This window comes from Nostoc sp. ChiQUE01b (assembly GCF_034531255.1).
In the GTDB taxonomy this organism is placed as follows: domain Bacteria; phylum Cyanobacteriota; class Cyanobacteriia; order Cyanobacteriales; family Nostocaceae; genus Nostoc.
Genome location: NZ_JAVRBM010000058.1, coordinates 1 through 57671 on the forward strand (window position 1 = coordinate 1; position 57671 = coordinate 57671).

General features: G+C 41.6%; 46 protein-coding genes (1 of these 46 running past the window's edge). 25 read left to right on the plus strand and 21 right to left on the minus strand.

The features are described from left to right. Positions 1-273: 273 nt before the first annotated feature. Positions 274-900: a chloramphenicol phosphotransferase CPT family protein gene (locus RMY63_RS28910; protein WP_322732001.1), complete on the plus strand. Its 627-nt coding sequence runs from the start codon at positions 274-276 to the stop codon at positions 898-900. Between the two features lie 108 nt (positions 901-1008). Here the strand turns inward: RMY63_RS28910 and RMY63_RS28915 are convergent, their stop codons facing one another. From RMY63_RS28915 to cofH, 4 genes are all read right to left on the minus strand, one after another. After that, the gene (locus RMY63_RS28915; RefSeq protein WP_322732002.1) at positions 1009-2508 is read right to left on the minus strand and encodes a family 10 glycosylhydrolase; all 1500 of its coding nucleotides are present in this window, start codon (positions 2506-2508) and stop codon (positions 1009-1011) included. 666 nt (positions 2509-3174) lie between these two features. Then, complete coding sequence (locus tag RMY63_RS28920) at positions 3175-3327, minus strand: hypothetical protein (protein WP_322732003.1); 153 nt, start codon at positions 3325-3327, stop codon at positions 3175-3177. A 161-nt stretch (positions 3328-3488) separates the two neighbouring features. Beyond that, a complete protein-coding gene (psb27, locus tag RMY63_RS28925) occupies positions 3489-3893 on the minus strand; it encodes a photosystem II protein Psb27 (protein WP_190240755.1) in 405 nt (134 codons plus the stop codon). Between the two features lie 185 nt (positions 3894-4078). Beyond that, entirely contained in the window at positions 4079-5224 is a 1146-nt protein-coding gene (cofH, locus tag RMY63_RS28930) for a 7,8-didemethyl-8-hydroxy-5-deazariboflavin synthase subunit CofH (protein WP_322732004.1), read from the minus strand. A gap of 637 nt (positions 5225-5861) precedes the next feature. Here cofH and RMY63_RS28935 point away from each other — a divergent pair. From RMY63_RS28935 to RMY63_RS28955, 5 genes are all read left to right on the plus strand, one after another. After that, entirely contained in the window at positions 5862-6887 is a 1026-nt protein-coding gene (locus tag RMY63_RS28935) for a multicopper oxidase domain-containing protein (protein WP_322732005.1), read from the plus strand. A gap of 167 nt (positions 6888-7054) precedes the next feature. Then, on the plus strand, positions 7055-8092 hold the full coding sequence (locus RMY63_RS28940; protein ID WP_322732006.1) for a ComEA family DNA-binding protein: 1038 nt from the start codon (positions 7055-7057) through the stop codon (positions 8090-8092). Between the two features lie 131 nt (positions 8093-8223). Then, positions 8224-8658 (plus strand): ferritin-like domain-containing protein, encoded by a 435-nt coding sequence (locus tag RMY63_RS28945; RefSeq protein ID WP_322732007.1) that lies wholly within the window; start codon positions 8224-8226, stop codon positions 8656-8658. A gap of 127 nt (positions 8659-8785) precedes the next feature. Beyond that, entirely contained in the window at positions 8786-9754 is a 969-nt protein-coding gene (locus RMY63_RS28950) for an FTR1 family protein (protein WP_322732008.1), read from the plus strand. Between the two features lie 51 nt (positions 9755-9805). Next, positions 9806-9946, plus strand: coding sequence for a calcium-binding protein (locus tag RMY63_RS28955; RefSeq protein ID WP_322732009.1), 141 nt, complete (start codon positions 9806-9808; stop codon positions 9944-9946). Between the two features lie 252 nt (positions 9947-10198). Here RMY63_RS28955 and RMY63_RS28960 read toward each other — a convergent pair whose 3' ends face one another. Both RMY63_RS28960 and polA read right to left on the minus strand, forming a co-directional pair. Next, entirely contained in the window at positions 10199-11134 is a 936-nt protein-coding gene (locus RMY63_RS28960) for an ABC transporter substrate-binding protein (RefSeq protein WP_322732010.1), read from the minus strand. A gap of 289 nt (positions 11135-11423) precedes the next feature. Beyond that, on the minus strand, positions 11424-14366 hold the full coding sequence (gene polA, locus RMY63_RS28965; protein WP_322732011.1) for a DNA polymerase I: 2943 nt from the start codon (positions 14364-14366) through the stop codon (positions 11424-11426). 555 nt (positions 14367-14921) lie between these two features. Here polA and RMY63_RS28970 point away from each other — a divergent pair. Both RMY63_RS28970 and RMY63_RS28975 read left to right on the plus strand, forming a co-directional pair. Continuing rightward, on the plus strand, positions 14922-15626 hold the full coding sequence (locus RMY63_RS28970; protein WP_322732012.1) for a choice-of-anchor E domain-containing protein: 705 nt from the start codon (positions 14922-14924) through the stop codon (positions 15624-15626). A gap of 216 nt (positions 15627-15842) precedes the next feature. Beyond that, the gene (locus RMY63_RS28975; RefSeq protein ID WP_322732013.1) at positions 15843-16694 is read left to right on the plus strand and encodes a Cof-type HAD-IIB family hydrolase; all 852 of its coding nucleotides are present in this window, start codon (positions 15843-15845) and stop codon (positions 16692-16694) included. Between the two features lie 180 nt (positions 16695-16874). Here the strand turns inward: RMY63_RS28975 and RMY63_RS28980 are convergent, their stop codons facing one another. Continuing rightward, positions 16875-17567: a DALR anticodon-binding domain-containing protein gene (locus tag RMY63_RS28980; RefSeq protein ID WP_322732014.1), complete on the minus strand. Its 693-nt coding sequence runs from the start codon at positions 17565-17567 to the stop codon at positions 16875-16877. A gap of 525 nt (positions 17568-18092) precedes the next feature. On the opposite strand from RMY63_RS28980, the gene RMY63_RS28985 reads away from it, so the two are divergent. Next, entirely contained in the window at positions 18093-18812 is a 720-nt protein-coding gene (locus RMY63_RS28985) for a Crp/Fnr family transcriptional regulator (RefSeq protein WP_012412419.1), read from the plus strand. A 78-nt stretch (positions 18813-18890) separates the two neighbouring features. Here RMY63_RS28985 and RMY63_RS28990 read toward each other — a convergent pair whose 3' ends face one another. The 4 genes from RMY63_RS28990 to RMY63_RS29005 all read right to left on the minus strand — a co-directional run bounded on the left by RMY63_RS28990 (position 18891) and on the right by RMY63_RS29005 (position 24431). After that, complete coding sequence (locus RMY63_RS28990; protein WP_322732015.1) at positions 18891-19937, minus strand: PstS family phosphate ABC transporter substrate-binding protein; 1047 nt, start codon at positions 19935-19937, stop codon at positions 18891-18893. A gap of 303 nt (positions 19938-20240) precedes the next feature. Further along, a complete protein-coding gene (locus RMY63_RS28995; RefSeq protein WP_322732016.1) occupies positions 20241-21638 on the minus strand; it encodes an ABC transporter substrate-binding protein in 1398 nt (465 codons plus the stop codon). Positions 21639-21708: 70 nt separating this feature from the next. Beyond that, a complete protein-coding gene (locus RMY63_RS29000) occupies positions 21709-23112 on the minus strand; it encodes a serine/threonine-protein kinase (protein WP_322732017.1) in 1404 nt (467 codons plus the stop codon). 305 nt (positions 23113-23417) lie between these two features. Continuing rightward, entirely contained in the window at positions 23418-24431 is a 1014-nt protein-coding gene (locus RMY63_RS29005; RefSeq protein ID WP_292868735.1) for a LysR family transcriptional regulator, read from the minus strand. Positions 24432-24643: 212 nt separating this feature from the next. Here RMY63_RS29005 and RMY63_RS29010 point away from each other — a divergent pair, with 212 nt between their 5' ends. The 3 genes from RMY63_RS29010 (at position 24644) to RMY63_RS29020 (ending at position 28600) form a co-directional block, all read left to right on the plus strand. Beyond that, on the plus strand, positions 24644-25360 hold the full coding sequence (locus RMY63_RS29010) for an NnrU family protein (protein WP_322732018.1): 717 nt from the start codon (positions 24644-24646) through the stop codon (positions 25358-25360). A gap of 491 nt (positions 25361-25851) precedes the next feature. After that, complete coding sequence (locus tag RMY63_RS29015) at positions 25852-26238, plus strand: thioredoxin family protein (RefSeq protein WP_322732019.1); 387 nt, start codon at positions 25852-25854, stop codon at positions 26236-26238. A 259-nt stretch (positions 26239-26497) separates the two neighbouring features. Next, a complete protein-coding gene (locus RMY63_RS29020; RefSeq protein ID WP_322732020.1) occupies positions 26498-28600 on the plus strand; it encodes an NAD(P)H-quinone oxidoreductase subunit 5 in 2103 nt (700 codons plus the stop codon). Between the two features lie 40 nt (positions 28601-28640). On the opposite strand, the gene RMY63_RS29025 is transcribed toward RMY63_RS29020, so the two are convergent. From RMY63_RS29025 to RMY63_RS29040, 4 genes are all read right to left on the minus strand, one after another. Continuing rightward, complete coding sequence (locus RMY63_RS29025; RefSeq protein WP_322732021.1) at positions 28641-31262, minus strand: DEAD/DEAH box helicase; 2622 nt, start codon at positions 31260-31262, stop codon at positions 28641-28643. 72 nt (positions 31263-31334) lie between these two features. After that, positions 31335-31661: a type II toxin-antitoxin system RelE/ParE family toxin gene (locus RMY63_RS29030; protein ID WP_322732022.1), complete on the minus strand. Its 327-nt coding sequence runs from the start codon at positions 31659-31661 to the stop codon at positions 31335-31337. A 4-nt stretch (positions 31662-31665) separates the two neighbouring features. Next, positions 31666-31923, minus strand: coding sequence for a hypothetical protein (locus tag RMY63_RS29035; protein ID WP_322732023.1), 258 nt, complete (start codon positions 31921-31923; stop codon positions 31666-31668). 608 nt (positions 31924-32531) lie between these two features. Further along, a complete protein-coding gene (locus RMY63_RS29040) occupies positions 32532-32762 on the minus strand; it encodes a hypothetical protein (RefSeq protein ID WP_322732024.1) in 231 nt (76 codons plus the stop codon). A 540-nt stretch (positions 32763-33302) separates the two neighbouring features. On the opposite strand from RMY63_RS29040, the gene RMY63_RS29045 reads away from it, so the two are divergent. Then, complete coding sequence (locus RMY63_RS29045; RefSeq protein WP_322732025.1) at positions 33303-34880, plus strand: NAD(P)H-quinone oxidoreductase subunit 4; 1578 nt, start codon at positions 33303-33305, stop codon at positions 34878-34880. Positions 34881-35318: 438 nt separating this feature from the next. Further along, positions 35319-36080, plus strand: coding sequence for a Uma2 family endonuclease (locus RMY63_RS29050; protein ID WP_322732026.1), 762 nt, complete (start codon positions 35319-35321; stop codon positions 36078-36080). A gap of 145 nt (positions 36081-36225) precedes the next feature. Here RMY63_RS29050 and RMY63_RS29055 read toward each other — a convergent pair whose 3' ends face one another. Beyond that, complete coding sequence (locus RMY63_RS29055; protein WP_322732027.1) at positions 36226-36729, minus strand: MAPEG family protein; 504 nt, start codon at positions 36727-36729, stop codon at positions 36226-36228. A gap of 255 nt (positions 36730-36984) precedes the next feature. Between RMY63_RS29055 and RMY63_RS29060 the strand changes: the two genes are divergently transcribed. The 7 genes from RMY63_RS29060 (at position 36985) to RMY63_RS29090 (ending at position 46142) form a co-directional block, all read left to right on the plus strand. Then, positions 36985-37899 carry an AraC family transcriptional regulator gene (locus RMY63_RS29060; protein WP_322732028.1) on the plus strand — a complete coding sequence of 305 codons (915 nt, stop codon included), beginning with the start codon at positions 36985-36987 and terminating at the stop codon, positions 37897-37899. Between the two features lie 477 nt (positions 37900-38376). Beyond that, on the plus strand, positions 38377-38544 hold the full coding sequence (locus RMY63_RS29065; protein ID WP_322732029.1) for a hypothetical protein: 168 nt from the start codon (positions 38377-38379) through the stop codon (positions 38542-38544). A 215-nt stretch (positions 38545-38759) separates the two neighbouring features. Continuing rightward, positions 38760-39554, plus strand: coding sequence for a 30S ribosomal protein S2 (rpsB, locus tag RMY63_RS29070; RefSeq protein WP_190913288.1), 795 nt, complete (start codon positions 38760-38762; stop codon positions 39552-39554). A 186-nt stretch (positions 39555-39740) separates the two neighbouring features. Beyond that, the gene (gene tsf, locus RMY63_RS29075; protein ID WP_322732030.1) at positions 39741-40685 is read left to right on the plus strand and encodes a translation elongation factor Ts; all 945 of its coding nucleotides are present in this window, start codon (positions 39741-39743) and stop codon (positions 40683-40685) included. Between the two features lie 422 nt (positions 40686-41107). Beyond that, the gene (locus RMY63_RS29080; protein ID WP_322732031.1) at positions 41108-41965 is read left to right on the plus strand and encodes a hypothetical protein; all 858 of its coding nucleotides are present in this window, start codon (positions 41108-41110) and stop codon (positions 41963-41965) included. Positions 41966-42056: 91 nt separating this feature from the next. Next, positions 42057-44558 carry an ATP-dependent DNA helicase RecG gene (recG, locus tag RMY63_RS29085; RefSeq protein WP_322732032.1) on the plus strand — a complete coding sequence of 834 codons (2502 nt, stop codon included), beginning with the start codon at positions 42057-42059 and terminating at the stop codon, positions 44556-44558. Positions 44559-45503: 945 nt separating this feature from the next. Next, complete coding sequence (locus RMY63_RS29090; protein ID WP_322732033.1) at positions 45504-46142, plus strand: histidine phosphatase family protein; 639 nt, start codon at positions 45504-45506, stop codon at positions 46140-46142. Positions 46143-46287: 145 nt separating this feature from the next. Here the strand turns inward: RMY63_RS29090 and RMY63_RS29095 are convergent, their stop codons facing one another. Continuing rightward, positions 46288-47241 (minus strand): glycosyltransferase family 2 protein, encoded by a 954-nt coding sequence (locus RMY63_RS29095; RefSeq protein ID WP_322732034.1) that lies wholly within the window; start codon positions 47239-47241, stop codon positions 46288-46290. A 267-nt stretch (positions 47242-47508) separates the two neighbouring features. On the opposite strand from RMY63_RS29095, the gene RMY63_RS29100 reads away from it, so the two are divergent. Next, positions 47509-49848 carry a PhoX family phosphatase gene (locus RMY63_RS29100; protein ID WP_322732035.1) on the plus strand — a complete coding sequence of 780 codons (2340 nt, stop codon included), beginning with the start codon at positions 47509-47511 and terminating at the stop codon, positions 49846-49848. 358 nt (positions 49849-50206) lie between these two features. Continuing rightward, positions 50207-52567, plus strand: a complete 2361-nt coding sequence (locus tag RMY63_RS29105; RefSeq protein WP_322732036.1) for a PhoX family phosphatase — start codon at positions 50207-50209, stop codon at positions 52565-52567. Between the two features lie 163 nt (positions 52568-52730). Here the strand turns inward: RMY63_RS29105 and RMY63_RS29110 are convergent, their stop codons facing one another. Continuing rightward, the gene (locus RMY63_RS29110; RefSeq protein WP_322732037.1) at positions 52731-53294 is read right to left on the minus strand and encodes a PEP-CTERM sorting domain-containing protein; all 564 of its coding nucleotides are present in this window, start codon (positions 53292-53294) and stop codon (positions 52731-52733) included. Positions 53295-53450: 156 nt separating this feature from the next. Then, positions 53451-53798, minus strand: coding sequence for a hypothetical protein (locus RMY63_RS29115; RefSeq protein ID WP_322732038.1), 348 nt, complete (start codon positions 53796-53798; stop codon positions 53451-53453). Positions 53799-54020: 222 nt separating this feature from the next. Between RMY63_RS29115 and RMY63_RS29120 the strand changes: the two genes are divergently transcribed. Further along, complete coding sequence (locus tag RMY63_RS29120) at positions 54021-54323, plus strand: hypothetical protein (protein ID WP_322732039.1); 303 nt, start codon at positions 54021-54023, stop codon at positions 54321-54323. Between the two features lie 180 nt (positions 54324-54503). Here the strand turns inward: RMY63_RS29120 and RMY63_RS29125 are convergent, their stop codons facing one another. Continuing rightward, entirely contained in the window at positions 54504-54764 is a 261-nt protein-coding gene (locus RMY63_RS29125) for a hypothetical protein (protein WP_322732040.1), read from the minus strand. A gap of 483 nt (positions 54765-55247) precedes the next feature. Between RMY63_RS29125 and RMY63_RS29130 the strand changes: the two genes are divergently transcribed. Continuing rightward, positions 55248-57317, plus strand: a complete 2070-nt coding sequence (locus tag RMY63_RS29130; protein WP_322732041.1) for a tetratricopeptide repeat protein — start codon at positions 55248-55250, stop codon at positions 57315-57317. A 134-nt stretch (positions 57318-57451) separates the two neighbouring features. Here RMY63_RS29130 and RMY63_RS29135 read toward each other — a convergent pair whose 3' ends face one another. Next, positions 57452-57671: the 3' end of a hypothetical protein gene (locus tag RMY63_RS29135; RefSeq protein ID WP_322732042.1), read on the minus strand. Its footprint extends 530 nt past the window's final position; only the last 220 of its 750 coding nucleotides appear in the window; the start codon falls outside the window, past its right edge; it ends in the stop codon at positions 57452-57454.

Sequence of the window (57671 nt, forward strand, 5' to 3'; positions counted from 1 at the left end):
TGCTCCTGTCGCTCTTACTGCTCCTGCTATCAACGGTTAATTCTGAAGTTTAGCTAAATCAAAAAGCGCTCTCCGTAAAAGGAGAGCGCTTTTTGTTTAAATGTGTATAACTCGCTATTATATTGTTAAAAAGCATACTTCCACTTCACATAAATCAGCGCAGAAATCTGCTTGATTTCTCATTTTTTGCATTGGTTCTTCTCAACTCAGCTTTCTTGAGTCATTTTGTGCTTTTTAGTCTAAAGTACAAATATAAAAATGCCAGGAGGAATCATGGGGCAGACACAGGAGCTAGGACAGATTATCATCCTGAATGGTGTTCCGCGATCGGGGAAGTCAAGCATTGTCGCAGTGATTCAGGAGACATTTGATGGTCTGTGGATGAACTTGGGTGTTGATAGGTTTATGCAAATGACTCCCGCACGATACCTACCTGGGATCGGTCTGCGGCCAGGGGGAGAACGCCAAGACATCGAACCCCTTGTTCCCATTCTTTACAGCGCCATGTATGAGTCTATCGCTGCTCACAGCCGCTTGGGTCTAAATGTCGTGGTTGATGTCGGACACCATGACGCCTACGCAATGAAGCGGGGCATTCTGGCTGATAGTGCCCGACGTTTGAAAGGATTGCCGGTCTTGTTCGTAGGCGTTCACTGCCCTATCGAGATCGTTATGGAACGACGACAAAAGACGGGGTGGAAGCTGGGAAGTACAGCTGACACCGCGATGCCACATCCAGTTCAGTTATGGCAACGTGAAGTTCACATCCCTGGCATCTATGACCTGGAAGTGGATACCTCGTTGTTAAGCCCAGGTGCGTGTGCCGAGGTGATACGCCAGCACCTCACAGATAGTCCAGCACCGTCGGCATTCCAACGACTCGCTGCCCACTATACTTAAGCTCTAGTTATGACTGCGATCGCTATATATTTGGTATGAATTTGTAAAGTGTCTGATTCTATAAGTTGAAAGGGAAATTCATCCCTTTTCACTAATTCTACAAAAACTCTACTTAACTCGACAGAATTTGCGATCGCTATCACTCTGAGGATATTGCCAAGAATAGGCAAAGTGGCTAACTCCCTTCAGTTGGGGGGCAAATTGGCGGAGTGCCTGCATTTGCACTTCTAGGGATGGACGATTACTAACAGATTTTCCCCACTGACCAGCTAAAGCCGGGATTATACGCGTACCCGGTTTTGCCATACTCAAAACCCGTTGCACTTGTGCCACAATACAACTGGCATTACCGCAATTTCCATAAGCCATAGGATGCCACTCTAATGTATTGGGAAACCGATCCCAAGGTTGCAAACGGGAATCATACCCTTGTCCGACAGTTTGGTTGCCATCAGGAAAAAACACCACTCCTGTGGAAATACCTTGCTGCTTTGCTGGGTAACTAGCGATGGTGACAAAATCTAGAATTCCTTGCATGGCATGGGCAACGGCAAGCTGCCACAACTCCCATTGTAAAACTGGTTGTCTATCGGTTGCACGCAGGATTGACTTTTGCGCTAGTGGGAGAGTGCGTCCTTGCCAAAGGGGTTCTCCTTCCTGGGGATAAAGTTTATCGACTTCCGCTACATCTCCACCAGTGACGAATCCCTTGCTCAAAAAGCGGCGAATCAAGTCCAGCCCTTTGTAATTCTGTGCTCGTTTAAATAAAGCTTCTTGGGTTGCGGGACTAAATAGCCATAAATCTGAAACTTTGGTGGCGATAGAATCACTTCCAGCTTGGCGAGGATAACGCACATAATCCAATAGCAAGCCATCTGGACGACGGCGCAAAACTTGTTGTACTAATTGATAGTAGTCGCGTTTTGCTTGCAGGTTGTAGGGATCGATAAATAGTTGAGAGCCATTATCTACCACATATAAACTCGTTTGACCTTTGCCATTACGAGCGATCGCACTTTCTCTATCTGGGCGCTGGGCGTAAGTATAGCCGAAATTTGTGGTAAACATCCAGGCATAGACCTTCAAACCACGTTGCCGACCTTTTTTAATTGCCGTAGCAAGTATATCGATGTTTTCTGCCCCTGGAGTGCGAATCACAGCAGGCCAAATCGTTGGGTTAGCTCTGGCTGGTAATAGTACCTGCCCATCGTAAAATACTTCTAAATAAACTTGGTTATAGCCACCATTAACAATCCGATCCATAATCTGATCGATTATTCCTGGCTGAATGTCGCAGGGATACAAGCGTAACCAAATGGCTTGGGTTTGCGGCCAAGTCCGAGAGCGACATTGCTTTAATTTCTGTGCTTGTTCTTGTATTATGCTTTGGTAGCGCGTTTGAGCATCTTGTTTGCCTTTGAGGGCTGACAAACGCAAGTTTTCTTTTTGTTGCGCCGCCGCTGATGATAACTGACAATACTCAGTTACTTGCGCCCTTGCTGGTTCGCTTCCCAAATTTGGAAGCAATAAACTACTAGTAAAAACAACAGCGCATAAGCGCCGCCAAAATAATGTTGATCTTGCAACGTTCAAGGGACAGTTAGACATACCTACCAGTAGATGAACAAATTCAAAATTCAAAAAAGTTTCAGACAGGGATTTAAACTCGGACTGTAACTTGCTTACCACAGGGTAACTGAGCAAAGGCGAAGTGGCTCTAACTCTGAGCTACGTGTTAACGTTCGGTCTTAAAGCCTTTAATTTGCGATAATCATCGATCCCAACTCAAATAATTGTGGGCAACGTGTATCGAATTATATAGTTAAATACCAAGGGTTTTAAAACCTATTTTTTCAAGACTCTCAAAAGTCTATTTCTGTTGCCGTATTCTTGTATATTGGTTCCCAGTGCATGAAGTAGATATTAAAACTTCACCCTCAATGTGAATGCATCGGCTCGTATTGTTACAGCAATTTTCATGTATTTGAACCACATCTGTCGTAAGGGCACAGCAATGCTCATTGGTGTCAACTTAAGCTGAAATCTGCTGGCTGTATGAGTTTTGCCCTCACCCCCAGCCCCTCTCCCAATATGGGAGAGGGGAGCATAATTCTCTAGTTCCCCGAATCCCATATTGGGAGAAGGGGTTAGGGGATGAGGGCAATTCTAGAACGCTTTCTCTTACCTAACTTTTACCTTAAGTTGACACCAATGAGCAATGCTGTGCCCCTACTGTGTGGTCTATTTACCTGAAAATAGCTGTAATGCATCGGCTTACATTGTTAATACATCGGCTTGCATTGTTAATGCATCGGCTTGCATTGTTAATACATCGGCTCGTGTTGTTAATACATCGGCTCGTGTTGTTAATGCGTCGGCTTGCATTGTTAATGCGCCAACTTGCATTGTTAATGCGTCGGCTTGCATTGTTACAGCAGTTTTCAAGTAAATGAACTACAAAATGCAGGACTTACGCATTAGATATAAAGAGTTTCTGCCTTCTGCCTCCTGCCTTGATAAACAAAATAGTCAGGAATCAAAACTTTTGACACCTGACTATTGATGATGGAGTAAGCAATAGTTAATAGCTAACCGCCACGTTTCAACGCCGTCTCTACCTGCTGCAACTCTTTCTCTAGACGATTTTTGAGTTTTTCGGGTACGGGACGATTTGGGTAAGAACTGTAGTGTCCAGCTAGGGAATTGAGGGCTGTTCGTATGGTTGTAAACGAGCCAAGACCAGAAACAGAGTTAACTCGCTGGTAGCGAGCTGAAAAGTCATTAATTTTTTGACGCGCTTCTGCTTGAATTGCTGCTTTGTCTGGTGAATCTTGTGAAAGATCCAGAGCTTGTCTCATAATATTGACCACAGCTAAGGTGTCTTGACGATAATCCCCAGTCAAACTATCTGGACTGCCAGAACAACCCATTAAGCCGATAGCTACAACCAAAACCAGCGCAAGCAAACGCGACCAATAGCGCTTCATATGCATTAAGTAAAAGAATACGTAAATCAACGTCCATCCTATCTTGGATTGGTAACTTGGGGATCAATTGAATGGGGAGTGGGGAGTGGGAATTGGGAACTGGGACTGGGGACTGGGGACTGTGAAATAATTTTTCTACTATCCAATACCCAATGCCCAATCCCCAATGCCCAATCTCCAATGCCTAATGCTTAACGATTAATAACTTTTTGATAAAGAGTGTCGCGTTGTTGGTAAGGTCTTCCTAAAGAAGCGATCGCAGTTTGCAAGGTTTCCACTTCCATACACGTACCGCCCAAAGCACCTGCCATTGTGGTAATATGTTCTTCCATCAAAGTGCCGCCGATATCGTTGCAACCCCAAGCTAAGGCTTCTGTTGCACCTGCAAGTCCCAGTTTTACCCAACTCTGCTGATGGTTAGGAATCCAATTACCTAAGTAAATCCGCGCTACAGCCCCTAATAGCAGTGCATCGATTAAAACTGGTTGATCGCGTCCGACACGACGCCGTAAGGATTTGGGCGCTTCTTGCCCAACGAAGGGTAATAAAATAAATTCTGTGATCTTTGCTGAATATCCCTGATTGATGGCGGTTTTTTGGAGCGATCGCAATTTTTCTAAATGCCCGATTTGTTGTTCGTGGGTTTCAATATGCCCAGATAACATGGTGCTAGTGGTATGCAAGCCTAATTTGTGAGCTGTGCTGACAATTTCTAGCCAAGTGGCTGTGTCAATCTTCTCTGGACACAATATCCGCCTTACTTCATCGTTTAATACTTCAGCTGCTGTTCCTGGCATTGAGCCAACACCAGCATCGCGCAAAGCAGTAATCACCTCAGCATATTCCAGGCCATCAAGTCTGGCGATAAATTGCACTTCCTGGGGAGAGAAAGCGTGTAAATGTATCTGGGGAAATTCCTGTTTAATGGTTTCTACAACCTTGAGGTAATAGGGCAAAGATTTACCATTTATCTGCGCTTGTGGATTTAACCCCCCCTGCATACAGATTTCTGTCGCACCCCGTTGTACTGCATCTGTCGCCTTTTCCAAAATTTGCGCCGAATCTAACCAATATGCACCGACATCACCATCATCTCGACGGAATGCACAAAAACTACAGTGTTGCTCACAAATGTTAGTAAAGTTAATATTACGGTTAATTATGTAGGTGACAGTATCGCCTGCTTGTGTGTGGCGGAGCGTATCGGATGTAGTACGTATTGCTGCGATCGCCTCTGGCTCAGTTTGTTGTAACAATACCACTCCCTCTTCGAGAGATAAGTCGTATCCCATTAAGGCACGTTCAAGAATTGTTTTAAAGGCAATTTTTGTCAGCATTACTTTCTTAATTTCTCGGTAAATCTTAATTTTATGAGCTTGTAAATAACAAAATTGTACTTAATAAATATACCAACTTCTTGAAAATACCAAGCTTGAATATAAATTTTACCTTTAAAGCTATTGCAATCACTTCCCTTGTCCGATCACACTACCTTTTTATAGTTCAATATGGTTTAGTGAACGGCAAAAAGTTTGTTGGGTAGCCATTGCGTTCATTGGTGTCAACTTAACGTAAAAACTTCAAAATTCCTTGAAAAAACGTGATTTATGTTATGCCTAAGCCAATTAAATACACTAGAGATTAGTAACAGTTTCTTGCTTGTGTCTATATTCAAGGTGCTATTATAGCCATTGTTTATACTCTAAGTACTGCTGAAGCAATCAGCATATCAGCAATATGCATGAAATAGTTAGTTTTATCTGAATACTATTTATACATAAATAAGCGTATAAATACAGTTAAAAGCCAGAAAATATTACGAGAGTTTTTAGAGCTTGATCTAGATTTAACAACTTAACTGGCAAATTAGAAGCACTAAAAAATTATTGACAATAATTATTAATTCCTCTAATATTTAAAAGAAATTGCAAAAGATTTGCAATTCTTTTTTGGCGCTAACCGTAACTAAATGTCATGCCCAACAACTTCGCTCTAGGTAACGGAAAACCTTGGAGCCGCCGTCAATTATTGCAGCTGGGACTAGCAGGTGCTGGATTAACTGGTGCAGCTGGACTTTGGCAGATGCTAAATCTGCAAAGTAAGTCAGTGGTGAAAGTACCACCATTCAATATGGAAGCACCAGACGACGTTACTAACCCGATGAAGATGTTAAGGGATTTTGATTATGGGACAGTAAAGCAAGAAAATGGGCGGACTATCCGGGAATTTCAGTTAACTGCTGGTACTTCCATAATAAAACTCAATAGTGTTGTTTCTTACAACATCTGGGATTTAAACGGTCGCATACCAGGGCCAACGCTACGGGCAAAACAGGGCGATCGCATCCGGGTATTATTTTTCAACAACGCGGGACATTCTCACTCTTTACATTTTCATGGCATTCATCCGGCAGAAATGGATGGTGTTCGTCCAATCAGCAATCGTAGTGCCACAATTTATGAATTTGATGCTGAACCTTATGGTGTACACCTGTACCACTGCCATATTGAACCAGTCACCCGCCACATAGCTAAGGGGCTGTACGGAATGTTTATCATCGATCCACCTACTCCCCGTCCCCCAGCTGATGAAATGGTACTAGTGATGGGTGGGTATGACGTAAATGATGATAGCCATAATGATTATTACGCCTTCAACGGTCTGCCGCACTATTACATGCATAACCCGATTCGCATTTACAAAGATCAGTTGATTCGGCTGTATGTTCTCAACATTATTGAATATGATCCGGCAGTGACGTTTCATCTCCACGCCAACTTCTTTGATGTCTATCGCTATGGCATGAGTATGAAGAAGAGCGAGAAAACTGATGTGATTACGATGGGTATAGCAGAAAGGCACATCTTGGAATTTGCTTTTCGCTACCCAGGTAAGTATATGTTCCATCCCCATCAAGATGCGATCGCAGAAAACGGTTGCATGGGTCAATTTGAAGTACTTGCTGAGAGCAACTCTCAAAATCCTGTGAAAAATTCCTGATAAATAATATTATTAGTAATTCGTAATAAAGTTTTAGATAACTAGTTGATAAAAAATATCATTATATGCGACAGTAAAATCTATGACAATCTGTCAAACAAACTACCTTCTAGTAATAGTTTGAAATGTTTCAATTAATACCTTTTTTAGTTGTGCGAGGAGCAAAGATGATAAAACTTCGTTATATCTGTTTAACAGCAGCAGCCGCCTTAATAGTTACCTTGAGTTCCTGTAATAATACCCCAACCGCAGAAAATCCATCAGCACCAGTTGCTAGCCCTCAAGCTACAGAGGCAGTAAGTAATAACAGTCACAGTGGTCACGGTAGCAAAGAAAAAATTAACATTAATAGCGCAATTTTGTCAGAATTGGATAAATTTGAAGCCAAACTAGGAATTCCGGCATTATCCAATAAAATCCAGGCAAATCGTCCCTACGGTAGTCCAGAAGATTTAGTTACTAAAAAAGTAATTACTCAAGAACAGTTCGACCAAATTAAAGACCAGGTTGGTGTTCAAGAAGTGGTACTCACAGGTGAGGCAAAAGATGTTGATTATATGTCTAAATTAGGCTTAATGAAAGGGCATCTTTTGGTAGCCAAAGAACTGCTAGATCAGAATCAGCCGAAACAGGCAGAACCTCATATTGGGCATCCAGTAGAAGAGATTTACGTTGATGTCGAAGATCAATTGAATGAACGAAAAGTCAAAGAATTCAAGACAAGTTTAGTAAGTTTGCAAGATTTAGTCAAATCTAGTCCGAAGGATAGTAAAGTTAAAACTAATTTTACTTCTTCAGTACAAGCAGTTGACGGAGCGATCGCAGCTTTGCCAGCAGATCAACGCTCAAAACCAGGATTTGTGCTAAAGGTAATTAACGAATTATTGGATGCAGCGAACTCCGAATATGGCGCAGCGATCGCAAATGGAAAAGTAACCGCGCCAATTGAGTATCAAGACTCCCGTGGTTTTGTCGTTTACGCCAATGATTTATACAAAGAAATTTCTACTCAAGTAGCTCAAGCAGATCCCGAAGCACACAAAGCGATCGATACAAGTTTTGCTGAACTAATTAAAGTTTGGCCTGCCGCCATCCCACCAGCAAAAGCAGTCAAAACTCCTAATGATGTTACCAAGCTAGTGAAAACGATTGAGGAAAACTCTCAAAAAGTGGTTGACAAATCCAATACCCAAGCACAACGATAACACTTTAATTTAATGGGAAGTATATGGCAAGGAGTTTAAAATGATGAAATCGTTAGGAATTACGAATTACGAATTACGAATTACGTATTCCTAACTAATTACACTCCCTTCGTTACTTTAACTAACAACTGATGCAAGAACTTGACCAGAAAAAGACTATTGACCTGCTGAACGCCATCATGGAATTTGAACTAGCAGGGGTAGTGCGCTACACACATTATTCTTTAATGGTAACTGGCCCTAACCGTATTCCAATTGTGGCTTTTTTCAAAGCACAGGCAAGTGAATCTTTACTTCATGCCGAACAAGTGGGAGAAATTCTCACCGGTTTAGATGGGCATCCCTCCCTGAAAATCGCCCCAATGGAAGAAACCTACCAGCATAAAGTCAAAGATATCTTGGCAGAAAGCTTATCCCATGAAAAAAAGGCATTGGATCTGTATAAAAAATTGCTCGACACTGTTACCAATGCCAGCATTTACCTTGAAGAATTCGCTCGCGGTATGATTGGACAGGAAGAGATGCATAATCTCGAACTGAAAAAGATGCTACGCGATTTTGGTTAATAGTCATTAGTCATTAGTCATTAGTCATTAGTCATTAGTCATTAGTCAAAAACAAATTCAAAGGACAACTGACTAATGACAAAGGACAAAAGACAAAGGACAAAGGACAAAAGACAAAGGACAAAAGATGAATTTTAGTACTGCTCTACCTACTTTTGTAATAACACTCCGAGAAGGAGTAGAAGCTGCCCTTGTTGTTGGCATTGTGCTAGCTTTGCTGAAAAAAGCTAAACAATCCCGACTCAATTCGTGGGTATATGCTGGTGTCGGCGTTGGCATTGTCATCAGTGCTTTAATCGGTGTGCTATTCAGTTGGATAATTCAAGTACTGGGAGCACTTAATCCTCAATACACCTCCGTAGTTGAGCCAGGGCTAGAAGGTGTGTTTAGTGTGTTAGCGATCGCAATGCTCAGTTGGATGCTAATCTGGATGACTAAACAAGCCAGATTCATGAAAGCTACAGTTGAAGGAGCAGTAACAGAAGCGCTGACACAAAACTCAAATGCTGGTTGGGGTGTTTTTACTTTAATTTTAATTGCCGTTGTCCGCGAAGGTTTTGAAACTGTTCTCTTCGTTGCAGCTAATTTTCAACAGGGATTAATGCCAGCATTAGGCGCTGTTGCTGGTTTGATAGGGGCATGTGCTATTGGAGTGCTGCTATTTAAATGGGGTGTCAAAATTAACATCCGCCAGTTTTTCCAGGTAATGGGCGTTTTATTAGTGCTGATTGTCGCTGGGTTGGTAGTTTCAGCCTTGCAACATTTTGACGACGCTCTAGCTAACCTTGCCCTTAGCAGTCGTGCTACACAAAGTCTTTGTTTCTATTACGAACGTTTTACTAAAGTCCACTCCTGTATTTTGGGGCCAATGGTTTCAAATACTTCCACAATCTTGCCTGACGAACAGTTTCCTGGGATTATCCTCAAAGCTTTATTTGGTTACAGAGACAATCTCTATCTTGTGCAAGCAGTGGGATATGTGACGTTTTTACTCACAATTGGAGGACTGTATTTCCGCAGTCTTGGGGGTGCTTCTCTTGAAGGTAGAAAGAATACCTCCTTTGCTCAAAAACCAATTAATTCTGCAAAAGATTAAAAGCACAGTCAATTTTATATTTTTTGCCTCGTTAAGAGTCTCTAACTGGAAATGCCTATTACTGGCTCTGTGATTCTCAAAGAGCAAGTCTACAGCACTTATAACTACGGCGTTGAAAAGATTACCTTCAGTAATGGAACCATTTGGAACGAAGCGCAGTTACGGAATGCTTACCTTACCTTGGGTGCCTGACTTGTAAATGCAATTTAGGGAGGGTAAAGGTTGCCATTGGCAACCCTCACTCTCCTCCTTATAATAATTATCATTTTTATTAGCTGTATATTTTATTTTCTGGAAGTCCCTTATTCAATCCACTTAGCTTCAAAAAGTACTGAGTGCTGTTAGCGGTAGCGGGGCCTTTAGCCCGTACTGAGTAAAAAATACTAGTCTCACTCCCCACTCCCTCTTTCATGTGTTCTGGTGTATGCAGTTCATGACGGCTACTTAAGTATCCTGTGGTGTAAACAACGCTTGCTTAAGCTGCTGACAAGCCTTTTCAATTGCATCTATACTACCTGGATTCACCAGACCATAATAATCAAACACATAGACTCGGTTATTTTTAGTTGCTTGCAGTTGCTGCCAAAAAGCTTCCTTTTTTAAAGAATCTAAAAGCCCTGTTTCCGAATTTCCTTGTGGAGGATTAACTAAAATTATCACCTCTGGATTTGCTTCTAAAACTTTCTCAGCCGAAAGCGTCACATAGCCACCAATTGGACTTTTTCCTTGTAAATCTGCTGCTATATTTTTCGCTTGGAATTTCGCTAGCAAATCCCCTGCCCAACTGTTTTTATTCGGCGCTAAAATTGGTTGACGACTAACCAGCGCTAGAGTATAAGGACTCTGAGTTGGTTTGTCTGGCAAGAAAGTTTTGTAACGATTTAACAAAGGCTCAGGATCAGCACTGATTGATTTAGCCAGTGTTTTTGTGAGTTCTTCTAAAGATTCCCAGTTATTCACCTTAGTGAGCAAAGTTTGAATTCCTAGCTGCTGAAGTTTTTGAATTGGGATGTTAGAAAAACCTTCAGCACCAATAACTAAATCTGGTTTTAGTGTTACCACTTTCTCTAAATTTGGTGGACTTTGACCTTCGCTTACGCGGGGAATATCCTTGAATCTTGAGTCATTTTTAAATAATTTACTACCAGTGATTCCAACAATTTTTGTTTGATCGAGTCGAGAGATAATATCAGCAGAAAGAGAAGAAAGAGCAACCACTCTTTTTGCCGATCCTTTTGGTAATTGCTGAGAGTTCGCGTTAGTCGCCTCACTGGTATTTTCCACTTTTGTTTGTGGCTGCTGAGTAGTTGCAGTGGTACAAGCAACTAAAACTATACTCAACAAAATTGCTAAAGCAGATAAAAGCCAACGACGATACATATGAAAATTCCTTATAAGAATAGTAAAATATTAGTATAGGACTCGTATTTGATTTTTGAAAAAACTCAGTACATCCTTATTCCTTATTCCTTATTCCTTATTCCTTATTCCTTATTCCTTATTCCTTATTCCTTGTTCCCTGTTCCCCCTTCCCTGTCCCCTCCCTACGCAAGTAAGTTCAGTAATCAAATCGGATTCCTATATTAGTAATTCGTAATTACTAATGATGCTATCGGTTTAATTACGAATTACAAATTAGTAATGTAATTGTTCCAATCCCCAGTTCAACTTATTTGGTCTCCATCCAATTTTCACCAACACGTGCCTCTACCAATAACGGCACACTCAACTGCACTGCATTTTCCATCACCGACTTAATTTGCAGTTGTAATTCTTCCCACTCATGAGGGGGAATTTCAAACACTAATTCATCATGAACTTGCAACAACAAACGCGCCTGATATTTCTTCAAAATTTCATGCAATCTCACCATTGCAATTTTGATAATATCAGCGTTGGAACCTTGAATTGGTGCATTAGCAGCAGAGCGTAATAAACCTGCATCAAAAACACCCAAATTCTTCAATTTACTCAGATCGATATCTTCTGGGTTACTGCCTTTTAATTTGCGTAAACTGTTATTAGTAAAGTCAAAATAACGACGGCGACCGAAAATAGTTTTTACATAACCAAGAGCGATCGCTTCTTTTTTCACTCGCTCCAAATATGCAAAAACTTTAGGATATCTTTCATTAAACCGTTTAATGAACTCGTTGGCAACGGTCTTATCTATCCCTGTTGAGCGCGAAAACCTTAGAGAACCCATTCCATAAATCACACCAAAATTAATAGTTTTGGCTAACCTTCGTTCATCTGATGTTACATCTTCTTTTTCAAACACTAACTGCGCCGTAACAGTGTGAACATCTTTATTTTGCTGATATGCTTGCACTAATATCGGCTCTTGACTCAAATGAGCCAAAATCCGCAATTCAATTTGTGAGTAATCAGCAGCCACCATTAACCAGCCAGGTTCTGGCAAAAACGCCTTCCGAATTTGGCGACTAAAAGCTGTACGAATGGGGATATTTTGCAAATTCGGATTAGAAGAAGATAACCTACCAGTTGATGTTGCTGCTTGATTAAAATCAGTATGCACTCGCTGGGTATCTGGACGCACTAATGCAGGTAATGCATCAACATAAGTAGATTTTAATTTGGATAGAGTGCGATACTCAACGATCGCCTCAACAAATCCAGTGTTATCATCTTCTTGAAGTCTTTCTAGTGTTGCTGCATCTGTAGAGTAGCCTGTTTGAATTTTACGAGAATGTCTAGTGCTTAACCCCAACTTTTCAAACAAAATTTGACTCAACTGTTTAGGAGAACCCAAGTTAAAATTTTCCCCAGCTATTTCAGTTGCTTCCTCTTTTAACCTAGCTAACTCTGTTTCTAAATGCTGCGAAAGTTCTTGTAAATAAGCTGAATTAATGCGGACACCTGTGTATTCCATTTCGGCTAAAACTGCTTCTAGAGGCTGTTCCACTTCCACTAATAGCTTAGACAATGCTGGAATTTTATCCAGTTCCTCACGCAATTTCGCCACTAAACCAAAGGTAGAATAAGCATCCATACCGCAGTAATCTGCGACGGCGAGAATATCTATATCAGCGATGGTTTTGCCTTTAGGAACTAAATCTAAGTAACTTTTTGCTATCAATTCCAAATATCGCTGCGACAAATCCATTAAATTATGACTTGAATCTGGATTTAGAATGTAACTTGCCAACATGGGATCAAACACTACTCCCGCCAAGTTAATTCCTTGACACTTTAGAACTAAGCGGTCAAATTTGCCATTTTGTAAAGCTTTGGGATAATCAGCACTTTCGAGAATTGGGCGTAATGCTTCTAGCACCAAATCTTTATGCAAATTTTCCCCAGTTTTGTGCCCAACAGGAATATAGGCTACCTCATCTGGTTTCGTTCCCCAACAGCAACCAATTCCTACTAACTCAGCGTCTCTTGGTTCTAAATCGGTGGTTTCAGTGTCCCAAGCAACGGGTGTCTCTGGGTTAGTGAATTTTTGCAAAAGTTTCACTAACTCAGTCAGTTTTGTTTCGGTGTTAATGATGCGTGGTGTAATTGGGGAAGTAGATTGTTGTGGAACTGCTGCTGTATCACTAGCACTGAAAAACCATAAATCATTATCTTCATCAGCAATGAATTCTGAGTTAGTAAAATTGGGATTAATTGCTTCTTTTTTGGCTTGTTGCTTTTCTTCAATTTTGCCCCCAAAACGTTGCTGAAGGTCGTTTATCTTGCCTAAAAAAGACTTGAATTCTAACTTTTCTAAAATCGGTGTCAGGACGTTTGTATCAAACCCTTTTAATTTACAATCTTCTAAATTAATTTCTATAGGAACATCTAAAACTATAGTTGCCAAATAGCGAGACCTATCAGCATCTTCTTTACCCGTTGCCAGTTTTTTCTGAGTTGCACCTTTAATTTCATCTAACGCAGCATAAATACGATCGAGAGAACCATAGGTATTTAGCAGCTGCACTGCTGTCTTTTCCCCAATTCCCTTAACCCCAGGAATATTATCCGATTTATCACCACAAAGAGCTTTGAAATCAACAATTTGTGAAGGTAAAACCCCCATTTTTTCTTTGACTTGTTCTGCTTCAAATTCCGTGATGCTATTTGTAGAGCGTTTTAGGGCATCTGGACTAAAATTCAGAACAGTAATTTCTTTGTCAGAGTTGATCAGTTGAAATAAATCGCGATCGCCAGTCAAAATCTTCACCCTATACCCAGCCGCAGTTACTCGTTGTGCTAAGGTTCCCAAAACATCATCAGCCTCAAAACCAGGGGCAGTAAAAATGGGTAGATTGAAGCCATTCAGCAACTCATGCAGGTTTGCTAAGTCGGGAATGAAGTCTTCCGGCGTTTCCGGGCGATCGGCTTTATAAGTCTCGTCGGCTTCGTGGCGAAAAGTTGCCTCAGCCAAATCAAAAGCGATCGCCATTGCTTGGGGCTGTTGTGTTGCCATTACCTCCAGCAGGCACTTCACAAAACCAAAACATATACTGGTAGGAATGCCTGCTTTAGTACGCAGTCCTCCATCTCGCCCTTTGGCGAAAGCAAAGTATGAACGATAAGCCAGCGAGTGCCCATCTACGAGGATGAACGTGGGACGTGTTGCAGTTGCAGAAGTGATTTCAGACATAGCCCTATTTTAGCCAGAAGCTTTGTCACATAGTTAGCAATTTCAGATGCTCGTTTAGCTTGGCTTTGGTGACAATAGCCCAGTTCTTGCGTACCAAATTAATATTAAGTATAATTTTAGACAAAAATAATGTCTGCGCATTTGCAGCTTTAGTACGGAAGCCAAGTAGAACCACCTTTTGGCAGGGATACCAGCCCAATTAAGTACGTGAGTATAAGCATAGTAACCGTATAGTAACTAGATCCCTCACTTCTCATCAGAAGTCGGGGATCTATCTCCTGAGCGTTTTATGTTTAATTAGGTTGACCTAGCTTACATCTCAGGAACCAACAAAAACTAGCTTAATATTTCGACATAAGATTGCCACTATCAAAACCTCTTTGCCTTAACAAAACTTTATATATACCAATCAAAAAGTCTGTTTGTCAAAGGAATTTAAACATAATAACTTTACATAAAGTTAAGTGTATTTATCAAGACTACAAGCAAAGTTTCAGAGTTAGAAATAGGTTAATAATTCCGTAATGATTCGTTTCAGAAAGGCATCTTTTATCCATGACAACAAAACTATTCAACACTCTAGCTGCTGCCACAACTTTGGCAGGAATTGTTGCAACATCTGGAGCAGCTAATGCAGCTTCTCTCTCCTACACTAGTTCCACTGATTACGATTTTACAAATATCATTGATGCACCTCTGAGCGTCCAAAAATTTAACTCATCTTTGGGTACACTTAAGGGTGTAACGATAAGTTTTACTGGCGACTTACTTGGAAATGCAGGTTTTGAAAACAGGAGTCCAACCGCAACTCAGGTGACAGTAAATCTTGCTAGTCAACTCAGTTTAAAACTAAATAATCAGTCTCTGTTTGCGCTCAATCCACAAGATATCTCAAGTTATCAAGCTGCTAAATATGATGGTAAAACTGATTATAGTGGCACCTCTGGCAAGACTATTTCTAACTTAACTGCCACACAATCTGCTACTCAGTCTTTCACCAATACCCAATTCTTGCAGTCTTTCACTGGTAATGGCGACATAAACTTTTTGTTCTCAGCTTTAGCCAACTCAGTAGTTACGGGTTCAGGCAACATGAGATCCTATATTGATACTTATGCAAAAGCAGGTATCAAAGTAACTTATGACTACGATGCTAAAGCAGTACCTGAATCCTCTGCCACACTGGGAATTGGTTTAATTGCTGGGCTTTGTTTATTGTCACAACGCAAAAAAAGCTGGATCAAGATGTTTAATTCATAGACTTTCTTGAATAGGTAGGTTTTTTCCATCCTATTTATCAAACAGGCTCTCTAATTTAAATGAAAAAACCCGATTTTTTCGAGAATTGGGTTTTTTATTGCGCTAGACATTGTAGTAAAGAAATTGGATTGACTAGAGATGCCAATTTTTTCTACAACTTCCCACTGATCGCTAGAGCCTGTTAACCTCTTACTGGAACTTAAAATCTAGGAAATCATGCAGAAAGCATCTACTGACAATCAGGCTGCTGCAAAAGACATTAAACTACTAATTTTGGATATAGATGGCACGATCGCTGGACACTCTAACACCATCAGCAAACCTGTAAAGCAAGCTATTATTGCAGCCCAAGCACGAGGAATTCAAGTGGCGATCGCTACAGGTAGAATGTATTGTTCAGCCTTGCGCTTTCACCAAGACATCGGCTCTACCTTACCATTAATGGCCTATCAGGGAGCCTGGATTCAAGACCCAATCACCCAAAAAATTCATCGCCATTGGGTTGTTTCCAGAGAAATCGCCCACCAGCTAATCAACTATTTTGAACAGCCTGAGTTGCGATCGCTTCTATCTGTTCACTTTTACATTAACGATCAGCTATACGTCCGTGAGTTAACCAGAGAAACCAAAATTTATGCCGAACGTTCTGGTATTATTCCGATTCCTGTGGGTGATTTGCGTCAAGCCTTAACGAATGAACCGACAAAAATTCTCGCTTTGTCTGATGACATTGATGTAATCGACAAGCTACTAGGGAATTTGCGCCGTCAATACACACCTGCTGAACTTTATCTGACGACATCTGTTGCTACTTTTTTTGAAGCAACTAACCCCTCTGTAAATAAGGGAACTGCTGTACGTTACCTAGCCGAAGAATTGTTGGGATTACAGTTAGCCAACGTTATGGCTATTGGCGATAACTTCAATGATGTGGAAATGCTGGAGTATGTTGGACTTGGTGTAGCTATGGGCAACGCACCAGCAGGAGTGCAAGCGATCGCTAAGTGGGTAGCTCCTAGCGTAGAGGAAGATGGGGCAGCAGTAGCAATTGAAAAGTTTTTGCTGTAGTGAAGGCATTTTTTCAAATCTAACCCATACAAATCAGAAAGGACACCGACGACTGGCCGTGTTTCGTCTCGGTGCCCCTGCTGGTTCGCTCCTCACACACCTGCTAATCTATCCGAGGTGGTGCATTGAGTCAATAGCTATATAAAAAGTTTTTATTTTTGCCTAAGCGACATTACCGATTTATAACTCCAAAGGCGCAAAAACCGCCAGATTTTCCTCTAGGACAAATTTTAATACTGACTGAGTAGCCATGAGCAATCCGAGTCTAGCTTGGACCACTTCTGGTGACGTAATTTTCACCTCACCCCAAATCCGGCAATTAGACCAAAACTTTTCAAAAGCTTGGCTCAAATTCAGTGCTACTTTTTCCCATTTCACAGAACTGCTAACATCAGGACACTCTATGTTGTCTACCACTTGTATTAATTCGCCAATCAGACGACGTTCATCTGGGTGATTTAGCTGCAATATTCCGTCGCAATTAAGCCAAGGTAGGGGGTTAGGAAAAATAACATCCCAAAAAGCTGGACTAGTATTTGGAACTGGTTCTCTAAGTTTAATCAATCCCTCTCGATGAGCCAGCAGCACTAGCGAACAGCAGCGTGCATGAGCGTACTGAACAGCAAACAAATTGGGCATTGGGCATTGGTTATTCGCCTCATCTCCCTCATCTCCCTCATCTCCCTCATCCTCCCCTGCTCCCCCACTCCCCACTCCCCACTCCCCACTTCCCACTACGAGGCTTTGTAACCAAGTCGCTAACGTCGAGTCAGTTAATTCAAAATGTATTAAACCAGGGGGAACTATTTGGATGCTAAAAACGTCGCCACAAATCCCTGATATATCTGAGGCGATCGCATTGGCAAGCTCCATCGGTTTTCGATTCTGAGATTTTGATAGTCGCAGAGACACACTTGAGGTATAGAAAACTCTCTTATTATCTCTACCTTTAGATAGAGGAATTTTTTCATCTTTTATGCATTTACTTTTTTCTTTATAAGTATCAATACTTATTGATTTTATTAAATAACTATATAATAGCTGTTTTATTGACGTATATTTGCTAACTGGTAATTTATAATGCACGTAATATTATTTAAATAGTCATGTAAGATATATTTGTTACTTTTCTGTCATCTATCTTGCGATATAAATTTAATTTAGATGAAGAAAAATGAGAAGAGGATAAAATTTGATGAATAATCGATGAATAGTAAGTAAACTTTACTACCACCATTGTACAGTAGGAAGTATAACAAAAGAGTAGAGAGTAATTTGCTTTCTATTCTTTGGATTGGCTGGCGCTGTTAGGCGTTAAGCCTGCCTCGCCAACACAAAGACACTCCTTGCACCCTTTTATTTATGTCTTTGTCTTCAGCCGAACGCTCTTTGTTACCTATGCAATCTCCATCCTCCTTTTCTGAGGCATCACGGCCTTTTTTGACTTGGCAACGCATTCTTGACTGGGCTCAAGAACACTACCGCTGCCGCACCTTTAGCAAAGATGAGCGCATTCCAGCCCGGCCTGGATTGCTGTATTTGGTGCAAAGGGGTGCGATCCGTATGGTAGGAACCGCCCAAGTTAGTGCGACTGCCAGTCAGCTAACGTCTCGACGAATCAACAGAACCCCAGAAGAAGCGTTCTTGGGTTTTGTGGGAGCGGGACAGCCATTTGAAATTGTTGCTCAGTCACCATTCACACTCCAAGCTTACGCCCATGTCGATCAAACTGCGGTGCTGTGGATGTACTGGCACGATTTAGACAATTGGCCTCACTTCCGTCGCGAAGTTATGGATGCCTTTAGGTATCAGCACCAGCGTAAGCTGCTGTGGCTGAGTGCCTTGGGACAACGCCGCACAATTGACCGACTCTTAGGATTTCTCACATTGTTAATTGAGGAATATGGAGAGCCAGCAATGAGCGACACCGATCCTGATGTGATTCGCGGTTATTGTCTGCCCTTCCCCCTCACTCATGCCCAAATTGGTAGCGCGATTGGTTCGACTCGTGTCACCGTCACCCGCTTGATGGGTAAGCTGCGTCAACGTGGTTTAATCCTGACTCAAGGGGATAATCTAATATGCTTGCCAGCAGAGTCGATTAATAGAGCTGGTTAAGGTACAGTTCAGAGCGGCGATTTCCGCCACTCTGTCTTGAGTGCGATGGGCCAGACCCCGCCACGGCGATCGCTCTTGTCAGCGAATTTTGACAAACCCCGCTTGGGTAATCAGTTCCTGTCCCTGCTCAGTCAGCAGTAAGTTGGCGTAAGCGACACCTGCTTGCTGCTCAGTCTGACCATTCTGTTTGACCACCACAAACAGATTGCGGGTAATCGGGTATTTTCCTGATTGGAAAGCATCAATGTTCAATTTGTTACGTTTACCAGGACATTCAGACGGGAGGACAGAAGGTTCTTGGTATGGTGCAATGTATTGTCCTTGCGTCCGCCCCAACGGCAAGGCTTTGATTGAGCATTGAGGAATCACCTCTGGGGCAGAAGCGTAGTAGATGCTACCAGGACTATCAGCCAATTTTTGCAAGGCTTGGGTGGTTGTGGAGATAAATTCTACATTGGAGCTGAAAGCTTGACCACCCAAGATGTCTTGGACAAAAAGTTCGACAGTACCGCCATCAGCAATGCGGCGGGAATAGGGCTTGATCGGGATATTGGGGCCGCCCACCTGGCTCCAATTATTGATTTTGCCTGTGTAAATTGACTTTAACTGTTCTACCGTTAGTCCTGGGATATTCAGGTTGGGGTTAACTGCAACCGCTAAACCATCAATTGCCACAGGAATTTGTTTCAAACTGAACCCACGCTGCTGGGCACGACTTAATTCTTGATCTAGAACTGGTCGGGAGGACTGGGCAAAGGCTAGTTGACCGTCTATCAAGGACTGAATGCCAGTACCAGAACCAGGAGATGCATTGCTGGGTTCTACATATCGCAGCCGTAACTCTGGCCGCGCGGCTTGAATTGCTGGATCAACTACTAGTCGAATCGGTGCCCAAGATGTACTGCCTCCGTAATTGAATAATCCTGTAGGAACATCCTTTACTGAAGTGAAAGTATTGCCACTAGGTTGTTCCGATCCGGTTTGGGGCGTTTTGGTGCTACCAGAATTAATTGTATTTAGATCGACACCAGATTTTCTAGTAAACCACCAAAAACCGCCAGCTATTAGCCCAACGGTGATTAGGATGGATAATACAAGAATAGTTGTTTCATTTTTTTGGGACATAGTATAATTACCCGCGCATCCATTCAATATAAGTGCTTGACTTGATAAGTGCTTGCTACTTGAGATTGTATTGGGAGGACGGGTGTTTTACTAAAAATGCAGATAAATCCTCACTTCTGACTACTTTATAAACCAAGGTATAATAAATTTACCCTGGATTATTTGTCTTTTTTCTCAAGGCTTGAGTGTTGGTGAGGATAAGTTGTTAGTTGATACTAAGATTTTTCCCCATAAAGCTTAATTTCTCATCTTCAGGGTTTTTCCAGGTTAAGTATTGGTTAACTTTTAATTTTTTCTTGCTGGTTAACGCACTGGTTCAAAGTCATAACCAGTGCGAGAGCGAGAACCAGGAACAATTTTTACAAGTTGCACTGGCGCATTGCGATCGCCTGATGCTAAAAACCGAATTGTACCAGAAGCGCCAGTGGCAGAAAAGTCAGATGACAAGAGTGCTTGTTGGACTCCATCTCGCGTAGGATTGCGTTCTAATGCCGTAATCAGAGCCACAGTGGCATCATAGCTGAGGGCACTTCGCCAACTCACATCACCGCCCCATAACTGCCGCGATTTCTGAGGAAAATCTGACTTAGGATCGGCATCAATATGCCAGGGAACTGCTAATACCATCCCCACAGCTTGTTCTCTGCCAATTTCTAAAGTTTTAGCGGTGTAAACATCATCTCCCCCCAGTAGAGTTAACTGTTTCTGGTTAATTTGAACTACTTGCAGCGCTTTATCCAAAGTTTCAGTATTAGCAGCTAACATCAATACTTCTGCACCTTGTTTAGTTGCTTGTTCTACACTTTTAGCCGCACTAAAATCCGCCCTGGATAAGTCAAATTCGCTGGCTACCTGTCCACCCTCTAGGGAAACAGATGAAACAAACTCTGACTTTAAAGACTGGCTATAGTTACTCTGAGAATTAAAGAAAACCACTGCATTTTTTTTCTGCAAGGTTCTCACCATATAGTTGGCTAAACTTCTTGCAGCCATAAAATCACTAGGAACTGTGCGAAAAACGTAGCGGCTAAAGTTAGAAATTTTGACAGATGTACTAGTTGGAGATATAGCTACAAGTTGTCCAGAAGTATAGATAGTACCTGCGGCTAAGGTGGAATCGCTAGTATTCGGCCCAACTACACCTAATACTTCGGAATTGCTGACTAGGCTGGAAGCGATTTGCTTCGATATTTCTGGATTGTCGTCATCGCTAGCTATCCCTACCCTCAAAAAGACTCCCTTGATTCCTCCAGAAGTATTGACTTGATTTTGGGCTTGGGCTATCCCACGTAAAATTTCTAAAGAAGTATTGGGGTCAGTGCCAAATGGTACAGAAGCCACGATAGTATAGCTTTTGGAAGAACCAATTCGGGCATTGTTAAGAAAAATTAATGCTTCTGGATCGTTACGGTTGAGTTTTAGGGCAGCTGTGAAATTAGCGATCGCTTTATCATAACTTTTAGCTGCGATCGCCTGTATTCCTTCTTTTTTCACTGGAGAAATGTCACCCGGAGTAAAGGATTTTTCCCCAAAACTAATGCGGTCTTGCAAGGATAAATTGTTGCCTGGTTGTTGATTTTGAATGTTAGTATTACCAATTTTGACCCCATTGTTAGTAAACCACCAAAAACCACCGCCAACTATGCCAACTGTCAGCAGCAGGGTCAAAGCTAAAATTGTGGTTTCATTCTTTTGTGACATGAACAAGTTTGAATAAAGTAAAAAATATTTATTATTTAATTGTTTGGCTAAATCTAACCATAGAAGTTTTTTAAAGTAAAAAAGATAATAATTTATAAATAAGTCGAAACACAGCTGTTAGTGAAATAGCTACTAAGCTTGCTGCAACTGCTAAAATTACCACTGACGGAAGGTCAAGACCTCCCCGTAAAAAGGGGACAAAAAAAATAATCGCAAAAGTAATTGTGGGAATAATTAATAAATCGAACTTTTCAATCCATCGCCTGGTTTGGACAAAAATTAGTATACCTAAAATCAGGGCGGAAGTAGTCAAAGTAACTATTGGTGATTTTACTAGACTGAAGAGGGCGATCGCGATCAATGCACCCTCAAATCCACTAAATGCCGCCCCACCCAATAATTCCAATGTCGAAAACGCTGGTTGAGTTGGTGGACGACGGGGAACGACAGGATTAGAACCTTGGGATGGTTGTGGCGGGAGGGTTGCAGAGGGCGAATTAAGTTGTGTAGGAGATTGAGCCGCTTGTGAGTTAAGTGCGCCCAGAACCTCCTGGGCTGACTGGAAGCGCTGATTAGCCGCAGGTAGCAGCATCTTGTCTAAAATGTCAGCAAGGTGAGGGTTGACACTTACTTGCGATCGCCATTTCCACTGGTTGCTATAGGCATCAAATAGTTGAATTGCTTCCTTATTTGTTAACAAGGTAATAATAGTTACAGCTAAAGCGTATAAATCTGTAGATGGAAAGACTTGCCCTCCAGCCATCTGTTCGGGCGGTGCAAATCCCATAGAATAAATTCCTGTAGAAGAAGCCGCAGAACCAAGTGCAACATTTGTTACTTGCTTGACTGCGCCAAAATCTAGTAAGAAAAGTTTACCATCACGACGACGCATAATGTTTGAAGGTTTGATGTCTCTGTGGATAATGCCTCTGTCATGGACAAACTCTAGTACTCTCAGGATTGCTTGCAATACCTCTAACACTTGCTGTTCAGAAAATTTACCTTGTTGAACTAATTCTTCTTCTAGGTTTTGCCCATCAATGTATTCTTGCACCAAGTAAAAAAATTGGTCTTGCTCTTTTGGTTGCAAGCTATTAACTATCACTGGAAAGAAAGCAAACAAGTCAGGAATTTGCTCGTGATCGTTACCAAGTTGTGCTAAAACTTCCGCTTCTCTTTCAAACATTAACTGCGCTTGTTGCAGTTGAGTTAAAGTTAAATTTCCCGCTGGTTGAAACTGCTTAACCACGCATTGACGCATTCCCGGTATTCGGCGATCGCGTGCCAAAAATGCTGCTCCAAACCCGCCCCTTCCCAGCAGTTTCGTTGGCACGTATCGACCATCTAGCATCAATGGCATACCACAGGTAGTGCAATACTTTTGCTGGGTTGTTTTCAGTGTCGTAACATCATCTAAATCGGCAAAATAGTTTTGTGGGCGTGGACAACGTGGACGAGTGCAGTAAACTTCCATTTTCCTGATTAGTCAAAATAATTCGTAATTGATAATACTCGCCTTCTCTACGAGATGCTACGCGAATGGTAAGAAGCAAGCTACGTAATTCGTAATTAGTTCAGGTTACAGAACAACTAAATTTGTTAATGAGGAACACGAAACTTTTTTCCTGATGTCAAACCCTTGGTTTGCCTACAGCACCCTGCACGAACACAATGGGTTAATAATTACGAATTAAGTTAGCGACAGAGGAGCGTCATTACGAATTATTTGGTCATTTACAAAAAACAAAGGACAAATGACAAGGGACTAATAACCTGATTTTAGTCTTCGCCAGATAAAGTAGGTGTTGCTACCTCCAATGTAGTTAACACTAGACTTTTTTGTGTTAATTTTAACACATCTTGATTCCATCCTGGGTTAGCAAACTGGGGCAAAATTTCTTGACTAAAGGCTTCTGCGGCCTTGGATCTATAGCGATTGGGATTACAAATCAGCCACAGCGTCCGTTTGACGACAACGCCTTCAATGGGAGTACGGTGCAAAACGCCCATTTGTAACTCTTTAGCGATCGCACTAGTTGAAACAAAGGCAGCTCCTAGACCAGATTGCACAGCATTTTTAATCGCTTCAATGGAATTCAATTCCATTTCAACTTTAAAACGTCTGGTATCGATTTCGCAGCGTGCTAGCACTTGGTCAATTACTTTGCGGATAGTCGATTGGGAATCTAGGGCGATGAATTGTAATTTATATAGGTCTTCTTTCTGGATTTTTTCAAGTTTGGTAAAAGGATGAAAGACAGGTATAATCAGCGCTAGCTCGTCCTCAGCGTAAGGAATCACGTCTAAAGATTCTGACAGTTCACCGGGAATTTCACCACCGATAATCGCCAGATCGACTTGTCCGTTAGCGACACTCCAAGCAGTCCGCCGGGTCGAGTGGACGTGTAATTGCACCGCCACATCTGGATATTTTTGTCGGAACATACCGATCATTCTGGGCAAAAGATAAGTGCCAGTGGTTTGAGAAGCACCGACAATTAAAGTACCACCTTGGAGATTTTGTAAATCCTCGATCGCACGGCAGGTTTCCTGACAGAGACTGAGGATTTTTTCACCGTAGTTTAAGAGTAGATGCCCAGCTTCGGTTAATTGGGCGCGTCGTCCTCCACGATCGAATAAAGGGACATCGAGTTGCCGTTCGAGATTTTGGACTTGCAAACTGACGGCAGGCTGGGAGACGTAAAGACTATCAGCGGCACGCTTGAAGCTTCCTTCTTGAGCGATCGCTTTCAGGATACGTAACTGATCTAAAGTGAAAGGAAGGTCAGACATAAGGCTCAACCCACAAACTTTTAAAGGAGCAGATGCACGTAATAAATCAGGTTTGGCAGCAATCAGTCGGACATGATTTGTTGCATATTAAACTTGAAGGCTTAACTCGAAAAAGACAGTAGCACAACATCTTGACTAAAGTCCCCTTTTGAATACTTTGTGGTATTGGTTGTACTGAATTCAATTTTCTTTAAATTACTTCACCTGTGTATATGCTGCTGATTTCTTGGTTGACACCCAGTCATTTTGTCATACTGGGGTTACAAATAGTTTTTGCGATCGCTCACAGTGGAGGCGCTGCTTTACGCCCTTGGGCAGAAAAATACATTGGCCCAAGGCTTTATCGCATTCTCTTTGCATTAGTCAGCTTACCGTTGGCTGTAATATTAATTATTTACTTTTTTGGGCACCGCTATGATGGTTTGCAAATTTGGCAGGTACAAGGGGTGCCAGGAGTGCGAGAATTTGTTTGGCTGCTGTCAGCAATCTCGTTTTTGTTTTTATATCCTGCTACCTTCAATCTACTAGAAATTGCTGCTATTCAAAAGCCCCAAGTTCATCTCTACGAAACCGGAATTATTCGGATTACCCGTCATCCCCAGATGGTAGGACAAATAATTTGGTGTGTTGCCCATACTCTCTGGCTGGGTACTACCTTTACCCTTGTGACTTCCATTGGATTGATATTGCATCACTGGTTTGGGGTTTGGCACGGGGATCGCCGCTTGAGCGATCGTTATGGAGAAGCTTTTGAAATTGCCAAACAGCGGACTTCAATTATTCCCTTTAAAGCAATTATTGACGGACGTCAATCTCTCAAATGGCAGGAATTTCTCCGCCCTGCCTATTTGGGAGTTACCATTTTTATAGCTTTGCTTTGGTGGTCGCACCCTCTGTTAATGGAAGCAACTAGTAGGGTAGGATGGTAAATTTAGACGATCCCCAGTGTCAGCAGAGTGTCAGCAGAAAATCCGAAATAGATGGAAATTTCAGCTTATCAATTGCTCCAAATCAATGTAGGATAAATTCAAACATCTATTCAGTGGAGGGTGCGTTCAGTCGACTTCTAGGGTGGCTTTTCTGTCAGAGACACATTAACACGCTCAATTTTTGCCAATTATTCTGTGTCCTGAATATTTGTGTCCTGAATGGATCTATCGGCAGTTACTGACTTGCCAATCCTCCACTGAAGCAGTCCTGAGTCCTGAGTCCTGAGTAAAAGCAAGCAACTTAGTATTCATTGCTTGGCAATTAGTCCCAATTTTGCTTTACTCTAAAAGAAAAATAAACGAGTTCCTCATTCAATCCGCTAACTTTAGTTATGGACTTCTACTCAGCAAACAGAACTCGGAACTCAGCACTACTCAATTCAGTACTGATAGCTAGTTTGATATAAAAACCTTATAATCCAAGAGGCGTCATGGTGTTGTCGGTTAGTGAGCGGACATTTACTCAAGAAGTTTTAGAATCTCCTATTCCTGTTTTAGTTAACTTTGAAGCACCTTGGTGTGGCTTGTGTAAAGTTATCCACCCGCTGTTGTTGCAATTTCAGGCCCAGTGCGGGGATGAAATTAAATTAGTCGGGGTTAACGCTGATCAAAATTTTAAATTGTCTACTACTTATAGGCTAAAATCACTACCCACTTTACTATTGATTGAAAATGGCACTATTCGCCATCGCTTGGAATGCTTTCGTAGCAGGGAAGATTTACGTCTAGCTTTAGAAGAGATTAAAGCCAGCTACAGCAATTACCCCAAAATCTACAAAAGTTCAAAAACAGTGGACTTAGAGTATCGATCAGCCTGATGGATATTGGGCATTGGGGAGCCAGTGCGTTGGGCGGGCAATGCCCGACTTGAAGCAACTGGCGTCATAGGGCATAGGGCTAATGACCAATGACCAATGACCAATGACCAATGACCAAAGACCAAAGACCAAATCTAAAACCATGCTTAATACCCCACCCAATCAGCCTTGGGTGGGTTATTTTATCCTAAAGGGTGTGTGTCACAATTGTTAACAGTTTCGACACGCTAATCAAGAATTCTAAAAGTAGGCGTCAGTGATGGAAGTAATCTATCAGTATGCCTGGCTGATTCCGGTGTTCCCTCTTTTTGGGGCGATGCTGGTCGGTCTAGGGTTAATCTCGTTGAATCAGGTGACAAACCGCCTACGGCAGCTTAACGCTGTGGTGATTATCTCCTTGATGGCAGCAGCTATGGGGCTATCATTTGCCTTGTTATGGAGCCAAATTCAAGGACACGCGCCTTATCTGTACACCTTTGAGTGGGCGGCAGCAGGTAATTTTCATCTGAGCATGGGCTACACTATTGACCACCTGACAGCCTTAATGCTGGTGATTGTCACAACGGTAGCCTGCTTAGTCATGATTTACACCGATGGCTACATGGCTCACGATCCCGGTTACGTGAGGTTTTACGCCTATCTCAGTTTGTTTGGCTCCTCAATGTTAGGTCTGGTGGTCAGCCCCAACCTAGTACAGATTTATATCTTCTGGGAACTGGTGGGGATGTGTTCTTACTTGCTGGTCGGCTTTTGGTACGATCGCAAGTCAGCAGCCGATGCCGCGCAAAAAGCGTTTGTGACTAACCGCGTAGGCGACTTTGGTTTATTACTCGGCATTCTCGGGCTATTCTGGGCAACGGGAAGCTTTGATTTTAATATCATGGGCGATCGCCTCGCCCAACTCGTAGAATCAGGTTCGATCAGCAATTTTCTTGCTGTCCTGTTTGCGATTTTAGTTTTCTTAGGGCCAGTGGCGAAATCAGCCCAATTCCCTCTCCACGTCTGGCTACCAGATGCAATGGAAGGCCCCACCCCGATTTCCGCCTTGATTCACGCGGCAACAATGGTGGCGGCGGGTGTTTTCCTCATTGCCCGGATGTACCCAGTATTTGAAGACGTTCCAGCTGCAATGAATGTCATTGCCTTTACTGGGGCGTTTACGGCGTTTTTGGGGGCAACCATTGCCATTACCCAAAACGACATCAAAAAGGGCTTGGCTTACTCCACCATTTCCCAACTGGGTTACATGGTGATGGCAATGGGAATAGGTTCCTACAGTGCTGGGCTATTCCACCTAATGACCCACGCCTATTTCAAGGCGATGCTGTTCTTGGGTTCAGGTTCAGTAATTCACGGTATGGAAGGTGTCGTTGGACACGACCCCGCCTTAGCGCAAGATATGCGCTTGATGGGTGGACTGCGAAAGTATATGCCTGTCACAGCAACGACCTTTTTGATTGGTTGCTTGGCAATTTCTGGTATCCCACCTTTTGCTGGTTTCTGGTCAAAAGATGAAATTTTGGGGAAGGCTTTTGAGGCTAACCCACTCCTCTGGTTTATCGGCTGGCTAACTGCCGGAATTACTGCTTTTTATATGTTTAGAATGTATTTCTCGACATTTGAAGGCAAATTCCGGGGTACTGACCAGAAAATCAAGGAAAAACTCAAGAAGGCAGCCACAATTGTCCTAGAGTTAGAGTCAGAAGAACTAGCCCCGAATTTTGGGCCTGGGGCAATGAAAAAAGGAGAATTGGCTGCCACTGAACACCATGACTCCCATGATCATGATTCCCACGGGCATCACAGCGACTCCCCCCACGAGTCGCCGTGGACAATGACTCTGCCATTAGTATTTTTGGCTGTACCTTCAATTTTCATTGGTTTGGTGGGAACTCCCTACGCCAATTATTTTGAAGAGTTTATCTTTCCTCCTAGCGAAACTCTCACCGAAGTTCTAGAAAAAGCTTCTGAGTTTAATCCCACGGAATTCTACATTATGGCGGGTGCCTCAGTGGGAATTTCCTTGGTTGCGATTACCTTAGCTTCGCTGATGTATTTGCGCCGTCAGATTGACCCGGCTGCGATCGCTGCTAAAATCCAACCACTTTACGAGTTATCCCTCAACAAGTGGTACTTTGATGACATTTACCATCGGGTTTTTGTCCTCGGCTTGCGTCGCCTAGCTAGACAAGTTATGGAAGTTGACTTCCGCGTTGTCGATGGTGCTGTTAACCTCACAGGCTTTTTCACCCTTGTCAGTGGTGAAGGTCTGAAGTACCTAGAAAACGGTCGCGCTCAATTCTATGCCTTGATTGTGTTTGGGGCGGTTTTGGGCTTAGTGATTGTCTTTGGTGTTACCTGATTTTCATAGGGGCGGGCGGTTGCCCACCCCTACCTTTTAACTATCCACTAATTGGGAGATTAGCTAATTTTTGATTACGTAAATTTTTTGCTAAGGATGCTGGGTCAAGACCATTATCTTGATAAGCTTTCATAGCAGTTTCTCTCCATTCCAAGTTAGCCTCACCAGGAAAACTACGTTTTAGCTCACGTACTACAGTGATTGCCTTTTCTGCCCAGGCTTGAAATTTTTCCTGATTCCAATAACACACATCTTGTGTATGAGGTGCTGCACCACTGGTAATACTTTTACAAGGTGTAACCACAACAGGTATGATTTCTGATTCTTTGCGAAGCAACGAAATATTCTGTTTAATCCAGTTTGGATGTGAAGCAGCTTGTCTAACTTTAGTTGCTCCTAGTGAATTTCCCTGATTATTAGTTGAATGGTCTTCAAATACAATACAAAAGTCATCATCAGCAATCCACCAGGGATCTGGATCAGCATCTCCGTTTGAATTTCCAACTTGATAACCCAATAAACGCCCTAATTTTTCATGCCCATTTTCAAACGCTTTTGAGTCTTGCTGAGTATCTTTCACTCTCTGGAGATTCTCAAGAATTACTTTTACCTCTGCTTCAAACTTTTGATCGTTGAAATTTCCATACAGTGACAATTGTGATTCTAGTGCTTCAACTACAGAAGTCAGTCTCAATTTATCAGCTTGATTTTCTTGATTTTCTTCTAAATTCAACCTAGAGAGTTGATAGAGCCAACTAACTCCTTCAGTAGTAGAAGCAGCACGCTTAAAGAAATTCCGTGCTACTCCTTCCATAGAAGCTACACCACGTTTTGCCGCTATCCAGGCTGCACTTCCAGCAAGGTAGTACCAAAAGGCTCTATATCCTTTAACATCATCTCCACTAAGCGAACTTAATACAGAATTACATTCTTGAACTGCCTGTTCAAAATTGCCGCTCCAAAGTGCGTTTTGATATCTAACTTCATGAGCAACATCTGCCTGTAATTTTTCTATGCCTGGAAGTTGAGATTGTTCTAATTTATCTCTCAAATCTATAATATCCTTCTCTGCTCCATTCCAGTCTTCTTTATGTGTTAGAAAAATTTGCAAATTATCAATAAAATCTGATGATTTAACATCTTTAGATTGCTCAATTCCATACTCTATCTCAGCTTGAATTTCTGGATGTAAAAACTTTCTTTTATTCTTATCTAGTAAAAAACTATTCAATTCTTCTCCAAGCACTACTACTGCGGAATAATCGTTATCTGCTCTTGTACAACGACCAACTGCCTGAACAATTCTAGTTAATACACGGTCATTAAAAAGAATATTTGCTGGCATTCGCGTCACAAGAAATTTTTCTTGTAGATTTGTTGCTTTTTGCATTCCTTTTACTATTAATAGACGACATTCATCACTTCCCAAATCAATCCCATCATATCGGTTTGCAACTATAGCTACTGCTTTTGATTCAGATATAAAAGTCTGCTTTGACTTCTCGATTTCCCTAGCATTGAATATTTTATAACTAGTTGCTGTAGATATCTGTGTTGCAAGTTTATTTACAGTAGGATCATCTGGGACAAGGACGAGTGTTCTTGGTGTTTCTTTGATCATATCTATAGCTAACTTGAGTGCAGCTTCTTCATTAAGTGATCTTTCTGGAAAAAAGAAAAAGCGACGACCAATGCCCTGTTGATCCCATCCATCTGGAACTGGTAAACGAACTATTTTTTCTGTACCTGCAAGCCTTTCTAATTCTCCTCCTTCTCCTAATGTAGCAGACATATATATGCGTTGTTTAGGAGTAGAAAATGGTTGATGAGTACGAGTAGGTGGCAAAACAGGACGAATTAATATCGAGTTATAGCTGCTGTATATATGGCATGAAAATAAGTGATCTCTCAGAGCAGACCAAGAATACTGTAAGTCGTTTATGTCCTTGATGTGTGTATCCAGTATTGTAGTTATTTCTTCGAGTCTTTCATACAGGAATGGAGTAGGTATCTTTTCAACCCATTGAATATCTCCTAAATCAGGAGAGTCAGAAATCAACCTAGAGTAGTGTGCATTTAGAATAATCCCACGCATAGCCGAAACTAAAGCTCTAAAAAGAGTGCTATGTTTGGAATTATTTCGCTCAATTGAAAGAGACCAATATTTTGCTATGTAATTTTCAGCAGAATGGGCATCATCAAGAATTATTATGTCGGCGTTCTTAAAGAAAGGATTTGTGTTAAATAAACCACTATAAGTAGTGACAGCAATAGTTTCTGCATTAGTATACTCAGCCTTGATAGTAGGGGTATATTCAGCCTGTTTACCTGTAAAAGCATTTGCTTTTATTCCAAAAATAGTTGATGATTGCTCAACTACCTGATTCACAAGTTGAACAGTAGGGCATAGATACACTACTTTTTCATTAAAACGGCAACGCCGCCATTCTGCAATCAAAAGCCCGACTCCTGTCTTACCACTACCTGTTGGAAGTTGTAAAGCAACATCTGGTAGATTAAGAGTTTCTTGCTGACAGTATTTTCTAAGTATGTCAGCTTGGTGAGAAATCAAACCTTGGGATTTTTTATTTTTAATATCTCGGAAAAGTGCTTCAGGTGTTTCGGCAGAGGTGTGAGAATGACTAACTTTTTTGAGTGCCATGTCTTTGAGATGCTAAGTATCTGGTGATCACACTGTTGTAACATAAACGAAATGCTCCCAGAATATGATTTTTTATGTCTTTTTAATTGCATCTTCAATGTCTTCTAAGCTCACATCTGCCTGCTCCGATTTTGCATAAATGAGTAGAAGTAAGACGAATTCAGACGAGACAACTTGATAGATCACCCGATATCCACCACTTTTACCCGTCGGGATATCACTGTTTTTTGCTCGAACTTTAAAAACAGTCAAGTCTATCCCAGAAATTTGATCGCCGATAAAATTTCCAGCCTGTAGCTGATCAATAATGGGTTGAATGTCAACTTGAATTTGGCGATAGCGTTTAGTCAGAGTTTTTAGACGGCGTTTGAAGGGAGATGTAAAGCGAACTTCTGGCATAAATCTAGGCTTCCATATCGTCCCAAAGCTCTGAAACTGGGAAAGTTTGTCCTACTGCTGCTTGTCGCACGGACTCTTGCAAATCGGCTAATATTTGTGCTTTTGGCTCTTGTTCATCAATCCAAGCTAAACCACTGACGTTATCAGAATTTATGGAACTTATAAGCTGTTGCCAAAGCTCTACAGGGACGAGTACATCTGTTGTTTCTCCATCTGCGTTGGTGACATAACGAATCTGATTTTCAATTTGTGCGATTATCATTATGGTTATTTCTCGTGTCATGCTTTTTTGCACCAAATTGCTTTTTTCAACAACCACTAAACAGCATCGTGTATTTTTAGCGATAGGTTGGGCTACGCGATCGCACCTTCTCTATTAAAAAGCGAAGACAAGTTATGGAAGTTGACTTTCGCTTTGTTAATGCCGTTAACCTCACAGGTTTTTGCACCCTTGTCAGAGGTGAAGGTCTAAAGTACCTAGAAAACGGTCGCGCTAAATTCTATTACATTATTTATTGAATGGCATTTAAGGATTTTCAGGATCAAAAAAAACTACTAATATTTAAAATATGGAATTTTATTATAAGTAGTAAATAAAATAGCGATCCTGTTATGAAAAAAAGCTTTCATAATCGTCATGACTACCTATCCAGAACCATGTAACTGTATCACCCTCCAAAACTCCAATTGCTCGATAATTACGAGTTATTCTGACAGACCAAATATTCTCCTCGTTATTTATACATTTAAAATGCAAAGACGAATGAAAAGGATTTTCTCTCCATAACTGATAAGCTTTTCTCGCACTCTGTCTAACTTGCTTTTCAAGGGACTTATATTTATCCCAAAAAGAAGGAAGAGTTACAGACTTCATAAATTTTCATAGTTCATTGGTTTTGCAAGTCCTTCTGCAATCTCTCTTTTAGCAGATTGGGCAGATGCAATCAGTTGTTGTTGAGTTTTCTTAAATGATTTATCCCATTTCAACTCATCTTGCAAATCTTCCAGGTACTCTCGGAGATGTTCTGCAACTCTTTCTTGCACATCTTCAGATAAAGATTCCATCATCCTAATTACAGTAGCGATCGCTGGAGATGACATATAGCATTTTCCTTATCAACCTTACCTGTCTATTTTACTAAAAAAACTCAATCAAATCGCCTATTGTCGTGATCAGAGCGAGCTGTTGCCAAAGTTCTATAGGGACGAGTACATTTGTTGTTTCTCCATCTTTGTTGGTGACATTACGAATCTAGCTTTCAATTTGTGCGATTATCATTATGGTTATTTCTCCTGTCATGCTTTTTTGCACCAAATTGCTTTTTTCAACAACCACCAAACAGCATCGTGTATTTTTAGCGATAGGTTGGACTACGCGTAGACGCAAAGCGGCTTGTCGTAGACATCGCACCCCTAGACTATAATTTTAGCGGCTTTTTTAGGGTAAATTTTTGACTTGACTGGGGTATCACAACGCACATTCCGCACTCTCAAATGTTAAAAAAGACTCCCAACAGAAGAAACGGGGGATTGCCAATTTAATTAAATCAACCTAACGAGGAAGACGAAATCCCCAAAAAGCTGTTACTTAATAACTAGTGACTTTTTGCCAAACTTGATTTTGATAGCAGACGAATTGTGATGAATACAGCTAATTTTCCGTGGCTGACGACGATTATTTTGTTGCCGATAGCCGCCTCACTACTGATTCCCATCATCCCAGATAAAGAAGGCAAAACAGTGCGCTGGTACTCCCTCATCGTAGGGCTGATAGATTTTGCACTAATTGTTTATGCTTTTTACACTGGGTATGATTTCTCCAATCCAAATTTGCAGTTGGTCGAGAGTTACCCCTGGGTACCCCAACTAGATTTGAATTGGTCAGTAGGGGCAGATGGCTTATCCATGCCCCTAATTATTTTGACTGGATTCATTACCACGCTGGCGATTTTAGCAGCTTGGCCTGTTACCTTCAAGCCGAAGCTATTTTACTTCTTGATTTTGGCGATGTATGGCGGTCAGATTGCCGTGTTCGCCGTCCAGGATATGCTGTTGTTTTTCCTGGTGTGGGAACTGGAACTAGTACCGATATACTTTCTGCTGTCGATTTGGGGAGGCAAAAGGCGGCAATATGCAGCGACTAAATTTATTTTATACACCGCTGGCGGCTCGCTGTTTATTTTGCTGTCTGCCCTGACAATGGGATTTTACGGCGATACGGTGACGTTTGACATGCGATCGCTCGCCTTAAAAGATTTCGCCCTGAATTTCCAACTTGCCCTTTATGCTGGCTTCCTAATTGCTTACGCCGTCAAGTTGCCGATTATTCCCTTGCATACTTGGCTACCTGATGCCCACGGTGAAGCTACAGCCCCTGTACACATGTTATTGGCAGGTATTCTCCTGAAAATGGGCGGTTACGCCTTAATTCGGATGAATGCCCAAATGCTCCCCGATGCCCACGCTTATTTTGCACCAGTATTGGTAGTTTTGGGGGTAGTTAATATCATCTACGCTGCCTTGACATCCTTTGCCCAGCGCAACCTGAAGCGAAAAATTGCCTACTCCTCAATTTCTCACATGGGCTTTGTGATGATTGGTATTGCCTCCTTCACCGATTTGGGATTGAGTGGGGCAATATTGCAAATGGTTTCTCACGGGTTAATTGGGGCAAGTTTGTTCTTTCTTGTAGGGGCAACTTACGACCGGACACACACCCTGATGTTGGATGAAATGGGCGGTGTCGGTAAGAGAATGCCGAAGATTTTCGCCATGTTCACTGCCTGTTCAATGGCTTCTTTGGCATTGCCAGGGATGAGCGGTTTTGTGGCAGAATTAATGGTGTTTGTCGGCTTTGCTACTAGCGATGCTTATAGCTCTACCTTCAAAGTTATCGTGGTGTTCTTGATGGCAGTGGGAGTGATTTTAACTCCGATTTATCTGCTGTCGATGTTGCGAGAAATTTTCTACGGTAAAGAGAACGAGGAATTAGTTTCTCACCAAGCTTTGATAGATTCCGAACCCCGTGAAGTGTTTATTATTACCTGTTTGTTGGTACCAATTATTGGTATTGGTTTATATCCAAAATTGCTGACTCAAATGTATGACGCCACAACTGTACAATTGACGGCAAGATTGCGTGATTCCGTACCAACATTAGCACAGCAAAAAGACGATGCACTAAAGGTTTCTTTGAGTGCGCCTCAAATTGGTAATTAAGTTGCGATCGCTAGTTTAGTTTAGTTTAAATATTGATTACTTTGAAGGCGGGTTTTATACCTGCCCTTTTTATTACTCTTTTTGTTACTCATATCAAGTTCGGGTGATTGCTTATAATAAAATCTATCAATGATATAGGACTCATATTTGATTTTTGCAAAGCTAGGTACACCTTTATTCCTTCTTAAGAGTCCCCATTACCCCTTATCCCCAGAGGGGGCCCACCTTCCCCAGTCCCCAGTCCCCAGTCCCTGGTCTTTACGAGTAATTCAGAAATCAAATCGGATTGCTATAAGTTACCCTGAATTAGAATTTGCTCTAAAATAATCTTGTAGTACTGATTTTACAACCATGACCAAAACATAAAAAGATACAAAGCAAGTTAATTTATTTATAGAAATTCTTAATGCGTCAATTTTGAATTCGGAGCGAAGCGACGTGACGGCTACTCTACCTGTTAGTGTCGAATCAGAAATCTTCTACCCCAGTGCTGATGGTCAACCAGTGGCAGAAACCTACGACCACCTTTATGCTTTACTAACTACCTTAGAAGTCCTGAAACAGTATCTGGCAAATCGTCAGGCAACAGTATTAGGAAATCAATTTCTTTACTATGCACAGGGCTTTCCCAAATTGCGGGTAGCCCCAGATGTAATGGTGATTTTTGATGTTGCACCTGGCGGTCGGGACAACTATAAAGTTTGGGAAGAGGGTCAAGTACCGACAGTTATTTTTGAAATGACATCCTTTGGGACTAAGGGACAAGACGAAATCTTCAAAAAGACCCTTTATGAGCAGCTAGGTGTCAACGAGTACTGGCTATTTGACCCTAAAAGCGAGTGGGTGGAACAACAGTTACGTGGGTATCGTCTGCGGGGAGAAATCTACGAACCGATACAAGATGGACGCAGTGAACCGTTACAACTACGCTTGGTGGTTGAGGGAAGGCTAATTGGGTTTTACCGAGAGGATACAGGGGAAAAATTACTGATACCTGATGAACTGGTAGAGGCTTTAAGGCAAGAAATTTTAGCAAGACAGCAAGCAGAAGAACTAGTAGAACAAGAACGCCAACGAGCAGAACAAGAACGCCAACGAGCAGAACAGGAACGCCAACGAGCAGAACAGGCAGAGTTGCAGATAGAACAGTTAAAGGCAAGGTTGCGATCGCTTAATCTAGACCCTGATACTATTGAGTAACCCGCAAGGTGTAATTCCAGAAGTTACTGTAGCTACGCCCGTGCTAAACATTGCCTTCCTCGTCCCTACTTCCAAGCCAAAATATTTTACGGATTTGTTCAGCAACCCAAAGATCAGTATCAATTGCTTTAAGCATTATAATTTATCAAAATTGCTGCACGCTGTAGTAAAGACAAGCTAGACTGCCGACGATATAAACTAGCCAAGTTCCGAAAAAACCGATCGCCCTGCCCAGTGATGGGCCATAAACCTGTATTAATCCCCAGGCATGGGCAATCCGAGCTAGTGTCAATAGAGTACCTAGCATCCATAATAGTCCATTCCCCGCCTGCATCCACTCTAGGGCAATTAGGAACATGAGGCTAAGGGGTACGTATTCTGTAAAGTTACCATGCGCTCGGATAGTACGCTGCAACACCCCGTCTTCCATGTTTTTCGTGACATTAGACTGTTGTGTTATTTTTTCCACAAACTCTGCCCAAGCATTTGGATGATCTAAATAATTGGGCTGTGAGGCAACCTCAGATAGAGATGCACCATGCCAAATCCGAGTACGGGTGCGTTCCATTGCTACTCGGTAGGATAAACCCAAAGCAAGTAGCCCATGACAGCCGATAAAGAAGGTTGAAATAGGAATCAAAACAGGCATTGACAATCACTCAAATCAAAATCCTAATACCAATTCAATTAATGATTGCAACACATCCTTGGGTGAAGACGCGATGAATCGCGTCTCTACAAATGGTCTATTTGTCGCATTCTTTTTTTAAACTGGTATAACTTTGAAAATACTTGGCTGCAATTGTTACTGTCTTTTCAATTCTTGCGGAATATCCAAATCTGCTTTTTGAGACAATAGAGTTGAAGCATTTAAATTGCTGTTAATACTTGATTGGCTCTGCCCATGAATCTGCTAAAAGAGTTTTTGTTCAATCCCCCAGAACGGAAAATTCCCCTCGATCAGCCCCCACTAGAAGCTCTACCCCAGTGGGGACACTGGTTAGAAACACCAGAGTTGATGGTAGCAATCATTCCGCCAGGACATTTAGAAGTCAATATTCGCTCACCACTTAACCTTGTGGTAACAAGTTTTGGGGAAACTCGTGGGATTGCGGCCTTCAATGCCGATCGACTGCAACCTTACCAAGCGCTACCAGGAGGTTTTGATATTGTGCCTCAAAGCAGTACTTATAGTTCGGTGGAAGACGCTTCTTGTTTTGTGGTGTTTGGATATTCCCAATCTTTTCTAGAGCGGATAGTCAAAGTGGAAGCAGAGGGACAGACAATTGAATTACAGCCAGGGCAAATTCCCAAAACTCACTGGGGCTTGAGTGCTGCGATCGCTATGCAAGAGTTTTTTGATCATGGACAAACTGGTGGTGCATTTTACTTAGAATCAGTTGCAACAGCAGTGTTGGCACAAATCATTTACCGACGTTCAAACCTATCTGGACGGCTCAAACGTCCACCAGAGTTTTTAGATCCAAATTTGTTAAAGTCTGTCTTGGAATACATCAGAGCGCATTTATCCCAGGAACTTAACCTGAAACAGATTGCTGCCACAGTAGGATTCAGTCCCTACCATTTCGCACGAGCATTTAAGGTAACAACTGGACTGTCACCTTATCAATATGTCCTCCGGTGTCGGCTGGAACTTGCCCAACAACTGTTACAAAACCAAAGGCGATCGCTAGCGCAGGTAGCCGTAGAAGCAGGATTTGGCAACCAGAGTCACATGACATCTGTGTTTGGGCGAATGCTACACACAACTCCCAAGCGTTATCGGCAAGAAATGAGTAGTATTTTAGACTATGTATGAAACCGATATATGTGTAGTTTTCTGCAAGACGGTTTGAAATACTTATCCTGTTTGGGTTTAAAATTTGCTACATCTGAGTTTTTCAGCCATCATTTACAACGGAAAATCAAGCCTTTCGAGATCATCTTGCAGATTTATTAGTTATATCTTGGCTAAATGCCAAGTAGACAATTTGTTACCTATGTTTTTGCTACATTTATTACCTGAGACAGAATACAATAGATGAGTCTCTAGCGCGTTTCAATCTAGTAAGTCTCAACAATACTGCTTTGATTGAGAAGACTGTTTTATACAGTAATTCCCAAGCAAAACTGAATCAAAGGATAAATAAAGCGCCATCCCTTTAAGCACCCAGAGACGCTAAGAGATTAACAGATACTTCAAGGATAGGTTAGCGTTTTATTTCCTACTTCCACTTGAAAGTCCAAGATCAATGTAGAGTCAAGAATTTACCTTTAAATATTGAGGTATAAAATTATGCAAGAAATTGAAAGATTCTTTGGCAACTTGTTCAGTGGCATAATCAACCGCTTTAAGTATTCTGCGATGGACGCTGCCGATCGCAAAATGAGAGAAACTATCGACGAGCAGATCGAACAACGGCGACAAAAACCTAAACCCGAAGATCGAGAAGATCGCGAGTAGACCTTTAAAAAAGCAAAATTTTCATTACTAGTGCTGCCCGATTGTTGAGTAGGCAGCACAATTTTCTTGACCTCATTTGGTCAAGCAACTATAACTCTTCAGAATATGCTAACCTAGTATGGTTAACTAATCTCGCACATCTAAGAATTCGGGTGTTTCCCGATTGGGAAATACACTTGGATGGAGGTTTAACCCGAATCGGAGTTGAAAAATATATGCCAGTAGTTTCATTGGCTCAAATGATGGAGTCAGGGGTTCACTTTGGGCATCAGACCCGGCGTTGGAACCCAAAAATGTCTCCTTACATTTATACTTCCCGCAATGGCGTGCATATTATCGACTTGGTGCAAACTGCCCAGTTGATGGATAATGCTTACAACTACATGCGATCGCACGCGGAACAAGGGAAGAAATTTCTTTTTGTCGGCACTAAGCGCCAAGCAGCTGGAATTATTGCCCAAGAAGCTAGCCGTTGTGGTTCCCACTACATTAACCAACGCTGGTTAGGCGGAATGTTGACCAACTGGGCAACCATTAAAACACGTGTAGACCGCCTGAAAGATTTAGAACGCCGTGAAGAAACTGGCGCACTAGATTTATTACCGAAAAAAGAAGCATCAATGCTACGTCGGGAAATGACGAAGCTTCAGAAATACTTGGGTGGCATTAAAACAATGCGGAAAGTACCCGATATTGTGGTAATTGTAGACCAACGCCGGGAATATAACGCAGTTCAAGAATGCCAAAAGCTGAATATTCCCATTGTATCCATGTTGGATACAAACTGTGACCCCGATGTAGTAGATATCCCCATCCCAGCAAACGACGATGCTATCAGATCGATTAAGTTGATAGTCGGAAAATTGGCAGATGCCATTTATGAAGGTCGTCACGGTCAGCTGGATGTTGAAGATGATTACGAAGATTACGACGGTAGTGAGTATGACGATGACTACGAAGAAACCGAATATACTGATGCCGTAATTCCCGACGAGGAAACAGAAGAATAGTGCTGAGTGCTGAGTAAGATAGAAAGACTCAGAAAATTGAATAGTGCTGAGTCTTGATTTTTGAAGTTGTAAGTTGTGATTTGTCAATGAAGAATAAAATTGATAACTGAACACTCAAAACTCAGCACTCAGTACTAAATTAGGTGACTGATTACAACTCGAGGTCAAGTTAGGAATTGAGGCAAAATGGCGGAAATATCTGCAAAACTCGTCCAAGAGCTACGCCAAAAAACTGGTGCCGGCATGATGGACTGCAAAAAGGCGCTGATAGAGACTGAAGGCAACGTAGAAGAAGCCGCAGACTGGCTACGGAAAAAGGGCATCTCTAAGGCGGGGGCAAAAAGCGATCGCATTGCGGCAGAAGGTCTAGTAGACACTTACATTCAGCCCGGAGGTCGAGTAGGTGTACTCATAGAAGTCAACTGCCAAACCGACTTTGTTGCTCGTAACGAGGCTTTTAAAGCTTTAGTTAAGAATCTAGCAAAGCAAGCAGCGACAGCTGATAGTGTTGAGTCTTTGTTGGCTCAACCCTATATTGATAATGAAAGTGCGACTGTAGAAGAATTTATCAAGCAAACCATTGCCACCCTTGGTGAAAATATCCAAGTGCGTCGCTTTGTTAATTTTGCAATAGCAGAAGGCACGCAAGGTGTAGTAGACAGCTACATTCACACTGGTGGTCGAGTTGGTGTATTAGTAGAACTAGGTTCCAAAACTGAGTCAGCAGCTGCTAATTCAGAGTTCCAAACCTTGGCACGGAACACTGCAATGCAAGTTGCGGCTTGTCCTAATGTCGAGTATGTGAGTGTAGACCAAATCCCCGCCGAAGTTGCCCAAAAGGAAAAAGACATTGAAATGGGCAAGGATGATTTGGCGAACAAGCCTGAAAACATCAAAGAAAAAATTGTTCAGGGACGGATTGAAAAACGCCTGAAAGAATTGACTTTGCTCGATCAGCCTTACATCCGCGATCAGAGTATTTCCGTGGAAGACTTGATAAAGCAAGTGAAGGCACAATTAGGCGAAGAGATTCAAGTGACTCGCTTTGTCCGTTATATACTGGGCGAAGGCATTGAAAAGCAAGAAATTAGCTTTGCTGATGAAGTCGCTGCACAAATGGGCACTAAGTAATATTGGTCATTGGTCATTGGTCATTGGTCAGAAAACAAATGACAAAGGACAAAGGACAAATGACTCTTTACAAAACAGGTCAGGTTGTTTGCTTGACCTGTATTTTATTTACTAAAGACAGAAAATTTCGCATTTATCCCTGTTCTGTCACTCTCCGAAAACTTTTGCCATTTCTGAATTCTAGAGCTTTTGTATATGAAGCGATCGCCCTCCCGGAAAGTGACAAAAGAGGGATAAAACTTAGACACAAAAAGACTTTTCACCCAGTTCCTATTACCCCTTACCCCCAGAGGGGGTTCCACCATCCCCAGTTCCCAGTCCCTTGCTATAATTTAAAATCTAAAATTCTCTGGAAAGTTATCCTAAAATAAATTTGTACATTTGTACTATGTAATGGTTCAGATGGGCAAGAGCGAAAAAATATGGCAAGAGCAATCGAGCGAATTGAGCAGGATATTGCAGCACTCCAAGAAGCGATCCGGGCGATCGCAATCGAACTACAAAGCGCTTATGCTAGTTATCTAAACACCTTGGGGCTAGCTGTACGCAAACAGTTGATTCTTGCGAGTTACCACCTCTGTACCCAAGGATATCCCGAAAACTTTTTGCATTTGTCATTGAATCAACGCCAACAATTGCAACAAGCTATTCGTAAGTTGGGTCAACTCGCAGCTGAACAATTGCTCATTTATCTTAAAAGTGAAGATTCAGGGGAGGATGAGGGAGAAGATAAGGAGGATGAGGGAGATGAGGAGGATGAGGGCGTAACATCCTCTTCGTCTTCACTATTTCTAGACACCTCTAATTCTCACTATCTCACTGCCGACACCTCCGATCCTATAGAACTGGCAAAATGGCAACAGAAATTAGAAGAGGTCATGCAAGATATACTGAAAAAACTTTCGCATGATGCTAATCTTTTGTTACAAAAAGCTGGGGTATTACCGAAAAAATTACCAGAACCGATTTTAGCAGCGGCGGCGGCGGCAGCATCAGAAGCATCTGCTGAGGTAATGCCAGGGCCACCCAATTTATTAAACTTAGTAATTGAAATTGAAAATGAGCAACACTCAGAAGATTCTGGACTGACTCAAATCATGGCTATTAACCTGCGGCTAGGAGAAATTGAATTTGCTGATGTGACACTCTCCTCTGAACGCAGGCAAATCCGCAGTATTTTAGTTAAGCTAAATAAGCTGGGACGAGAGTATCAAAAGAGACATAGAGAAAAGGCGATCGCTGAAGCGGAAGCTGCATGGCGTGCTAGTTGGTTTGAATAAAGTTATGAGTTATCAATTATGAGTTATGAGTTATTTATTCCTAACTCCTAACTCCTCACTCCTCACTCCTAACTCCTAACTCTGCTGACCAATGATTAATGAAAAACCAGATTGGATACGATTGCACAAAGCCTTGGCAATAGAAGCTGAACGCGGCTTTACAGACTTGATGGGCAGAGAATACCGTTTCAGTGAATTTCTGAGCCTAACTTTGGGCAAATTCCCAACAGGCTTACCCCAAACTGAACGCCGCCGTTGGCAAGGATTAGCGGTGCAATTTGCTAGTTATCCACATCTAGCACTGGAAGAAAGGCAACATTTAGTAGCAGAGACTCGTAGGTATCTTTCCCAACTACAGCAAGAGGAGCAGCGGAAGGAGGAGCAGGGGGAGCAGGGGAGCAGAGGAGCAGAGGAGCAAGGGAGAATTTATAAATCCAAAACTCAAAATCCAAAATCTCCAATTGTTACTGAGGTGAGTCGGAGACTTGCACCAAAAATTGAGCAAAAACTCAGTGATTTACCAGAAATAGGTTTTAAAAAAGCTGATAATTTGGCACGGCTTGGTTTACATACCGTCCGTGACTTGCTTTTCTACTATCCTCGCGACCATATTGATTATGCACGTCAGGTGAATATCCGCGAGTTACAGGCGGGTGAAACAGTGACAATAATCGCTACAGTTAAGCGTTGCAACTGCTTTACTAGCCCTAAAAATCAGAAATTATCAATTTTAGAATTGGTAGTAAAAGATAACAGTGGTCAAATCAAAATTGGCCGTTTTTATGCAGGTACGCGCTTTAGCAGTCGCGCTTGGCAAGAAAGTTTAAAACGTCGTTATCCAGTAGGTAGCATTCTAGCAGCCTGTGGGTTGGTGAAAGAAAGTAAATATGGATTGACATTGGATAATCCAGAACTAGAGGTTTTGGCAAATCCAGGAGATACGATTGAGTCGCTAAATATTGGGCGGGTAGTGCCAATTTATGGACTAACTGAAGGTGTGGTGGCGAATACAGTGCGACAGGCGGTAATTGCTGCTTTACCCGCTGCGGCTAACCTAAAAGACCCTTTGCCAAGTGGTTTGCGGCAGAAGTATGGTTTGATGGAATTAAAAGATGCGATCGCTAATATCCATTTTCCCAGTGATAGCGCCGCCCTACAAGTTGCCCGTCGTCGCCTAGTTTTTGATGAATTTTTCTACCTCCAACTTGGGTTACTGCAACGTCAACAGCAAGCAAGAGCAATTCAAACCAGCGCCATCCTTGTGCCACGCGGTCAACTTGTAGAGAAATTTCACGAAATACTGCCTTTTCAACTCACTGGCGCCCAGCAACGAGTTCTCAACGATATTCTCAACGATTTACAAAAACCCGTGCCAATGAATCGTTTGGTGCAAGGTGATGTCGGTTCTGGTAAAACAGTCGTCGCCGTGCTGGCTATCCTTGCAGCAATTCAATCTGGCTACCAAGCGGCGCTGATGGCTCCCACAGAAGTTTTGGCAGAACAACATTATCGCAAGTTAGTTAGCTGGTTTAATCTACTGCATTTACCAGTGGAATTACTGACAGGTTCAACTAAAGCTGCGAAACGAAGACAAATACATTCTCAGCTAGGAACTGGTGAATTACCTCTGTTAGTGGGAACCCATGCCTTGATTCAAGACCCCGTAAACTTCCAACAACTAGGGTTAGTGGTGATCGATGAACAGCATCGCTTTGGGGTAGAACAACGGGCACGTTTGCAGCAAAAAGGCAATCAACCTCATGTGTTAACTATGACAGCAACCCCGATTCCCCGAACGTTGGCACTGACGATACACGGGGATTTAGATGTGAGCCAAATTGATGAGCTACCACCGGGACGGCAAAAGATTCAGACAACAGTATTGTCAGGTCAGCAACGCAACCATGCTTACGACCTGATCCGCCGAGAAATTGTCCAAGGTAGACAAGTTTATGTGGTTTTGCCATTAGTGGAAGAATCAGAAAAACTGGATTTGCGATCGGCTGTTGAGGAGCATCAAAAGTTACAAGAAAGTGTTTTTCCTGATTTTCAAGTTGGGTTGCTGCACGGTCGCATGAGTTCAGCCGAAAAGGATGAAGCAATAACTAAATTCCGTGATAACCAAACGCAAATTTTGGTTTCTACTACTGTTGTTGAGGTTGGTGTAGACGTACCTAATGCTACAGTGATGCTCATTGAAAATGCAGAGCGATTTGGCTTATCACAACTGCACCAACTGCGGGGGCGTGTTGGTCGGGGTGCGGCTCAGTCTTACTGTCTGTTGATGAGCAGTTCTAGAAGTCCTGATGCTCAACAACGGTTGAAAGTATTGGAACAATCTCAGGATGGCTTTTTCATCTCCGAGATGGATATGCGTTTTCGTGGCCCAGGGCAAGTACTGGGAACTCGCCAATCTGGAGTGCCAGATTTTACTTTAGCAAGTTTGGTTGACGATGAGGAAGTTTTACTTTTAGCGCGACAAGCAGCGGAAAAAATAATAGAAATGGATGTTACTTTAGAGCGTTGGTATTTAATGAAAGAAGAGTTGAAGTATCGGTATGAGCGCTTAATGGGTGGGGCGATTTTGACATAACATATTTGAGTTAGAAACCTACATCAAGCAATGAATCTTCAATTTGATTGCTGGGGCAGGGCGGGGCACTCAAGTTGACCCCAAACACTGACACAATCCTTGCTGAATCTGCACGGGCAGCAGCCGAAGTTGCCAAGGAAAGGACATTGAAACAGTTAGGTAATGCGATCGGTGCTGCTCTCAATTAAATTTCTTAGAGGATATGGCGATCGCGGTTTGGGGTGCGATCGCTTTCACTTTTACAAGAGATTATATAGAGTACAGCACTGAATTTTTAGACAAGACAACTAAGTTAGTTTTTATCGTGTGTCGCAGATTTTACAACTGATTAAAAGTTGTTAACTTTTACTAGTTATGTTAGTGTGTCTGGAAATGCAGTCCCATTAGGGCAAATTGATCCAGTTGCATTACTACAGTACGGGGGTATTTCAGTAGCTATTATTCTGTCTACTGGTTGTTTGATAGCAATACTGAACAAAGGTAATGCAGACCTGATTAAAGTCTTACTCCCTTTGGTTATGAAACAACAGAATAAAAGAGGGAAAGACAAATAGTGCAAGCCATTCAAGCAGATAGGGATTGTTAGGCTCTACGTTTATCCACACAGTTTTAATCCCAATGGTTACATTGAGATTGTTGACGAAAACAAAGACCTAATCCTTTATGGGAATGCAGGCGATGATATTCAAAAATCAAAGTGAAAAGGCGATTATACAGGGGTGTAGGGGTGCGATTTGGTAGAAGTAGGGAATTGCCAATGGTATCCGTATCCCGGCTCAAACTAGAGTAATAGCTCTTACCGCTACTTTTGTCAACGAAATCAAAAGTTTGTGGTTGATTGACTTTTTTGGTTGATTACTTTGTCCTGGTGTCACAGACTCGATTGCAAGATTGATGGTAGTTTATTTTTGCACAAACTCCTTTATCCCAATCGCAACACAAGCTATGACACTCAATTTGTATTTACTGCGACATGGAGAAACTACTTTTAGTCAAAGTGGTAATTTTTGCGGTGAAACTGATGCGGAGTTGACCTCTGAAGGGATACAGATGGCAGAGAGTTTTGCCGATGTTTATCAAAACTTGTTGTGGGAGGCTGTTTATGTTAGCCCGATGAAGCGCACAATTGCAACTGCCAAGCCATTTTGTGATGCTATCGGTATGGATATGCAGTTGCGTGACGGACTTAGAGAAGGTAGTTACGGCCAATGGGAAACTAAGAGTAAATCGTTTATCGAAGAGAATTACGCCCAAAACTATGTCAAATGGTTGACAGAACCCGCTTGGAATGCACCACTAGGTGGAGAAACTGCGGTAGATATTGCTAACCGTTCTATGCCTGTAATTGCTGAAATTCAAGAAAAACATCCCCAAGGTAATGTTTTAGTCGTTTCCCATAAAGCCACGATTCGGATTATGCTTTGCAGTTTACTGGGAATTGATTTGGGACGCTATCGCTATCGGGTGAATATTTTGGTCGCGTCAGTAAGTATGGTTAAATTTGACGTTAATGGCCCCTTGTTAGAAATATTAGGCGATCGCCATCATATACCCGATCGTATTCGCTCTCGTCCGGGAACATAACAGTCCCTTAAACAAAAACCGAAGACCAAGACAAAAAGATTTGATTCGCCGGACGAATGGCAAGAAATCTAAGGGCAAGAAACGATATGACCAACAAAGTTTTAACAGATTGATTACACGGTGCTACTTCCCAAAGATGTTTAAATCACCATGCTTGCTCCATTTGAGCATAGGCTTCATAAACACCCTTCACGTTGTACCAGTTGAGGAAAATTCGAGCAATTTCTAAAGCTAATTGAGGTTTACCTAAATTAATTAGCCATTGCAATAACGGAGCCATTGTCCGTTCATTTAACGCACCATTAAGTGACAAAATCCCCCAAAGTAACCGATGCAGCCAAGTCATTTGAATCATCATTCGCACTTCCCATGTAGGATGCTTCTGATAAAATAAAACTCCCATCCGTCCGCGTTGAATTTCTTGGTCAATTAATCGGGGAATTTGTTCTAAGTTAAATGCTGGATGCCAGTGATATCCTACGGCTTCTGGACATTTAATTAGTGTCAAACCTAGTTTTTTTAGCCGCACACCTAATTCTAAATCTTCCCAGCCATAGAGTTGAAAACTGGTGTCAAAAAGTCCTGCTTTCTCTAACCAATGTTTGGGTATTGCTACATTTCCCGTAGCAAAAAAAGCTGCTGAAAAATCTGTGACTTTGTAGGGTTCAGCCGTTGGATTGTTGAAATTACAAGTATTAATAACTGCACCATAAGTGAAAAAGCGATCGCTCCCCAATTTCTCTTTTCCCTGTACTAGTGCGTTACCATGAGCTTGCAAGAAATTTTTCAGCACTACTAAATCACTATCAATAAAGATAATTGTATCTCCGAGCGCCTTCTCTACCCCTAAATTCCGAGCCGCAGCTGGCCCAGCATGGTCTTGCTGAAACGAACGCACATGGGGAAACTCTTCTTTGTGTGCTGCTAACCACTCCAATGTGCCATCAGTAGAACCATCATCTATCAAGACAATTTCGTAATCAGTAACCGAACTTGCCTGACTCAACTCCTGCACCTCCAAGGCGCGGAGGCACTTTTCTAAAATTGGTTGGCGATTATAAGTCGGTATCACAACGCTGAAAAACACAGTCTCACCCACAACACTATTGATTTATCCTTCTCCAGGATAGGACAGATGGGGCGCTGACACTGTTCCTTAGTTGATTTGAGCTAAGGAAATAGTAAGAGGTGATAATTTTTAGTTAATTAAGTTATAACCTAAGCTTAATCATTGTCAACTAGAGTAAATAATATAATAATTATCTTTTTATTATTAATAACTTATTAATTATTTCAAATACTGCAAATTTTCAGAAATTAGAGTTTATTTCTACTAAATTTTTCTATCACACCAGAGGAAAATTTGATGTCTAAATTAAGTCGGAGAGAACTTTTAAGATTTTTTGCTGGCAGTGCTGGTGCTGCTATTTTGGGAAATAAACTTCTAAATAATTTTGCTAGAGTTGCAGAAGCAAAAACCGCTAGTATAAGCTTTACACCTGTACGCTTACCACATCCCCTACCAATTTATCAACAACAGAAAAATTTCTTGCCAACAGGAATTAGTCAAGGAGAAGTAGTTAAAGCATCTGCGGATATTAAGTTAAGTAGCTACAACGTTATTGATGATGTGGTAGTGCCGCCAGAGTACGAACGTTATGTAATTGTCAGTTGGGGCGATCGCATCTTTCCTAACAAAGATGATTATTTTGGTTACAACAACGATTTCACTGGGTTTATTCCCCTTAATAAAACTAATGATGTCGGGTATTTATGGGTGAATCATGAATACGTTAGTTTTCCATTTTCTAGTTTAGTCGTAGAAGATTCATCCGATCTGAAAAAACTACCAGACGCATTTGAAAACGTCATTGGTTGGGCTTTACCCTCCAGCAGAAATATTGAAGTTGAAGGGGAATTTTTATATAATCAAGGCGGTTCAATCATTCGCATTTCTCGCCAGAATAAGAATAAACGTTTTGCTGTAGTCAAAGATGCCAAAAATCGCCGTATTCATGGTCTGTCTGGGTTGGGAATCAATAGCCAACGCAATGATGACTACAAAAATATCACCACTTGGGGAAGTCGCAACCACCAAAAAGGTGACAAAAATTATCTAATCGGAACTGGCCCAGCTGCAAACCAAGTTTTTAATCTCTCCTCTGATGAATTGGGTAACAAAATTATTGGTACTGCTTTCAACTGTTCTGGTGGTAAAACTCCTTGGGGTACGATTTTATCTGCGGAAGAGAACTTCCAAAATAGCGTTACAGAAGGAGTCAAAGCTAATGGTACTCAGACAGATTATACAGACAAAACGATCGGCAAGACTTTTGGTTTAGTTGGCGAAAAATACGGCTGGATTGTCGAAATTGACCCCAAAAATCCGAAATTTCGCCCCCGCAAACACACTTCGTTGGGTCGTTTTCGCCATGAAAATGTTGCCCTGCGTGTTGAAAAAGGCAAGAAATTGGTTGCTTACTTGGGTGATGACAGACGGGGGGGACACACTTGGAAATTTGTCAGTGCAAGCACTATTTCTTCCCCCACCAGTAAAACTAACAGTAGTTTGTGGGAAAAGGGGACTTTGTATGTTGCCCGTTATAATCCAGACGGTACAGGTAAATGGATACCGTTACTTTTAACTACTGCTACCAATCCAATTACGCCAGCAGTTCTATCTTCTGTAGAATTTGCGGCGTTGCAGAAAGTACAAAAAGAAGGTCTTTTACCACTACCGAGACGCAATGGAATTGCAGGTGAAAGCAAAGATGGTGGTACATTTAAATGCGATCGCATTAACGAAGCAAAAGCACTACCTGATTATCAAAATAAGAAACTATCTGACTTCTACTCTAGCCAAGGTGCTGTTCTGAGTGACGCCTTTTTAGCTGCAAACTTAGTCGGGGGAACTCCTACAGCACGTCCAGAAGATATAGAAGTGCATCCAACCACCAAAGAAGTATTCATTGCCTATACTGATGGTGCGCCAGGAAGCGATGGTTATCCTGATTCGCGGATTTTTCAAGTTGCCAAGTTAAGTACAGATGCCAATGCAACGCAGCAATCAGGAGGACTGTACAAGATTATTGAAGATAGTGCTGATGCTACAGGTTTAACCTTCCGGTGGCAGAGATTTGCCCAAGGCGGCGAAGCTGGAACTGTTAATGGTGCTGGTTTTGCCAACGTCGATAATCTAGTTTTTGACAATCAGGGAAATCTTTGGGGTGTTACGGATATGTCTACCGGCACTCACAACGGTTTTGATGTCGGTGCTGAAGGTAAGCAAACCAAAATCGATCATACAGTTAGTGGTAATGTTTCCGATTTTACTGGAGTTTTCGGTAATAACTGGCTATTTTTTATCCCTACCAGTGGTACTAATGCCGGACACGTAATACCATTTGCTCATGGGCCAGTGCGCTGCGAAATGACGGGGCCAAGTTTTGTCGGAAATACACTGATTATTTCAGTACAACATCCTGGTGAAGATTGTCCAATTAACGATGGCACAATGCTGAGTCGCAGTATTGAATTACTAGATTTAAATGGTACTACATTCAATCAAACTCGGAGTTTACCTCGTGGCAGTAGTTGGCCGAGTAATATCTCAAAAACTGATGGTGGTAGGGAGCAAGCTACAGGTGTTCCCCGACCATCTGTAATTGGTATCCGCCCGAAAAATTCTCGCAGTAAGTTTATTTAACAAGACATAATTCAGAATTAAATTTTGAAGGAAAAACCTACGCATTGCTTCTCTACAAAAAGCAACGTGACTTAATCTTGTGAAATTTCATAGACAAGAAAGCTTTTAGTTAATTATAGAATAAATCTCCATTAATCAAGATATAACCTGGGGTTAATTTTTGGTCATTAGATTATATGAAAAAGTGAAAAACTTTGTCTGGTTATGTACCCTAAATAGCAAACAACCTTTTGTTTAATAACAGGTTACTTACTATTCAAAATCTGTGGCATTTCACGTAAATAATTGATGGCTTTTTCTATCAGTAATCAAGATTTGCCTTTATGAAATTTTTGGTGTCACAACAGAGGAGAGTTTGATGTCTAAATTAAATCGTAGACAAATTTTAGTATTTTTTGCTGGCAGTGCTGGTGCTGCTGTCTTGGGAGACACAATTCTAGATGGTGTTTCTAGTATTGCCGGAGCAAGTAACAGGCGACTGAGCTTTACACCAGTGCGCTTACCCCATTCTTTACCCATTTATAAACAGCAGAAAAGTTTCTTGCCAACGGGAATCGGTCAGGGACAGGTAATCAATGCATCTGCAAATACGAAGTTAAATAGCTACAACGTCGTTGATGATCTGATAGTGCCACCAGAATATGAACGTTATGTAATTATCAGCTGGGGCGATCGCGTCTTTCCTAACAAAGACGAATATTTCGGTTACAACAACGATTATACGGGTTTTATTCCTCTGGGTAGAACCAACGATATCGGTTATTTGTGGGTCAATCATGAATATGTGAGTTTTCCATTTTCCGATCTAGCACCAGAAGCTCCTGCTGATGTTAAAGGATTGCCTACCACTTTTGAATCAGTGATTGGCTGGGCTTTACCTACCACCAGAGGTATTGAATTTGACGGCGAAGTTCTATATAATTTAGGCGGATCAATCGTCCGCATCTCCCGACGTAATTCTAGTAACCGTTATGCTGTGGTTAAAGGTGATGCAAGAAATCGTCGCCTTCATGGTCTTTCTGGGTTGGGAATTAATAGCCAAAGAAGTGATGAATATAAAAATGTCACTTCTTGGGGAAGTCGTAGCTACCAAAAAGGCGATCAAAACTATCTCATCGCCACTGGCCCAGCCGCAACCCAAGTATTTAACCTCTCCTCCGATGGATTGGGTAACAAAATTATTGGCACTAGCTATAACTGTTCTGGCGGTACAACTCCTTGGGGAACTATCTTAAGTGGTGAAGAGAACTTTCAAGGAAGTGTAGGAGGTTTTGTTGGTGTTACAGAACCAGTCAACCCTAATGGTACTCAAACAGGTTACATCGATGGTACTACTGGTAAGACCTTCGGTTTAGTTGGTGAAAAATATGGTTGGATTACAGAAATTGACCCCATTAATCCAAATTTCCGCCCTCGCAAGCACACTTCATTGGGTCGTTTTCGCCATGAAAACATTGCCATCCGTGCCGAAGCTAAAAAACCATTAATCGCCTACATGGGTGATGACAGACGTGGGGGACACACCTGGAAATTTGTCAGTGCAGGTGTGATTTCTTCACCAACCAGTAAAACCAACAGCAGTTTATGGGAAAGTGGTACATTGTATGTCGCCCGTTACAATCCAAATGGTACGGGTCAATGGATACCCTTAAATTTAAACAGTCCCACCAATCCCATTTCGCCATCGGTAATTTCTTCTGTAGAGTTTGCTGCTTTGGGTTCGGCTCAAAGAAATGGTCTTTTACCCCTACCAAAACGCAATGGTATTGCAGGTGAAACTACAGATGGTGGTTCCCTCGCAGTCGATCGCACCAACGAAGCAGAGAGACTACCTGCTTATCAAGGTAAGAAGCTATCTGACTTCTACACTTCCCAAGGTGCAATTCTCAGTGATGCTTTTTTAGCAGCGAATTTGGCTGGCGGAACTCCGACAGCACGTCCAGAAGATATAGAAGTGCATCCGACCACTAAAGAAGTGTTCATTGCCTATACTGACGGTGCGCCAGGAAGCGACGGTTATCCAGATTCGCGCATTTTCCAGGTTGCTAAGTTAAGTACAAAGGTCAACGCAACGCAGCAATCCGGGGGATTGTACAAGATTATTGAAGATAGCGCCGATGGTACTGGTCTAACCTTCCGTTGGCAAAGATTTGCTCAAGGTGGCGAAGCTGGCTCGATTTCTGGTGCTGGTTTTGCCAACGTCGATAACCTAGTGTTCGACAATAAGGCAAATATTTGGGGGGTAACGGATATGTCTACTACCACTCACAATGGTTTTAATGTTGGTGCTGCTGGTACTGTAACTATCATCGACCACACAGCCAGTGGTAATGTTTCCAATTTCACAGGAGTTTTTGGTAATAACTGGCTATTCTACATTCCTACTACTGGTACTCACGCGGGAGAGGTAATACCTTTTGCTCAAGGCCCAGTGCGTTGTGAGATGACAGGGCCAACTTTTGTAGGAGATACGTTGATTATTTCCGTGCAGCATCCCGGCGAAGATAGCCCAATCAATGATGGTACGATTTTGAGTCGTGAGATTGAATTACTGGATTTGAATGGTGTTACATTCAATCAGGCTCGGACTGTCCCTCGTGGTAGTAGTTGGCCAAGTAACATCCCAACTGCTGACGGTGGAAAGGGTCAACCTAGAAGTCTTCCCAAACCATCTGTAATTGGTATCAAACGTAAGAATCCTACTGGTAGTTTTACTTAATACCAATTCAATTAATGATTGCAGCACATCCTTGGGTAAAGACGCGATGAATCGCGTCTCTACAAATGGTCTATTTGTTGCATTCTTTTTTTTTCAAATTGGTATAACTATGTGTGTAGAGACGTTAGATAATAACGTCTCTACATTAATTTTCAAAGTAGGACTAGTAATTTGTCACTCCAGATAGTTTTTTCTTGGGTTTCATTCTCAACGCCATAGCACTAGCGATCGCTATACCACCAAGAGTCATCGGTTCTGGTACGGGTGTACTCTTAGAATAAGTTACTGTACCCACCTCTGTTGTAGATAATAAGTCGGCACTCAGAATGCTATAAAATTTTGTTCCTCCTGTATTTGGATTACCTGGATTATTGCCAATGAAAAACCGATCTTCAACCAAATAGCTCAGTCCTGATAGGTCGCCATTTGTAAAGCTGACTACAGGAGATGATGGGCGATCAAAATCACTTGCCTGTGTATACTGAGTATCTACGTAGTCAAACAAAATAGATAATCCATTGCTAACGCCTAGAGTTTCCTCGCCTAACCCGCTTAAGGTCGAGTCATCATATCGAAAAGAGCCGAAATACTGACCGGGGCGATCGCCAGATGTCGCATTTACGGTGAAATCATAATTAACTAAGGCAGCTTGCGTCGGTTTAATAACAGCAGCAACCGCGATCGCAACAGCAAAAGCAGCAATGCTAATATCTTTAGCTAATTTCATCAGAAAATGCTCCGAAGCTAAAAAATGAATAATTCTGTAATTTCACTTAAATAAACTTTTAACCAATGTATATAGGTTAAGAAATAACCAACAAAAGATGATCTTTGTTAAATCTTTAAGGTTGTCAGGTATATATAAAATTTGTGTAAACTTATTTCAATATTTACAGTAGGTTATGTTTTGAGTTTGGGCGTAGGTGTAACCTGTTGCAGACATCGCTACATCACTAAAATGGCTAAAGACTAATCCAACTAACAAATCTTGTTGGGCAATATTTGTCCCCACATCAGTCAGCTTTTTAGCAATTAACGGTTGCTGTCCTCGACCGCGAATTAACAGAGTCTCAGTCGGAATGGTTTCCTGTTTGACTGTGCCTTGGGAGTCAGGGTAAATAAGCGCGTAAGCGTAGCCCGCCGCAGGCATCGCACTAGCAGATACTAAGTTATTCTTTTTACCTACTGCCACTGTTTTAGTAACGAAAACAGTACCAGCCGGGAGTGCCATCGTGCCATTTACTGTCAGTTTTTCCTAATTTAAGGCTATTATGACTGTCCGATCGCTTATTTCGATCTGACTTTTCAAATTACTGACGACAGAATTAGTGTTTCAGGCTTTCTCAAAATAGCGATCGCAACTTACTAGTTCATTAGAACTATAAACTACAAATAAAAAGGGAGGTGAAAAATTGCCTACAAAAGTTTAAACCTTTGTTTTTCGGCAGAATTATTGCTGGCAGAAATTGATAAATTACGTAAAGAAGTTGTTGAAAAATGCAAAGACACTTTGCTAGATAAGCTAAATTACCCCAATTCTATTGCATACTCTAAATATAGCAGTTTTGTCACCGAAGCATTTTATAATGACGACGCTCGAATAGGATGGAAATATTTTTATGATGAACATAAAGCTATACTTTACCCTATAGCAAAGCAACAAGGACAAAACAAACAAGTTGAAGAGTATTGGGAAGATTTAATCAAATCTGCTATCGCACTAAATGAAGAAAATGCGTTGCTCATACAAAACTAAAGTATAGCAGATACTAAGTAAGAAATTAGTTGGATGTTTCAATTTTGGACAAAGAAAATGTTTTCGATAATTTCTTTGTCCAAATTCTAGTAGTATTGATTAATGACAAAATGATTCAGAATCAAATGCCAAAAAAAGAAGTTTTAACATCTAAATTTAGGACTGCCATAGTTGCTAAAATCAGGCATGGAGATTTGCTTGTTCCTGCAACCACGGATCTACAGTTTGTCCATCTTTGCGGCGTAATTCAATTTCCACAACCATCACTTCTTTGGAACCAGGAGGTGCAGGTTTTTTATGGAAAATGATGTCATAATCTTCTGGATTATGTTTACGTTCTTTCAACCATTCCTGTACCTTGGTTGTGGCAAAAAATGATTGCCCTTGCTCAAACATTCGGGTAATCTGCAATTGCAGCGTGTAAGGATTTAAGCGACCCATTTTCTACCGCCTTTGTTAAGTTAATTTGAGAACAAGTAATCTACTTACTCTAGATAATCTAATATTAATGCGAAGTAACCACACCTGACACTTCCCATACAGGTAGAAGTTCTAGTTTAAACGCCTTGTTATCTGTAAAAACAAAGTCTGAACCTTGTCCGCTGGATGGTCTAAGAAAGCGTCGATGCTTTCGCATTTTGTCTTCTACTGGTTGATAAATTATTATTTTTACTGCTTGACTTTCACCATCTTTAGCAGTAATTACAACGTAGTAATATTATAGTAGTACTTACCAAAAATTGTCACAAAGTTGACTGCACTGTCTGACTAAAGTTGTACGTACACTAAGGACGAGGAAACCGATTAGTTAAGGATTTCTCAGAGTTTTACACTGCTTCTACAACATTTAACCACTTAATTCTGTTATAGATTGGAGAGAGGCACGCCGCTTCAAAAACTGACCAACAGACTCAGATGGTTGTTATGCAGAGCAAAAATCAAGCTGTTTTCGCTTTAATTGTAAAAAGCACGATTGTATTTTTACCCTTATTGTTATCCGTTGGAATTGCCACTGGACAATCTGCACCATCACCCAATCCAGCACTAACTCCGACTCCGATGTTATCGAATTCAGAACGAGAAGAGTTAGCACGACTCCGAGCAGAAAAACGAATTCTACAGCGAGTCCAATCTGATTTTAAGAGCACTTTTAGTCGCACAACTATTTTACTCGATGTTTGGCTAGTTATATTAAGTCTCTTTCCAGTCGCTGTCATTGCTTTGTTATGGCTGTTGCGACGGGTGATAATCCGAGAAATTGTTGATAGGGCAATGCAACAAGTCCAGGGAATGGAAAAATTACAAATTCAGCTAACCACCGTTAAACAAGAAGCTGAAAATGTTATTCAAGATGCGAAAAAAATAAATTATGAGTTAGAACAGGAAACGACTGCTTTACAACAAAAAATTAAAAATGAACAAGAAAATGTATCTATTCTGATATCCGATCTAGCTTTAGCTAAAGCACAGGTATTAAGTAGATTAGAAGCGGAACTAAAAAAATCTCAAGAAAATATAGAAAATTTAGAGTCAAAATTTGCTTCGGGGTTATCTAAGTTAGAGTTTGATGCTCAACAACAAAAAGATATAGCACTGGAGAATTTAGGAAAATTAGCATCTGTAATGGCAGAAGAACTGTCTAAGTTAAAGTTAGGTGTGCAACAACAGCAAAAGCTAGCCGTTGCTGATTTAGAAATATCAAAATCTGAGTTCACATCTCAACTTTCTGGATGGCAGTCTGATGCCCAACAACAAAAAGATATAACTTTTGAAATTTTAACAAAATTGCAGTCAGAGTTTGTAGAAAAGTTATCTGAATTACAGATTGATGCTCAAAAGCAAAAAGAGAGTGCAGTTGATAATCTAGGTATATTCAATCGAGAATTTAAATCTCAATTATCTGAATTGCAGGTAGATGCTCAAGAGCAAAAAAATAAAATTATTGAGAGTTTAAAAGTATTGCAGTCAGAATTTAAATTTCAATTATCGGAATTACAAGTCGATGCTCAAAAATCCAAAGAGCTAATCATTGAGAATTTAGAAAAATCGGGTTCTGAGTTTAGTTCACAATTCTCAGAATTACAATGGAATGCTCAACAACAAAAGATTCTGATTTTAGAGAAGTTAGAAAGATTAGAAACTGAGTTTGTCTCTCAACTCTCTGAGTTACAATTGGATGCCCAAGAAAGGAAGGATCTGATTCTTCAAGAACTAACTGAAATTACGCCGGAATCGATTCTAGATGTGGTAAATTCTGAATTTGAACAAGAAATACAGGAACAGCCACAACAACCAGAATTCACTGCTGATGAATATGTAAAACAGGGAGACGATCTGTTTTCTCAAAGGCGTTATGAAGATGCGATCGCAGCTTACAACCAAGCAGTGAAAACCCAACCTGATGAACCTGTGAATTGGTTAAAACGGGGTCTAACTCTGGGAAGGTTGAAACGCTACCAAGATGCGATCGCATCTTATGATAAAGCGATTGCGATTCAGCCAGATTATCATCAAGCTTGGTGCGATCGCGGCGTTGCTTTTGGAAACTTACAACAACATCAGCAAGCCTTTGCCTCATTTGACAAAGCCATACAAATCAAACCTGACGATGCCGTTGCCTGGTTAAATCGCGGTCTTTCCCTAGTAGCATTAGAACAATACGAAGAGGCAATAGGCTCCTTTGATAATGCCCTAGAATTCCAACCCAATTCTCCCAAAATCTGGGATAAACGCGGTTACACTTTGGTAAGATTGGGACGCGATGATGAAGCGATCGCTAGTTTTAACAAAGCCTTAGAAATTAAGCCAGATTACGCCAGTGCCTATTACAACAAAGCAGCCTGTTACGCACTGCAAAGACAAATTGACCGATCTCTGTTAACTCTACAACAAGCGATTGAACTTAATCCCAGGTATAAAGAAGACGCAGCAACCGACCTCGATTTTGATGATATTGCCGACGATGAACGCTTTAAGCTGTTAGTTGCAGAATAAAAATCTAAAAGGCATTTGTCATTTGTCATTGGTCATTGGTCATTGGTCATTTGTCATTTGTCATTGGTCATTGGTCATTTGTCATTTGTCATTGGCCATTCTCCCCCTGCTCCCTGCTCCCTGCTCCCCACTCCCTACTCCCCACTCCCTTTCTCCCCAGACATGGCTTTGAGTTTAGATGTAAAAGAATCATAGCGATCGCTTTTTTTGGGAGTAAATTGCCCGATTGGGGCATGAATAGCAGCAGGTGGAAGCAGTTTTGGCTCTCGTCGATGATGATTTGGTGATGGGGAAGGCGCTGGACTCTCTTGTGAAGTTTGCCTTTGGCTGATAGCAGATGATCGTTCAAGAGTT

Excerpts from the sequence above, each read along its gene's own strand:
- RMY63_RS28910 (WP_322732001.1), top strand. The coding sequence starts at position 274 with ATGGGGCAGACACAGGAGCTAGGACAGATTATCATCCTGAATGGTGTT.
- RMY63_RS28915 (WP_322732002.1), bottom strand. The coding sequence starts at position 2,508 with ATGTCTAACTGTCCCTTGAACGTTGCAAGATCAACATTATTTTGGCGG.
- RMY63_RS28920 (WP_322732003.1), bottom strand. The coding sequence starts at position 3,327 with ATGCAAGCCGACGCATTAACAATGCAAGTTGGCGCATTAACAATGCAA.
- psb27 (WP_190240755.1), bottom strand. The coding sequence starts at position 3,893 with ATGCATATGAAGCGCTATTGGTCGCGTTTGCTTGCGCTGGTTTTGGTT.
- cofH (WP_322732004.1), bottom strand. The coding sequence starts at position 5,224 with ATGCTGACAAAAATTGCCTTTAAAACAATTCTTGAACGTGCCTTAATG.
- RMY63_RS28935 (WP_322732005.1), top strand. The coding sequence starts at position 5,862 with ATGCCCAACAACTTCGCTCTAGGTAACGGAAAACCTTGGAGCCGCCGT.
- RMY63_RS28940 (WP_322732006.1), top strand. The coding sequence starts at position 7,055 with ATGATAAAACTTCGTTATATCTGTTTAACAGCAGCAGCCGCCTTAATA.
- RMY63_RS28945 (WP_322732007.1), top strand. The coding sequence starts at position 8,224 with ATGCAAGAACTTGACCAGAAAAAGACTATTGACCTGCTGAACGCCATC.
- RMY63_RS28950 (WP_322732008.1), top strand. The coding sequence starts at position 8,786 with ATGAATTTTAGTACTGCTCTACCTACTTTTGTAATAACACTCCGAGAA.
- RMY63_RS28955 (WP_322732009.1), top strand. The coding sequence starts at position 9,806 with ATGCCTATTACTGGCTCTGTGATTCTCAAAGAGCAAGTCTACAGCACT.
- RMY63_RS28960 (WP_322732010.1), bottom strand. The coding sequence starts at position 11,134 with ATGTATCGTCGTTGGCTTTTATCTGCTTTAGCAATTTTGTTGAGTATA.
- polA (WP_322732011.1), bottom strand. The coding sequence starts at position 14,366 with ATGTCTGAAATCACTTCTGCAACTGCAACACGTCCCACGTTCATCCTC.
- RMY63_RS28970 (WP_322732012.1), top strand. The coding sequence starts at position 14,922 with ATGACAACAAAACTATTCAACACTCTAGCTGCTGCCACAACTTTGGCA.
- RMY63_RS28975 (WP_322732013.1), top strand. The coding sequence starts at position 15,843 with ATGCAGAAAGCATCTACTGACAATCAGGCTGCTGCAAAAGACATTAAA.
- RMY63_RS28980 (WP_322732014.1), bottom strand. The coding sequence starts at position 17,567 with ATGGAGCTTGCCAATGCGATCGCCTCAGATATATCAGGGATTTGTGGC.
- RMY63_RS28985 (WP_012412419.1), top strand. The coding sequence starts at position 18,093 with ATGCAATCTCCATCCTCCTTTTCTGAGGCATCACGGCCTTTTTTGACT.
- RMY63_RS28990 (WP_322732015.1), bottom strand. The coding sequence starts at position 19,937 with ATGTCCCAAAAAAATGAAACAACTATTCTTGTATTATCCATCCTAATC.
- RMY63_RS28995 (WP_322732016.1), bottom strand. The coding sequence starts at position 21,638 with ATGTCACAAAAGAATGAAACCACAATTTTAGCTTTGACCCTGCTGCTG.
- RMY63_RS29000 (WP_322732017.1), bottom strand. The coding sequence starts at position 23,112 with ATGGAAGTTTACTGCACTCGTCCACGTTGTCCACGCCCACAAAACTAT.
- RMY63_RS29005 (WP_292868735.1), bottom strand. The coding sequence starts at position 24,431 with ATGTCTGACCTTCCTTTCACTTTAGATCAGTTACGTATCCTGAAAGCG.
- RMY63_RS29010 (WP_322732018.1), top strand. The coding sequence starts at position 24,644 with ATGCTGCTGATTTCTTGGTTGACACCCAGTCATTTTGTCATACTGGGG.
- RMY63_RS29015 (WP_322732019.1), top strand. The coding sequence starts at position 25,852 with ATGGTGTTGTCGGTTAGTGAGCGGACATTTACTCAAGAAGTTTTAGAA.
- RMY63_RS29020 (WP_322732020.1), top strand. The coding sequence starts at position 26,498 with ATGGAAGTAATCTATCAGTATGCCTGGCTGATTCCGGTGTTCCCTCTT.
- RMY63_RS29025 (WP_322732021.1), bottom strand. The coding sequence starts at position 31,262 with ATGGCACTCAAAAAAGTTAGTCATTCTCACACCTCTGCCGAAACACCT.
- RMY63_RS29030 (WP_322732022.1), bottom strand. The coding sequence starts at position 31,661 with ATGCCAGAAGTTCGCTTTACATCTCCCTTCAAACGCCGTCTAAAAACT.
- RMY63_RS29035 (WP_322732023.1), bottom strand. The coding sequence starts at position 31,923 with ATGATAATCGCACAAATTGAAAATCAGATTCGTTATGTCACCAACGCA.
- RMY63_RS29040 (WP_322732024.1), bottom strand. The coding sequence starts at position 32,762 with ATGTCATCTCCAGCGATCGCTACTGTAATTAGGATGATGGAATCTTTA.
- RMY63_RS29045 (WP_322732025.1), top strand. The coding sequence starts at position 33,303 with ATGAATACAGCTAATTTTCCGTGGCTGACGACGATTATTTTGTTGCCG.
- RMY63_RS29055 (WP_322732027.1), bottom strand. The coding sequence starts at position 36,729 with ATGCCTGTTTTGATTCCTATTTCAACCTTCTTTATCGGCTGTCATGGG.
- RMY63_RS29060 (WP_322732028.1), top strand. The coding sequence starts at position 36,985 with ATGAATCTGCTAAAAGAGTTTTTGTTCAATCCCCCAGAACGGAAAATT.
- RMY63_RS29065 (WP_322732029.1), top strand. The coding sequence starts at position 38,377 with ATGCAAGAAATTGAAAGATTCTTTGGCAACTTGTTCAGTGGCATAATC.
- rpsB (WP_190913288.1), top strand. The coding sequence starts at position 38,760 with ATGCCAGTAGTTTCATTGGCTCAAATGATGGAGTCAGGGGTTCACTTT.
- tsf (WP_322732030.1), top strand. The coding sequence starts at position 39,741 with ATGGCGGAAATATCTGCAAAACTCGTCCAAGAGCTACGCCAAAAAACT.
- RMY63_RS29080 (WP_322732031.1), top strand. The coding sequence starts at position 41,108 with ATGGCAAGAGCAATCGAGCGAATTGAGCAGGATATTGCAGCACTCCAA.
- recG (WP_322732032.1), top strand. The coding sequence starts at position 42,057 with ATGATTAATGAAAAACCAGATTGGATACGATTGCACAAAGCCTTGGCA.
- RMY63_RS29090 (WP_322732033.1), top strand. The coding sequence starts at position 45,504 with ATGACACTCAATTTGTATTTACTGCGACATGGAGAAACTACTTTTAGT.
- RMY63_RS29100 (WP_322732035.1), top strand. The coding sequence starts at position 47,509 with ATGTCTAAATTAAGTCGGAGAGAACTTTTAAGATTTTTTGCTGGCAGT.
- RMY63_RS29105 (WP_322732036.1), top strand. The coding sequence starts at position 50,207 with ATGTCTAAATTAAATCGTAGACAAATTTTAGTATTTTTTGCTGGCAGT.
- RMY63_RS29110 (WP_322732037.1), bottom strand. The coding sequence starts at position 53,294 with ATGAAATTAGCTAAAGATATTAGCATTGCTGCTTTTGCTGTTGCGATC.
- RMY63_RS29115 (WP_322732038.1), bottom strand. The coding sequence starts at position 53,798 with ATGGCACTCCCGGCTGGTACTGTTTTCGTTACTAAAACAGTGGCAGTA.
- RMY63_RS29125 (WP_322732040.1), bottom strand. The coding sequence starts at position 54,764 with ATGGGTCGCTTAAATCCTTACACGCTGCAATTGCAGATTACCCGAATG.
- RMY63_RS29130 (WP_322732041.1), top strand. The coding sequence starts at position 55,248 with ATGCAGAGCAAAAATCAAGCTGTTTTCGCTTTAATTGTAAAAAGCACG.